The sequence below is a fragment of the Acuticoccus kandeliae genome, assembly GCF_003073115.1.
Genome location: NZ_QBBV01000002.1, coordinates 112,805 through 170,475, shown reverse-complemented (window position 1 = coordinate 170,475; position 57,671 = coordinate 112,805). Strand labels below are relative to the sequence as shown.

Annotated in this window: 42 protein-coding genes and 1 tRNA gene (2 of these 43 running past the window's edge); 22 read left to right on the top strand and 21 right to left on the bottom strand. The window is 68.6% G+C overall.

Going from position 1 to position 57,671, the window contains the following annotated elements; all coding sequences use genetic code 11:
* Positions 1-215 carry the 5' portion of a M3 family oligoendopeptidase gene (locus DBV35_RS13425; RefSeq protein ID WP_108660837.1) on the bottom strand. Its footprint begins 1,642 nt before the window's first position, so only the first 215 of its 1,857 coding nucleotides appear in the window; it begins with the start codon at positions 213-215; its stop codon lies off the left edge, out of view.
* Positions 216-355: 140 nt separating this feature from the next.
* Between DBV35_RS13425 and DBV35_RS13420 the strand changes: the two genes are divergently transcribed.
* Entirely contained in the window at positions 356-1,960 is a 1,605-nt protein-coding gene (locus DBV35_RS13420; protein ID WP_157961726.1) for a L,D-transpeptidase family protein, read from the top strand.
* Between the two features lie 300 nt (positions 1,961-2,260).
* The gene (locus tag DBV35_RS30650; protein WP_245943955.1) at positions 2,261-3,958 is read left to right on the top strand and encodes a peptidoglycan L,D-endopeptidase MepK; all 1,698 of its coding nucleotides are present in this window, start codon (positions 2,261-2,263) and stop codon (positions 3,956-3,958) included.
* A 371-nt stretch (positions 3,959-4,329) separates the two neighbouring features.
* Here the strand turns inward: DBV35_RS30650 and DBV35_RS13410 are convergent, their stop codons facing one another.
* Entirely contained in the window at positions 4,330-4,611 is a 282-nt protein-coding gene (locus DBV35_RS13410; protein WP_108660835.1) for a DUF2312 domain-containing protein, read from the bottom strand.
* Between the two features lie 662 nt (positions 4,612-5,273).
* Here DBV35_RS13410 and DBV35_RS13405 point away from each other — a divergent pair.
* From DBV35_RS13405 to DBV35_RS13395, 3 genes are all read left to right on the top strand, one after another.
* Positions 5,274-5,786, top strand: coding sequence for a DUF1036 domain-containing protein (locus DBV35_RS13405; protein WP_245943954.1), 513 nt, complete (start codon positions 5,274-5,276; stop codon positions 5,784-5,786).
* Positions 5,783-7,213 (top strand): pyruvate kinase, encoded by a 1,431-nt coding sequence (gene pyk, locus DBV35_RS13400; protein ID WP_108660833.1) that lies wholly within the window; start codon positions 5,783-5,785, stop codon positions 7,211-7,213. Before DBV35_RS13405 ends, pyk begins: the two co-directional genes overlap by 4 nt.
* Positions 7,214-7,322: 109 nt before the next feature.
* Complete coding sequence (locus DBV35_RS13395) at positions 7,323-9,488, top strand: glycosyltransferase (protein WP_108660832.1); 2,166 nt, start codon at positions 7,323-7,325, stop codon at positions 9,486-9,488.
* Between the two features lie 2,001 nt (positions 9,489-11,489).
* Here DBV35_RS13395 and DBV35_RS13390 read toward each other — a convergent pair.
* The 5 genes from DBV35_RS13390 to DBV35_RS13370 form a co-directional block, all read right to left on the bottom strand.
* Positions 11,490-12,491 (bottom strand): 5-oxoprolinase subunit C family protein, encoded by a 1,002-nt coding sequence (locus DBV35_RS13390; RefSeq protein WP_108660831.1) that lies wholly within the window; start codon positions 12,489-12,491, stop codon positions 11,490-11,492.
* Positions 12,488-13,201 (bottom strand): 5-oxoprolinase subunit B family protein, encoded by a 714-nt coding sequence (locus DBV35_RS13385; protein WP_108660830.1) that lies wholly within the window; start codon positions 13,199-13,201, stop codon positions 12,488-12,490. Before DBV35_RS13385 ends, DBV35_RS13390 begins: the two co-directional genes overlap by 4 nt.
* Complete coding sequence (locus tag DBV35_RS13380; RefSeq protein WP_108660829.1) at positions 13,201-13,965, bottom strand: LamB/YcsF family protein; 765 nt, start codon at positions 13,963-13,965, stop codon at positions 13,201-13,203. Before DBV35_RS13380 ends, DBV35_RS13385 begins: the two co-directional genes overlap by 1 nt.
* Before the next feature lie 92 nt (positions 13,966-14,057).
* Positions 14,058-15,398: an aspartate aminotransferase family protein gene (locus DBV35_RS13375; RefSeq protein WP_108660828.1), complete on the bottom strand. Its 1,341-nt coding sequence runs from the start codon at positions 15,396-15,398 to the stop codon at positions 14,058-14,060.
* Positions 15,398-18,067, bottom strand: a complete 2,670-nt coding sequence (locus tag DBV35_RS13370) for a TRAP transporter permease (RefSeq protein WP_108660827.1) — start codon at positions 18,065-18,067, stop codon at positions 15,398-15,400. The genes DBV35_RS13375 and DBV35_RS13370 overlap by 1 nt, the downstream gene beginning before the upstream one ends.
* Before the next feature lie 85 nt (positions 18,068-18,152).
* Here DBV35_RS13370 and DBV35_RS13365 point away from each other — a divergent pair, with 85 nt between their 5' ends.
* Positions 18,153-18,707, top strand: coding sequence for a DUF924 family protein (locus tag DBV35_RS13365; RefSeq protein WP_108660826.1), 555 nt, complete (start codon positions 18,153-18,155; stop codon positions 18,705-18,707).
* Between the two features lie 13 nt (positions 18,708-18,720).
* On the opposite strand, the gene DBV35_RS13360 is transcribed toward DBV35_RS13365, so the two are convergent.
* A complete protein-coding gene (locus DBV35_RS13360; protein ID WP_108661935.1) occupies positions 18,721-19,386 on the bottom strand; it encodes a TenA family protein in 666 nt (221 codons plus the stop codon).
* A gap of 131 nt (positions 19,387-19,517) precedes the next feature.
* Positions 19,518-20,483 carry a TAXI family TRAP transporter solute-binding subunit gene (locus DBV35_RS13355; protein WP_108660825.1) on the bottom strand — a complete coding sequence of 322 codons (966 nt, stop codon included), beginning with the start codon at positions 20,481-20,483 and terminating at the stop codon, positions 19,518-19,520.
* A 249-nt stretch (positions 20,484-20,732) separates the two neighbouring features.
* Here DBV35_RS13355 and DBV35_RS13350 point away from each other — a divergent pair, with 249 nt between their 5' ends.
* From DBV35_RS13350 to DBV35_RS13340, 3 genes are all read left to right on the top strand, one after another.
* Complete coding sequence (locus DBV35_RS13350) at positions 20,733-22,016, top strand: PRC-barrel domain-containing protein (RefSeq protein ID WP_205648670.1); 1,284 nt, start codon at positions 20,733-20,735, stop codon at positions 22,014-22,016.
* A gap of 109 nt (positions 22,017-22,125) precedes the next feature.
* Positions 22,126-23,262 (top strand): PRC-barrel domain-containing protein, encoded by a 1,137-nt coding sequence (locus DBV35_RS13345; protein ID WP_157961725.1) that lies wholly within the window; start codon positions 22,126-22,128, stop codon positions 23,260-23,262.
* 155 nt (positions 23,263-23,417) lie between these two features.
* Entirely contained in the window at positions 23,418-24,554 is a 1,137-nt protein-coding gene (locus DBV35_RS13340) for a PRC-barrel domain-containing protein (RefSeq protein ID WP_108660822.1), read from the top strand.
* Between the two features lie 62 nt (positions 24,555-24,616).
* Here DBV35_RS13340 and DBV35_RS13335 read toward each other — a convergent pair whose 3' ends face one another.
* From DBV35_RS13335 to DBV35_RS13325, 3 genes are all read right to left on the bottom strand, one after another.
* Entirely contained in the window at positions 24,617-26,218 is a 1,602-nt protein-coding gene (locus DBV35_RS13335) for a TRAP transporter large permease (protein ID WP_108660821.1), read from the bottom strand.
* Positions 26,218-26,907, bottom strand: a complete 690-nt coding sequence (locus DBV35_RS13330) for a TRAP transporter small permease (RefSeq protein ID WP_211099982.1) — start codon at positions 26,905-26,907, stop codon at positions 26,218-26,220. The genes DBV35_RS13335 and DBV35_RS13330 overlap by 1 nt, the downstream gene beginning before the upstream one ends.
* A 257-nt stretch (positions 26,908-27,164) precedes the next feature.
* Positions 27,165-28,163: a DctP family TRAP transporter solute-binding subunit gene (locus tag DBV35_RS13325; protein ID WP_108660820.1), complete on the bottom strand. Its 999-nt coding sequence runs from the start codon at positions 28,161-28,163 to the stop codon at positions 27,165-27,167.
* A 407-nt stretch (positions 28,164-28,570) separates the two neighbouring features.
* On the opposite strand from DBV35_RS13325, the gene DBV35_RS13320 reads away from it, so the two are divergent.
* Positions 28,571-28,646 (top strand) — tRNA-Thr (locus tag DBV35_RS13320).
* 84 nt (positions 28,647-28,730) lie between these two features.
* Here the strand turns inward: DBV35_RS13320 and DBV35_RS13315 are convergent.
* The 4 genes from DBV35_RS13315 to DBV35_RS13300 form a co-directional block, all read right to left on the bottom strand.
* Positions 28,731-29,882 (bottom strand): EAL domain-containing response regulator, encoded by a 1,152-nt coding sequence (locus DBV35_RS13315; protein WP_108660819.1) that lies wholly within the window; start codon positions 29,880-29,882, stop codon positions 28,731-28,733.
* Between the two features lie 203 nt (positions 29,883-30,085).
* Positions 30,086-30,805 carry a response regulator transcription factor gene (locus DBV35_RS13310; protein WP_170134931.1) on the bottom strand — a complete coding sequence of 240 codons (720 nt, stop codon included), beginning with the start codon at positions 30,803-30,805 and terminating at the stop codon, positions 30,086-30,088.
* Positions 30,806-30,990: 185 nt separating this feature from the next.
* The gene (locus DBV35_RS13305; RefSeq protein WP_157961724.1) at positions 30,991-32,286 is read right to left on the bottom strand and encodes a family 8 glycosyl hydrolase; all 1,296 of its coding nucleotides are present in this window, start codon (positions 32,284-32,286) and stop codon (positions 30,991-30,993) included.
* Positions 32,287-32,634: 348 nt separating this feature from the next.
* Positions 32,635-36,102, bottom strand: coding sequence for a PAS domain S-box protein (locus DBV35_RS13300; RefSeq protein ID WP_170134930.1), 3,468 nt, complete (start codon positions 36,100-36,102; stop codon positions 32,635-32,637).
* Between the two features lie 379 nt (positions 36,103-36,481).
* Here DBV35_RS13300 and DBV35_RS13295 point away from each other — a divergent pair, with 379 nt between their 5' ends.
* Both DBV35_RS13295 and DBV35_RS13290 read left to right on the top strand, forming a co-directional pair.
* Complete coding sequence (locus DBV35_RS13295; RefSeq protein WP_157961723.1) at positions 36,482-37,420, top strand: 1-phosphofructokinase family hexose kinase; 939 nt, start codon at positions 36,482-36,484, stop codon at positions 37,418-37,420.
* Positions 37,421-37,452: 32 nt separating this feature from the next.
* On the top strand, positions 37,453-38,439 hold the full coding sequence (locus DBV35_RS13290; RefSeq protein ID WP_108660814.1) for a 2-hydroxyacid dehydrogenase: 987 nt from the start codon (positions 37,453-37,455) through the stop codon (positions 38,437-38,439).
* Positions 38,440-38,454: 15 nt separating this feature from the next.
* Here DBV35_RS13290 and DBV35_RS13285 read toward each other — a convergent pair whose 3' ends face one another.
* On the bottom strand, positions 38,455-41,181 hold the full coding sequence (locus tag DBV35_RS13285; protein ID WP_108660813.1) for a cation-translocating P-type ATPase: 2,727 nt from the start codon (positions 41,179-41,181) through the stop codon (positions 38,455-38,457).
* Between the two features lie 235 nt (positions 41,182-41,416).
* Here DBV35_RS13285 and DBV35_RS13280 point away from each other — a divergent pair, with 235 nt between their 5' ends.
* Positions 41,417-42,295, top strand: a complete 879-nt coding sequence (locus DBV35_RS13280; RefSeq protein ID WP_108660812.1) for a universal stress protein — start codon at positions 41,417-41,419, stop codon at positions 42,293-42,295.
* A gap of 3 nt (positions 42,296-42,298) precedes the next feature.
* Here DBV35_RS13280 and DBV35_RS13275 read toward each other — a convergent pair whose 3' ends face one another.
* The 3 genes from DBV35_RS13275 to DBV35_RS13265 form a co-directional block, all read right to left on the bottom strand.
* Entirely contained in the window at positions 42,299-43,804 is a 1,506-nt protein-coding gene (locus DBV35_RS13275) for a bifunctional aminoglycoside phosphotransferase/ATP-binding protein (protein WP_108660811.1), read from the bottom strand.
* A 100-nt stretch (positions 43,805-43,904) separates the two neighbouring features.
* The gene (locus DBV35_RS13270) at positions 43,905-44,882 is read right to left on the bottom strand and encodes a GlxA family transcriptional regulator (protein WP_108661933.1); all 978 of its coding nucleotides are present in this window, start codon (positions 44,880-44,882) and stop codon (positions 43,905-43,907) included.
* Between the two features lie 13 nt (positions 44,883-44,895).
* Positions 44,896-46,239: an NAD(P)/FAD-dependent oxidoreductase gene (locus DBV35_RS13265; RefSeq protein ID WP_108660810.1), complete on the bottom strand. Its 1,344-nt coding sequence runs from the start codon at positions 46,237-46,239 to the stop codon at positions 44,896-44,898.
* A gap of 290 nt (positions 46,240-46,529) precedes the next feature.
* On the opposite strand from DBV35_RS13265, the gene DBV35_RS13260 reads away from it, so the two are divergent.
* From DBV35_RS13260 to DBV35_RS13220, 9 genes are all read left to right on the top strand, one after another.
* Positions 46,530-48,083: an ABC transporter ATP-binding protein gene (locus DBV35_RS13260; protein ID WP_108660809.1), complete on the top strand. Its 1,554-nt coding sequence runs from the start codon at positions 46,530-46,532 to the stop codon at positions 48,081-48,083.
* Positions 48,073-49,179 (top strand): ABC transporter permease, encoded by a 1,107-nt coding sequence (locus DBV35_RS13255; protein WP_108660808.1) that lies wholly within the window; start codon positions 48,073-48,075, stop codon positions 49,177-49,179. Before DBV35_RS13260 ends, DBV35_RS13255 begins: the two co-directional genes overlap by 11 nt.
* Positions 49,176-50,090 (top strand): ABC transporter permease, encoded by a 915-nt coding sequence (locus DBV35_RS13250; RefSeq protein WP_108660807.1) that lies wholly within the window; start codon positions 49,176-49,178, stop codon positions 50,088-50,090. The genes DBV35_RS13255 and DBV35_RS13250 overlap by 4 nt, the downstream gene beginning before the upstream one ends.
* 100 nt (positions 50,091-50,190) lie before the next feature.
* Positions 50,191-51,255, top strand: coding sequence for a BMP family ABC transporter substrate-binding protein (locus DBV35_RS13245; RefSeq protein ID WP_108660806.1), 1,065 nt, complete (start codon positions 50,191-50,193; stop codon positions 51,253-51,255).
* A 185-nt stretch (positions 51,256-51,440) separates the two neighbouring features.
* Positions 51,441-52,625: an ectoine hydrolase DoeA gene (doeA, locus tag DBV35_RS13240; protein WP_108660805.1), complete on the top strand. Its 1,185-nt coding sequence runs from the start codon at positions 51,441-51,443 to the stop codon at positions 52,623-52,625.
* A 2-nt stretch (positions 52,626-52,627) separates the two neighbouring features.
* Complete coding sequence (gene argE, locus DBV35_RS13235) at positions 52,628-53,806, top strand: acetylornithine deacetylase (RefSeq protein WP_108660804.1); 1,179 nt, start codon at positions 52,628-52,630, stop codon at positions 53,804-53,806.
* Positions 53,807-53,939: 133 nt separating this feature from the next.
* Entirely contained in the window at positions 53,940-54,764 is an 825-nt protein-coding gene (locus DBV35_RS13230; RefSeq protein WP_157961722.1) for a DUF2927 domain-containing protein, read from the top strand.
* A gap of 143 nt (positions 54,765-54,907) precedes the next feature.
* Entirely contained in the window at positions 54,908-55,690 is a 783-nt protein-coding gene (locus DBV35_RS13225) for a L,D-transpeptidase (protein WP_245943953.1), read from the top strand.
* Positions 55,691-55,864: 174 nt separating this feature from the next.
* Complete coding sequence (locus DBV35_RS13220) at positions 55,865-56,545, top strand: Crp/Fnr family transcriptional regulator (RefSeq protein WP_108660802.1); 681 nt, start codon at positions 55,865-55,867, stop codon at positions 56,543-56,545.
* Positions 56,546-56,555: 10 nt separating this feature from the next.
* On the opposite strand, the gene DBV35_RS13215 is transcribed toward DBV35_RS13220, so the two are convergent.
* Positions 56,556-57,671, bottom strand: the 3' portion of a protein-coding gene (locus DBV35_RS13215) for a cisplatin damage response ATP-dependent DNA ligase (RefSeq protein WP_108660801.1). It continues 546 nt past the right edge of the window; only the last 1,116 of its 1,662 coding nucleotides appear in the window; its start codon lies off the right edge, out of view; its stop codon occupies positions 56,556-56,558.

The window sequence follows — 57,671 nt, the reverse complement described above, 5'->3', positions numbered from 1 at the left end:
GCGGCGAGCGTCGCCGCGAGGCGTCCCTTGTGCTCGGTCTCGAATTCCTTCGCGTCCTCGGCGAGCGATGCGAGGTCCGCCGCGAGCTCGGGCGAGTCGGGTGCGGTGTAGAAATCGGAAAGGTCCCACTCCGGCAGGCTTCCGAGTTTGGCTGCGGCGCCGGCGCGCTCGACCGACTCATGTGGCAAATTTGCGTGTGTCTGGTGGAAACTCATCGGGAAGCCTTCAACGGAATGTGAGGCAGCACGGTCGTGCCGCGCAACCAATGCTATCTGTCACCTCCATAGATGGCCATGGGTGCGCGATTGTAAGGCCGGAGCTTCGGAAAATGAGAGATTGGTGCGGAGACGGGGCGGTGGCTCGGGGTCTCCTGTTGTCTTGTGGCGTGATTTTCGCGGCGATCCTCAGTGCGGGCCCCGGTGCGGCCGAGGTGCCGATCCCGCGCCTGTCGCCGAAATCGGGCCTTGCCCATGCAAGCCTCACGACACCGGCCGCGCCGCTGTCGATGGGGCCGACCCTTCCGGTCTCCTACGCCATCCGGCGCGAGGTCGGGGTCGACGTGTCCGTGGCGGTCGCCGAGTTCTATGCCGAGCGCGACTACGCGCCGGTCTGGGGCGAGGGGCGGGGCGACGCGCTGCGGGCGCGGCTCGCGGACGCCGCCGGCGACGGTCTCGACCCGGCCGACTATGTCGTCCCGCGCGCAACGTCCGGCGTCTTCAGCGAGGCGCTCGAGGATGTGGCCCTCACCGAGGCGGCGCTGCGCTACGCCAATCACGCCTATTCCGGACACCTCAAGCCGCGCAGCGTGTCGCCGATCATGACGATCGAGCCGCCGCGTCTCAACGAGGCGCGCTTCCTGCGGCGCATCGCGCGGGCGAAGAATATCGACCACGTGCTCGAAAGCGTGCATCCGCAGCACGCTCAGTATCAGGGCTTGCGCGACAAGCTGCGCGAGATCCTCGCCACGAAGGTCGAAAGGCCGCCGGTGGTGGGCGCAGGCGGCAACCTGAAGCGCGGTGTGAAGGAGCCGCGGGTCGCGGTCCTGCGAGCCCGCCTCGGCGCGACGGTCATGCGCGGCACCGACCCGACCGAATTCGACGAGATCCTCGAGGACGCGGTGAAGGCCTACCAGGTCGGGCGCGGCCTGCGGCCCGACGGGATCGTCGGCCCGCGCACGATCGCGCTGATCGACGAGGGGGCGGGCGAGGAATCCACCGCGGCGCTCATCTCGAACATGGAGCGGTGGCGCTGGATGCCGCGCGATCTCGGCGACCACCACGTCTTCGTCAACGTCCCGAAATATGAGGTGACGGTGATGAACGGGGGCGAGACCGTCTATACCGGTCGCGTCATCGTCGGCGCTCCCGGCCACCCGACGCCGATCTTCTCCGACGAGATCGAGCACATCGTCGTCAATCCCTACTGGAACGTGCCGTACTCCATCGCGTCGAAGGAGATGCTGTCCGGCATCCGCGCGAACCCGTCGGGCTATTTCGCGCGGCGTGGTTACGAGGTGGTTTCGAACGGCAAGGTGGTGAGCCCGTCCTCGCTGAACTGGAACAACGACACGCTGCGCCGGGTGCGGATCCGCCAGCGGCCGGGCAACGCGAACGCGCTCGGATCGGTGAAATTCCTCTTCCCCAACGAGCACGCGGTCTACCTGCACGACACGCCGACGAAGCACCTTTTCTCCCGCGATTCCCGGGCGTTCAGCCACGGCTGCGTGCGCGTCGACCAGCCGTTCGCCTTCGCCGACGCGCTCCTCTCCGAAGAAACGGACCTCTCCGGCAAATCACTCTCGCGCATGGTCGGCGGTTCGCAGCGCTGGCTGAATTTGAAGGTCCACATTCCCGTCCACCTCGCCTACTTCACCCGCGAGGTCACCCCGGACGGGAGGCTGAAACGGTACGGCGACATCTACGGGTATGACGCCAGAACCCAGCGTGCGCTGGGGCTTTGACGAGGGGATCCGGACATGCAATGGCCCCGCCACCTATTGTTGCTGAGCCGCAACATCCGGTGGTGGGGGCGCGTTCAGGCTTTTCCGCAGCAAGCTGATCGGTTAAGCCTCCATCAAGCGTTGGCAGGTAGAACGAGTACGGCGCCGGATGATCGGCGTGCCCTGGCCATGGGCTCGACAGGGGGCGGTTTGTCTGCATCTCGAGTAAATCCCGGTCTTCGTGATGACCAACGAGGATCGCAAGTCGCCGGAAATCCCGGCAGGCGCTGGTCTTTTGCCTGCTTCACGGGATGGCGATTTGTGGCGGCCGCGTTTCTTGTCGCGACCTTTGTGGGGGGCGCGACGGCCCCTGCCTTCGCTCAGAATCGAACGATCGAGCTTTACTTCACGCACACGCGCGAGACGCTGAAGGTCGTCTACAAGCGCAACGGCCAGTACGTCCCGTCGGGCCTGCGCGATATCAACCGCTTCCTGCGTGACTGGCGTCGCAACGAAGCGACGAAGATGGACCCCGAGCTGCTCGACCTGATCTGGGACGTGCAGCAGCATTTCGGCGGCCGCACCATCAACGTCGTCTCCGCCTATCGCTCCCCGGCCACGAACTCCATGCTGCGCAGCCGCTCGCGCGGTGTCGCGAAGAACTCGCAGCACATGGCCGGCAAGGCGATGGACTTCTACATCAAGGGCGTGAACCTCGCCCAGCTGCGCGCCTATGGCGTGTCCCGCCAGGTCGGCGGCGTCGGATATTATCCGACGAGCGGCAGCCCCTTCGTCCATTTCGACACCGGCAGCGTCCGCGCCTGGCCGCGCATGAGCCGCAGCGAGCTCGCCCGTGTCTTCCCCGACGGCAAGACCCTCCACATCCCGTCCGACGGCAAGCCCCTCTCCGGCTATGCCGAGGCCCAGCAGCTCGAGAAGTCCGGCAAGCTCGCCAAGCTGAACCGCGGTGGCGGTGGTGGCGGTGGCGGCGGCTCGCTCTTCGGCTTCGGCGGCGGCGGCGGTGGTCGCTCCGGCGGCACCGCGGTGGCGAGCCTCAACAACGACGTCATCCGTCCGGGCGCCGTCGCTGCGAACGCGCCGACCACGCCGACCCGTTCGCGGGCGCGGGATGACGAGCCGGTCAAGGTCCGCACCGCCTCCCTCGGCCGCGCGCCGAGCCAGCCGGCGAAAGAAGAGAACAAGTCCGAGGACAATGGCGGCCTCTTCCGCCAGCTCCCGAGCGTGTCGCTGGGTGGCCTGATCGGCCGCTTCCGCGACGACGAGGAGGCCGAAGACGAAGCCTCGGCGACCGAGGTGACGCCGGTCGCGCTGCCGTCCGCACCGCTGACCGCCGTCGCGCCGCCCGCCGCGGCCGAGCCAGCCGCCGCACCCGAGGCGCCGTCCGGTCCCGCGCCGGTCCCGCGGATCGCGCCGCGCGAGGCGGGGACGGACGCGCCGGCCGGTACCCCGGCACCGGCGACCGCCGGTGACGCGCCCGCCACCGGGGAGACACCCGCCGGCGAGCCGCAATCGATCGTCGTCGCGGCCCTCCCGCCGCAGCGCCCCTCAATCCTGCGCACGTCGACCGACGCCGGCTCACCGACGCTGGGCTATGCGAGCGACTCCGAGCCTGAGCTCTCGATCGCCTCGCCGCTCAGCCAGACGGCCGCGATCATCCCACGGAGCGCGCTGTCCGAGCCCGTGCCCCCGTCGGGGACGCTGACGCCGCCCGCGAAGGCGACCGCATCGCTCCTGTCGCCGCGCCCGATGGCGACCGCGGCCCTCTCCCCCGTGCGCGGCGCGAGCCCGGCCCTCATCGCCGACAGCTCCGGCATCGAGGCCGGCGGCTTCGCGACCCTCGTCGCCCCGGACCGCGAGACGGCCGCGCGTGGCGGCGTCCTGATGGCGCAGGGCTTCCTCGGCACGCCGACCGGCTTCCAGCCCGGCACGACCGATTGGCCGAGCACGGACCGCTTCACGGGCGTGCGCATCACGGTCTTCGCCAAGCCGCGCACCTGACGCGCGGCCTTCGGCCTCCATCCACCGGATCGACCGGCCCGCGGCGCAAACCACGCCGCGGGCTTTTCGTTTGTGCGCACACAATGGCAGTCGCCCGAGGGGCGCGAAATCGCATGGCTGCCATGCAACGATCCTGCGGCCGCGAACGCGGGTCGGTGGACCGGTTGTTGCGGCTGCGAATACTTCGGAATTGGAGATCAGAACGGCCGGGCCAGCGTTGTGGCGGGGGACGCGCTACGGGGGCGTCGGGGCCGGAAGGAAGGGCGCGAGCCGCTGCGGATAGGCCGCTTCAGATGCGGGTCGCGCGCTTCAGATGTGCCGCGCGGCAATCGGCGCGCGGTGTCCGTGCGAAGCCGGACGGGTCGGTCAGATCAGGCCGCCTCGGCGCGCCGCGCGGCGTCTTCCTCGTTGAAGGTCATCCCGAGCGCCTGCATGTAGAGGTCGAGGATCGCCTCGTACTCCTGCCGCTCGTTCGGCTCCTGCTTGCGCAGACGCACGATCTGGCGGAGCACCTTGGCATCGAAGCCGTTGGCCTTCGCCTCGGCATAGACGTCCTTGATGTCGTCCGCGATGCCCTGTTTTTCCTCTTCGAGCCGTTCGATCCGCTCCACGATTGCGCGGAGCTGATCACCGGCCACGCCAGCATTCACCATCGTCACACTCCATTGTTTCTCACCGACCGAGCTTGCCGAAGAGGGCTGCGGGATCAAACTGATGGACCGTCCCCATCCCCATTGTCCTCGCTTTCCGGGTCCTAGAGTGAAGGAGCGGTTAAGCGGCGAGGGGGCGCGGAGAGGATCATTCGTCGCGCGTCGGCCGGGTCGGCCTCTCTGCGCGGGACGCCCGCCATCGGCAATGGGTGGGGCCGCCGATCGGTTCAGAATTGTGTTGATAAGTCGGCGCGCTGCAATTGGCGTTGCAAAAATAGAACATACTTCGACGGATGCGATCCAGGGGGCGAATCAGGCTGATTCCGCACCCTCGGCGCATCAGGTTCCAGGTGCGGCGAGCGCGAAAACTGCAAAGAACTAGGGGAAGATTTATTTGGTCGTGTCGCCGCGCGTTACCGGATTATTAAATTTTCCTTCACGTCTGTCGGGAATAATCTTCCACCAGACGCTGTATAGTTTTCTGCGGTATGAGTAGGTGGGGTTGTGGAGATTACAGCTTCACGTCAGCGGGCAGTGATAGCGTCCCAGAACATTGTGTTGCGGAATCGATTCGCAGAGGTTAACCAGCGGTCGAATGCACTTGGCACATTGCGTGTGTCTGGTATGACATCATTGACAAGGAGCGAGCAACCTCGCATGAACGCGTGGGTTATCGCCGCGAACACGTGTATGATGAACGAAAAAAGGACGGCTCGCAGCACATGTTCCGCTTCCTAGGCCGAGTAGCCCTCACCCTCGCTTCCCTTCTTCTCGTTGGTGCAGCGGTGGTGTCGGCTCCCACAGAAGCCCGGGCAGAGCTCCGCCTCTGCAACAAGACCCCGGTCCAAATCGGTATCGCCATCGGTTACAAGAACCATGACGATTGGGTCAGCGAAGGCTGGTGGAACCTGGAAGCCGACTCATGTCAGGTGGTCGTCGACGGACCCCTCCCTTCCCGATATTATTACCTCTACGCCCTCGACTATGAAGACGGCGGCGCCTGGGGTGGAACGGCCTACATGTGCACGCGTGACAAAGAGTTCACCATCGAAGGCACCAGCGACTGCGTGGCCCGCGGCTACGAGCGGCGCGGCTTCGTCGAGGTGGACACGGGCGACAAGCTTTCCTGGACCGTCCAGCTGACCGAACGCCCGAAAGTCGGCATCGGCGGCCAATGAGACGGACGCGACGGGTTCGGATCGTCGCGACCCTCGGGCCAGCTTCCTCCAAACCAGAACAGATCGACGCGCTGCATCGCGCGGGTGCGGACGTCTTCCGCATCAACATGAGCCACACCGACCATGCGCTCCTGCGCACCCTGGTCTCGCACATCCGTGCGGTCGAGGAGAGCGTCGGCTCGCCGATCACGATCCTTGCCGACCTCCAGGGCCCGAAGCTCCGGATCGGCACGTTCGAGAACGGCAAGGTGGAGCTCGAAGGCGGTGCCCGCTTCACGCTCGACCAGGTCGACCAGCCGGGCAACCGGGAGCGCGTGTTCCTGCCCCATCCGGAGATCCTGCGCGCGCTGCGTCCGGGTCACCGGCTGCTCCTCGATGACGGCAAGCTCTCCCTCCTCGTGCTCGAGGCGGGGCCGACCAAGGCGGTCACCGAGGTGATCCAGGGCGGGCCGCTGTCGAACCGCAAGGGCGTCTCCTGCCCCGACACGCTCCTCCCCGTCGGCGCGCTGACGGAGAAGGACCGCAGCGACCTCGAAGCCGCGATGGCCGCCGAAGTCGACTGGGTGGCCCTCTCCTTCGTCCAGCGTCCGGACGATCTCGCCGAGGTGCGCAAGGTCGCGCGCGGCCGCGCCGGTCTCCTGTCGAAGATCGAGAAGCCGCAGGCGATCGACCGGCTCGACGAGATCATCGAGCTCTCCGACGCGCTGATGGTCGCGCGCGGCGATCTCGGCGTGGAGATGCCGCTCGAACTCGTGCCGACACTCCAGAAGCGCATCACGCGCGAGGCGCGGCGGGCCGGCAAGCCGGTCGTCGTCGCGACGCAGATGCTGGAGAGCATGATCACCTCCCCGGTGCCGACGCGCGCCGAGGTGTCGGACGTCGCGACCGCCGTCTACGAAGGCGCGGACGCGGTGATGCTCTCGGCCGAGTCGGCGGCGGGTCAGTTCCCGGTCGAGGCGGTCGCGACGATGGACAAGGTCGTCCACGCCGTGGAGCGCGACCCGAATTATCGCTCGATCATCCGCGCCCAGCGCCTGGAGCCGGAAGCGACGGGCGCCGACGCGCTCGCCGCCGCCGCGACGCAGATCGCCGAGACGCTGAACGTCAAGATGATCGCCTGCTACACGACCTCCGGCTCGACGGCGCAGCGCATGTCGCGCGAGCGCCCGCTTGCCGAGATCGTCGCCCTGTGCCCCGAGCTCGCCACCGCGCGCCGCCTCGGCCTTGCCTGGGGCGTCACGTCGGTGGTCAGCGACCGGGCGGGCGACCTCGAGGATTTCATCGCGATGGCCGGCGCGCGTGCGGTGGATATCGGCGCGGCGAAGACGGGCGACCGCCTCGTCGCCGTCGCTGGCGTACCGCTTCACACGCCGGGCGTCACCAACGTCCTCCAGCTCGCCTTCGTCCGCTCCTCCGACGAACGCTGACCCCCGTCGGCGCCGACCGGGCGCCGGCCTTCACCAATTCGCGAGCCCCCTTCCCGACGGCAACCTTCGGGTGTAGTCTCTATCCTAGATAGAGTAATCGAGGGTGGTGATGCGCGACTGGCCGTTCTCCGGACGCTCACGCAAGCGAACCCACCGCCCCACCGTGCCGCCGGTGGACGACGCGGCGCTCGGCGGCACGCGCCGCCCGCGCGGCGGCGGGGCGGCGCGCAAAGGGCCATCGCCCGCGCGGCCGGCCGATGTGGCGAGCCTCCTGCGCCGCCGCTCGCGCGCGACGCTGAAGCCGCGCCAGGCGTGCGTGGTGTTCGGCTTGCGCAACATGCGCCCCGGCCGGGCGGCCCAGGCCCCGCCGGACCGCACGCTGTCCACCGCGATCGAGCGCGCCGACCCGCAGGATTGCCTCGACGCTGCTTTCGCCCTCATCGCGGCCCGCCCCTCGGCCGTCATCGCGACGGCGCACGGCGACGCGTCGGTGACGCCGCCCTTCCGCGACGCGGACTATTATGGTGCGCTCGCGCGCTGGCTCGGCTGCCGGTTCGATCACGGGCACATCCTCTCCGAGCTCGTCCGCCGCGCGCCGTTCGAGGCCGTCCATCGCGACGGTGGGGTGATCCTGCGATTCCGGGTCGACGGGCGGCAGCTTCTGGTCATCGCCCCGGCGGCGGCGTGGCTGCCCTCGCTCGGCGGGCTGGTCGCCCGCTGTCCGGGCGTCGCGTCGCGGATCATCATGGTCCCCCCGCACGCGATCGACGCGGCGGTGGACGCCGGCGGCCCGCGCGTCCAGCACGGGCGGCTCGACCCGCTGCACGGCGTCCCGCCCGCCGCGCTCGCCGACCGGGTCATCACGCGCCCCCAGGCGCTCGGCTTCGCGGCGGCGCTCGTCGCGGCGTCGGTCTTCGTCGGCCTCGCGCCCTGGGTGATGCTCGGCCTTGCGACGCTCGCCATCACCGCGATCCTGCTCGGCTACGCGGGAAGCCGCGTCCTCGCCCTCCTGATGCCGGAGCGCGCCCGCGCCCGCCGCCGCCGCCTGAAGACGGCGGAGCTCCCGGACTACTCGCTCCTCATCCCCCTCTTCCGCGAGGAGGAGGGGATCGTCCACCTCGTGCGGGCGCTCCGCCGGCTCGACTATCCGCCCGACAAGCTCGACATCCAGTTCCTGGTCGAGGCGGACGATGCGATCACGCAGCGCGCCGTCGCCCGCTTCGCCGAGGGCCTCCCCTCGCGCATGACGATCGTGCCGCCCGGCACCCCGCGCACCAAGCCGCGCGCGCTCAATGTGGGGCTGCGCCAGGCGCGCGGCGCGCTCGTCACGATCTACGACGCGGAGGACCGGCCGGACCCCGGCCAGCTCCGCATGGCGGCAGAGATCTTCGCGGCCGCCCCGCCCGACCTCGCCGCGCTCCAGGCGCGCCTGTCGATCGACCATGTGGGCGACAACTGGCTGACGCGCATGTTCGCGATCGAATATGCGAGCCTCTTCGACCACATCATGCCGACGGTGGCGGCGCAGGGCCGCATCCTCCTCCTCGGCGGCACGTCGAACCATTTCCGCACCGACGCGCTGATCGCCGCCGGCGGGTGGGACCCCTACAACGTCACTGAGGACGCCGACCTCGCGATACGCCTGCGCCGCTGCGGCCACCGCCTCGCGATGATGGAATCGGAGACCTACGAGGAGGCGCCCGTCAGCATGGACGCGTGGCTGAAGCAGCGCGCGCGCTGGTTCAAGGGCTACATGCAGACCTGGCTCGTCCACAATCGCGACCCCGTCGCGCTGGTGCGCGAGATCGGCTGGGCCGACGCGGGGCTCGTCCATCTCTTCATCCTCGGCGCGCTGACGGCCGCGCTCGCCCACCTCGTCTTCGTCGTCCAGCTCGTCCTGGTGCTGACGGGCCTCGCCCCGGTCCTCATCGGCGAGGCGGGGGTGGTGACGGTGGTGCAGATGCTGACCGTCCTCATCGGCTATGGGTCGAGCTTCGCGCTCGGCGCGGTCAGCATCCAGCGGCGGCGTGGCGAACGCATCAGCGTCTGGTGCGTCCTGTGGTTCCCGCTCTACTGGATCCTGATGGGCCTCGCCGTCCTCCTCGCGATCCACGACCTCGTGCGCAAGCCCCACCACTGGCGCAAGACCGCCCACGGCGTCGCCGCCCGCCCGAACCGCCTGAAGGCAAGCCCGGCACCCCTCGCCGGCCCAGTGTCGACGAAGGGCGGGCAGGGTGCCACCGACGAGGCGGGGATCTGGCGAGGCAGTGGGTGAGGGGGCGTGGAGCGGGCTTGGGGGCGCGAATGGGCTGGCGGCATCGCCGGGGCGGGTCGGCGGTAAGGATGGCGGGGCGCTTCGTGTCGTCGGGGCCCGATCTCGGACCGGTATGGGTCGGCGAGGCCATCGTGCCCGCCGCCGGGTCGGCGCGTTCCGGGGCTCGATCTGCCGCGCGTTGCGATCCAGCCGCGTGCAATACTCACCGCATCGGTCGAACCTCGTGCGACAGGGGGAGGGGCACGGACGCCGCCAGCAAGGATCCGTATCAGGGGAGTTAGGCGGTGAGATCCGCACTCCGCCCGGAACGGACCGAGCGCGGCGCTCGGCCAGGCCCGTCCACGGGTGCGCGCCTGAATCCGACGATCGATGAACCTCGTGCGCATGCCCGGCCATTTGGCGCAATGCCACCCACGGCGTCGCCGCCCACACGAACCTCCAAAAGGCGGCCCTCGTGCTCCTCGCCGGCCCGGTAGTGACGACGGGCAGGCGGTGCTGCGCCCCGGACGGCGCGGGCATCTGGCGTGGTCGCGGGTGAGAGGCGCGAGGGCAGCGGCTCGGCGGCGCAAATGGCCCGCCAGAATCGGTGGGGCAGGCCAGCGGTACAGATGGCGGGGGCTTCGAGCCATCCGGCCCCGATCTTCAATCGATGTTGGGCGGCGAGGTGATTGTGCCCGACGCCCGACCGGTGCGCGCGGATCTCGGTCGGCTTCGCGTCGCGATCCGGTCGCGACCAATCCTCACGGCGCCCGTAAAACCCCGTGCTAGGGTGAGGACCGGACGTTGCTGACAAGGTTGCTTGTGGCGCGGAATTCGGCGGTGAAGACCCATCTGAGCCCGCAACGGACCGACAGCGGCGCTTCGGCCGGCGACCGCCATGGGTGCGGGGTTGCTCATCATGGTCCACGACGTGGATAGCCTGCCGTGCAATTGGCGCGATCCGTGTCGGGTCATCGCGGGGAGCTGGCCCTTCTGCGGATGTGGGCAGGGGCACTCCCGATTGGGCGATCAGAATAAGTGGCGGGGGCGAGGCGCCTCGGGCCAGATATTCCCTGTCTGCCGCCAGTGTCAGGCGGCGGGTTGGCCGTGCCAGTGGGTCCCGGCGCCCGGCCCGGCGTGCCAAGGCTTCGTCCGCTTCCACCTTGCGGGAGGGCGCTGATCGACAAAAATCCCGTCGCATCAATCTTCATGCGCAGAGGACGCAGACGCGACGGTGGCGGCGTCAAATCCGGAGGGGAAGGCCGCATGTTTGCGAGCGCCCGGCCGGGGTAGCGTTTGGCGAGCGCGCGGCGGTGAACACACGCCCTGACCTCGTGCGCATGCCCCACCGTCGGCGTAAGAGTACGGGGCTCCTCGCATACACGAACCGCCTGAAGGCAGGCCCCGCGCCCTCGCAGACCCGGTGTCGCCGAAGCATGGGCAGGCGCCACCGCGGAAAACGCGGGCATCTGGCCCGGCAGTGGCTGAGGCGCGCGCGCGGAGCGGGTTGGGCGGCGCCGATGGCAATCCCGAATCGCCAGGGCGGGCCGGTGGTACGGATTGCGGGGCGCTTCGGGCCATCGGACCCCGATCGGGGATCGGGGATCGGGGATCGGGGATCGGGGATCGGGGATCGGTGGGGCGCGTCGTGGTCATCGTGCCCGACTGCTGCCTGAACGGCTGGGGCAGCCTGGCGCTTCAGATGGCGGAAACGGAGCGTTGCATGTCCCCACCTCGACCCGAGAAAGCGTGGGGCGGCGGGTGATCGTGCGTGGTGGCACGCGGGCTTGGGGGCGTCAGGGCCTCCGTCGCCGCCGCCCTGCCGCACGCCCGTTCAACCCGAACTGCCCGGTCACGCCGCATTCGTCGGGCGTGGGGAGCGATCCCGGATGCTGCCGGTGGGAGTGCGGACGGCCGGGTTCCGGGAGGAAAAGGCCGCCCATAGGCGCGGGCCGGCCGGCGGCGCCCTGGCCGGCACCTCACGGCGGTCCTTGGCGAACGGCCGTACCCCGCCGGCCCGCGTCAGTCCTCGTGGGCGGGGGAGGGGCCCCAGACGCCGCCGATGAGGTTGCGGGCGGCGAGGAATTCGGAGGTGAAGGCGGCGCGGATGCGGGGGATGGGGTGGCGGCAGCGCTCGGCCAGGGTGCGGCGACGGGCACGGGCCTCGTCCTCGTCGATCCAGGCGAAGCGGACCGTGTCGCCCGGGCGGTGCTGGGTGAGGCGCGGACGGTCCGCGTTCGCGACGATTGCGATCTTCGGGTAGCCGCCCGTCGGGGCGCGGTCGGCGCACAGGACGATCGGCTGGCCGTTGCCGGGCACCTGGATCGCGCCCTCGACGATGCCGTCGGAGATGATGTCGTGCCGCACCGCCTTCAGCGGCGGGCCCTCCAGGCGATAGCCCATCCGGTCGAGCGCGTCGGTGAGGCGGTAGGGCTCGCTCGCGAAGGTGCGGCGCACCTCCTCGGGGAACATGTGCTGCTGCGGGCCGGGCAGGAGGCCGATCGGGCCGCCATCGTCGAGCGGATCCTCGTAGAGGACGGGGTCGGCGTGCGCGGCGGCGGTGCAGGGGAAGGGACGGCCGAAATCGCGCGCGCCGAGCCCGGTCCGCGCGTTCGTCGCGAGAGAGCCGAGCACGGGCGGGCCGAAATCGATGCCGCCCACGGCGACATAGGCCCACATGCCGGTGGCGCCGGGGGAGAGGCTCAGCGTCTCCCCGTCCTCCAGCGTGAGGAGCACGGGCGCCTCGAAGCTCGCCGTGCGCCCGCCGCTGATGCGCACGCCGAAGCCCGGCCCGGTGACGGCGATCCGCACCGGCCCCTCGGCGAAGAAGGACGCGCCGGCGATGCCCACCTCGAACGCCGCGCTGGTGTCGCCCGCGAGCACGGTCGCGAGGGTGAAGCGCACCCAGTCCATCGGCCCGGACTGCGAGACGCCGTAGCGCATCGCGCCCTGGCGGCCGCGATCCTGGACGGTGAGGAGGTGGTTCGGCTGGACCACCCTCAGGCGCGAGGTCTTGCCGCTCATGGGTGAAGCCGTGACAGGCCGCCGTCGCGATCGGCGCCGAGCGCGGTGAGCTCGTCGAGCGAGACGGGGCGGAAGGAGAGACGGTCGCCGACCGCGAAAGGAACCATCGCCGAATCGTCCGGCCGGAAGAGGGTGATCGCGGTGCGGCCGATCACGTACCAGCCGGTCGGCATGGAGATGGAGGTGAGGGCGGCCATGCCGCCGGCGATGATGAGGCTGCCGGCCGGCATCGGCGGGCGCGGGGCGGGCCGGCGCGGGATCGCGAGCGCGGTGTCGACGCCGGAGAGGTAGGCGAAGCCCGGCGCGAAGCCGTACATGCCGACCTGGTAGGTGCCGGCGAGGAAGATGTCGCAGAGGCGCGCCACGTCGATGCCGAGCCCGGCGGCCGCCTCCTCGATGTCCTCCGCCGCCTCGCCCTCGAGGCAGACGGGGACGCTCCAGTGCGAGCCGGTCTCGTGGGTCGGGTCGTCGTCGGGGGCGGGGAGCGCCGCGAGGAGCGCCTCGCGCGAGGTGCGCTCCGGGTCGTAGAGGACGAGGAGCGAGCGGAAGGTCGGCACGACCTCGATGAGGCCGTCGGGCGCGGCGGTGTCGAACGCGTCGGCGAGGGCGGCGACGCGGCGGCCGATCTCCGGCGCGATCTCCTCGCCATATTCGACCACGAACGCGTCCTCGCCGCTCCCGCGCAGGACGGCGCCGTCGAGCCAGTCCATCAGCGGCCGACGAAGGGTGCGAGCGTCACGCCGGCCGCCTCCAGCGCCGCACGCACGGCGCGCGCGGTGTCGACGGCGTGCGGGTTGTCCCCGTGGACGCAGATGGAGTGGATCGCCGTCGGCACGCGCGTGCCGTCGTGCGCGATGATCACGCCGCCCTTCACCATCTCGACGATGCGCGAGGCGGCGAAGGCCGGATCCTCGATCATCGCGCCGGGCTTGGAGCGGGAGCGCAGGTTGCCGTCCGCCTCGTAGGCGCGGTCGGCGAAGATCTCGGACGCGATCTCGAGCCCGGCGTCGCGGCCGGCGCGCTCGAGCTCTGTGGTCGCGATGGCGAGGAGGACGAGCGAGGGGTCCACGGCCTTCGTCGCCCGCGCGATGGCGTCGGCCACCGGGCCGTCGGCGCCCGCGAGGTTGGAGAGCGCGCCGTGCGCCTTCACGTACTTCACCGGGACGCCTTCGAGTGCGGCCATGCCGATCATCGCGCCGATCTGGTAGGCGACCATCCGCTCGATCGCGGCGGGGCTCATCGGGATCACGCGGCGGCCGAAGCCGGGCTTGTCCTCGAAGCCCGGATGCGCACCGACGGTGACGCCGTTGGCCTTCGCGAGGCGGATCGTCTCGACCATCGTGTCGGGGTCGCCCGCGTGAAAGCCGCAGGCGATGTTGGCCGAGGTGACGATGGACAGGATCGCGGGGTCGTTCCCCATCGACCAGGGGCCAAAGCTTTCGCCGCAGTCGGCGTTGAGATCGACAGTCGTCATCGCTCTTTCAGGGGTCGGGTGGCTGGAAGGTCGCGCGATCGTGTCGGACTGCAGACGGCGGGTCAACCGGCGGGACGCCGCGCCATGGCGGATCAGCCGTGCGCGGGGAGGACGTCGGTCACCGCGGAGGAGAGGCGGGCGACGATGGTGTCGACCTCCTCGGGCGTGACGATGAAGGGCGGGGCGACAAGGATGTGGTCGCCGGTGGCCCCGTCGATGGTACCGCCCATCGGGTAGACCATCAGGTCGCGCGCCATCGCCGCCTTCTTGATGGCCGCGTTGGTCTTCGCGGCGGGCGGGAGCGGGGCCTTGGTCTCCCGGTCGGCGACGAGCTCGATGCCGAGGAAGAGGCCGCGCCCGCGGATGTCGCCGACATTCGGATGCTGGCCGAGGCGGGCCTCTAGTCCGGTCTTCAGCCGCTCGCCCATCGCGCGCACGTTGGCGAGGAGGTCGCGGCTCTCCACCGCGTCGAGCACGGCGAGGCCGGCCGCGCAGGCGGTCGGGTGGCCCATATAGGTGTGGCCGTGCTGGAAGAAGCCGGAGCCGTTGGCGATCGTGTCGTGGATCTCGTTGGTGACGAGGGTCGCGCCGATCGGCTGGTAGCCGGCGCCGAGCCCTTTCGCGACGAGGACCATGTCGGGCCGCACCCCATCCGCCTCGGAGGCGAAGAGGTGGCCGGTCCGCCCCATCCCGCACATCACCTCGTCGAGGATGAGGAGGATGCCGTATTTGTCGCAGATCTCGCGGATGCGGGCGAAATAGCCGGGGACGGCGGGCACCGCGCCCATCGTCGCGCCGACCACGGGCTCGGCCATGAAGGCGGCGACCGTCTCGGGGCCGAGGCGCAGGATCTCGGTCTCCAGCTCGTCGGCGACGCGGCGGCCGTAGGCCTCCGGCGTCTCGCCGGGTTCGGCGAAGCGCCAGTAGTGGCAGGGCGCGATGTGGCTCATCGCGTCGCTGAGGAGGGGGGCGAACTGGCGGCGGCGCCACTCATTGCCGCCGGCCGACAGCGCGCCGAGCGTGTTGCCGTGATAGCTCTGGCGACGCGCGATGATGCGGGCGCGCGCGCTTTCGCCCTTCTCCAGGAAATATTGGCGGGAGAGCTTGATCGCGGCCTCCGCCGCCTCGGACCCGCCGGAGACGAAATAGACCCGGCCGATCCCCTCCGGCGCGCGCGCGACGAGGCGCGCGGCGAGCTGCTCGGCCGCCTCGGTCGTGAAGAAGGCGGTGTGGGCGTAGGGCAGGCGGTCGAGCTGGGCCTTGATCGCGTCGATCACCGTGCGGTCGGAATGGCCGAGGCAAGAGACCGCCGCCCCGCCGCACGCGTCGAGCACGCGCCGTCCGTCTTCCGTTTCCAGGTAGATCCCGTCGCCGCGGACGGCGATCGGGAGGTCGGCCGCGCTCGCGCGCTGGAAGACGTGGGGGGAGGACATCAGAAGGCGGGCTCCGTTTGCCGCCGCCGCTGGAAGACGACCACCAGGGCGAGGAGGACGAGGGCCGGAATATAGAAGAGTTCCTTCGGCAACCGCTCCGCGTGCGTCTGGACCGTTTGAAGCACCACCGGCTCGTCGGCGTAGAAGTCGAAATCCTGCGACAGGTACGCGAAGGGCGTGCCGGGGAAGGGCTCTTCCACGGTCATCCGGTCACCGTCCTCCAGGAATGCGAGGTCGGTGCCGAGCTTCTCCTCGCCCGTCGTCCCCTCCTTGAGGGTGGTGACGAGGAAGACGGAGCCGCGCGAGTCCGGATTGTTGAAGTCCGTCCCGACGAGCTCCAGGCGCAGATTGGTGCCGACGGGCTCGGCCTCGGCGATCTGGAAGATCTCGGTGCCCGGCCGCTCGATATAAGGCGGCTGGACGAGGTCGAGCCACATGCCCGGCCGGAAGAGGGTGAGCGCGACGACCACGAGCGCGGCCGTCTCGACCCAGTTGCAGCGGGTGAGGAAGTAGCGCTGCGTCGCGGCCGCGAAGGCGAGCATCGCGATGACGGCGATCACGAACGCCTTGAGGCCGATATACCAGGGCACGAAGACCGCCTTCGCCACCCCGTCCACGATCTCGACATGCATCAACAGGAGCTCGGTGTTGAAGATGAAGAGGAAGGGGAGGAGGCCGGTCCGGATGTCGTAGGCGAAGCCCTGGAAGCCGGTCTTGATCGGGTCGCCGCCCGAGATGCCGGCCGCCGCGTAGGCGGCGAGGCCGACGGGTGGCGTGTCGTCTGCGAGGATGCCGAAATAGAAGACGAAGAGGTGCGCCGCGACGAGCGGGATGATGAGCCCCTCACTCGCGCCGAGCGAGACGATCACCGGGGCCATCAGCGAGGACACGACGATATAGTTCGCCGTCGTCGGCAGGCCCATGCCGAGGATGAGGCTCATCACGGCGACGAGGATCAGCATCAGCATCAGCGAGCCGCTGGCGAGCGCCTCGATGAACTCGGCGACGACCTGGTGCGCGCCCGTCAGCGAGATGGTGCCGACGATGATGCCGGCCGCGCCCGTGGCGACGGCGATCGGGATCATGTTGCGCGCGCCGGAGATCATGCCGCGCGCGAACTCGTCGACGCCGAGCCCGAAGCTCCCCGCGAGGCCCTTGCCGCCGCGCAGGATCGCCTTCAGCGGGTGCTGGGTGAGGGCGATGAAGATCATCGCGAGCGTCGCCCAGAAGGCGGAGAGGGCGGGCGACATGCGCACGATCATCACGCAATAGAGGAGGACGATGATGGGCAGGATGAAGTGCAGGCCCGTCAGCACCACGTCGCCGGCGCGCGGCAGCTCGGTGATCGGCGCGTCGGGATCGTCGACCTCGAGGTCGGGCCGGCGGGCGGCGATCACCAGCGAGGCGAAGTAGAAGATGAGGAAGATCGCGACGGCGATCTCGAGCGAGGCGTCCGGCATCAGCGCGGTGAGGTAGCCGAGCACATAGTGGACGAAGAAGGCGAGCGCGCCGATCGCCAGCATGCCGAACAGGAAGCCGCCGAGCTTGCGCGTGAGCGACTGCGCCTTGGAGGGCGGATGCGGCAGGCCCTTGAGGCCGAGCTTCAGCGCTTCGAGGTGCACGATATAGACGAGCGCGATGTAGGAGACGATCGCCGGCAGGAAGGCGTAGACGATGAGGTCGGTGTAGGGCGTGCCTGTGAACTCGGCGATGAGGAAGGCTGCGGCGCCCATGACCGGCGGGGTGAGCTGGCCGTTGGTGGAGGAGGCGACCTCGACCGCGCCCGCCTTCTCGGCCGGGAAGCCGGTGCGCTTCATCAGCGGGATCGTGAAGGTGCCGGTCGTCACCACGTTCGCGATCGACGAGCCGGAATAGATGCCGGAGAGACCCGACGCCACGACCGCCGCCTTCGCCGGGCCGCCGCGCAGGTGCCCGAGGAGGGCGAAGGCGATCTTGATGAAGAAGTTGCCCGCGCCCGCCTTTTCGAGGATCGCGCCGAACAGCACGAACAGGAAGATCAGCGAGGCGGAGACGCCAAGCGCGACGCCGAAGACGCCCTCGGTCTGCATCCAGAAGTGCCACATCGCCTTGCCGTAGGACGCGCCCTTCCAGCGGATCGCGTCCATCAGCCAGTCGGACGAGCCGAAAAAGACGTAGGCGAGGAAGACGCTGACGACGATGAGGAGGGGCAGGCCGAGCGCGCGATAGACGGCGATGCCGAGCGTGACGAGGCCGATGGTGGAGACGACGAGATCGGTCGTCGTCGGCAGGCCCGGCCGCGCAGCGATCTGGTCCTTGAAGACCACGAGATAGAGACAGCACGCGGCGCCGATGATCGCGAGCGCCCAGTCATAGAGCGGGATCCGGTCGCGCGGGGCGCGCGAGGTGAGCGGGAAGGCCATCGCGACGAGGATCATCGCGAAGGCGAGGTGGATGACGCGCACCTCGGTGTTGTTGAAGACGACGTGGAGCCCGGTCGCCTGCTGGATGATGAAGGGGAGCGGAGAGGCGATGTAGAGCTGGAAGAGGGACCAGATGAAGGCGATCCCGGGGATCAGATATTTCTGGTTGCCGATCGGCATCCGGGCGCCACTGTCGACCGAGGCGACGATGTCGTCCGCTGCGGTGGCTGCTCCCGGAGCATGAACATCGGTGGCTTGCGTCGTCATCGTCCCATCCTGTGCTCGCCTTACGCTAGCGTTCCATGGTTTTGGTTGCAGGCAAAGGCTTTTTTGGCACCGGACGGAGGAACCCATGACGCAAAACCTGGAAGATCGGGAGGCTCTGGACCTCCTTCGCTTCTGGCTCCACGCCGGTCCGTCGCGCTGGTTCGCGCGCGATGACGGCTTCGACGAGACGTGCCGCGGGTGGCTGCACACCTGGGAGCGCGCGTGCGCGGGCGATTGCGACGGCTGGGCCGGAACGGCGGCCGGCAGCCTCGCCCTCATCATCCTCTTCGACCAGATTCCGCGCAATTCCTTCCGCGGGATGAAGGAGCAGTTCGCGTCGGACGCGAAGGCGCTCGCGACGGCGGACGCCGCGGTCGCGGCCGGCCACGACGTCTCGCAGGTGATGCCGATCCGGAACTTCTACTACCTGCCCTACCAGCATTCGGAGGACATGGCGGCGCAGACGCGCGGGCTCGATCTCTACCGCGTCGCGGGCGACCAGGATTCCTACTACTGGATGCTCGTCCACGCCGACGCGATCCGCCGCTTCGGCCGCTTCCCCCACCGCAACAAGATCCTCGGCCGCGAGAGCACGGCCGAGGAACTCGCCTATCTCGCCTCGGGCGGGTTCGGCCACTGACGGGCCGGCGCCCTCAGAGCGGCCAGGCCGCTTCCGTGTGGGCGCCGTTCCAGAACATCCATTCGAGCTGCGTCGCCTTCGTGTAGGCGGCGTGCATCGCCTCGATGGTGCGGGGCGAGGCGGTGGCCGCCGCCTCGTCCGTCGCCTCGCGCATCCGGCGGACCGCCTCGTGGAACTCCTCGCCCGCGTAGGTGTCGATCCAGGCGTGGTACGGGTTGTCCTTGCTGGCGCGCCCGTAAATGTCCCGCCCGATCTCGGCGTAGATCCAGAAGCACGGCAGGATCGCGCCGAGGACGACCTCGTACGGCTCCGCGTAGGCGGTCGCGATGAGGTAGGAGACATAGTGGTGGCACGGCGGGGAGACGGGGGTCGCGGCGAAATCGTCCGGTGAGATGCCCCAGTCGGCGAAGAACGAGCCGTGCAGCGCCCGTTCCACCACGACGGCCTCCTTCGCGGCCTCGCAGAACTGGACCATGCGGTCGGGATCGGGCGCCTTCGCGGCCGCGATCGCGAGCGCGCGACCGAAGCCGATCAGATAGTGCGCGTCCTGCACGATGTAGTGCTCGAACGGCCCGCGCCCGAGCGTGCCCGCGGCGAGCGCCTCGTTGAAGGGCATCGTGCGGATGGTCTCGTAACGGGCGGCGTTGCGGGCCCAGGCGTCGGTGGAGAAGGTCATCATGCGCTCCGGGATCAGGATGGGATGCGGCGCGTGCGCATCCTCGATCGACCGGTTCACACGTCACGCCGCCGGCATCAAGCCTTCGGCGCGCGGAAGGGTCCGCCGGATCGCTCCGGCGGACCGATGGCGGATTACATCCAGCCGCGTTCCTTGTAGTACTTCTCGGCGCCCGGATGGAGCGGGGCGGAGAGGCCGTCCTTGATCATCTCCTCTTCCTTCAGGTTGGCGAAGGCAGGGTGGAGCTGCTTGAACTGGTCGAAATTGTCGAACACGGCCTTCACGAGGGCGTAGACGACATCGTCCGACACGTCGGCCGAGGTGATCAGCGTGGCGCCGACGCCGAACGTGTTGATGTCCTCGTCATTGCCCTTGTACATGCCGCCCGGAATGACCGCCGCGCGATAGTACGGGTTGTCGGCGATCAGCTTCTCGATCGGCGGGCCGTCGACGTCGATGAGGTCGACGTCACACGAGTTCACCGCTTCCTGGATGGCGGCGGCGGGGTGGCCGACCGTGTAGATCATCGCGTCGATCTTGCCGTCGCAGAGCGCCTGGGCCATTTCGGACCCCTTCAGCTCGGTCGCGAGGGCGAAATCGTCCATCGAGATGCCGAACGCATCCATCACGACTTCCATGGTCAGGCGCTGACCGGAGCCGGGGTTGCCGACATTGACGCGCTTGCCCTTGAGGTCCTCGAAGCTCGTGATGCCGGAATCGGACTTCGCGAGCAGGGTGAACGGCTCCGGGTGGATCGAGAAGACGGCGCGCTCCTTCTCGAACGGACCGGCGTCGGAGAAGCTCGAGGTGCCGTTATAGGCGTGGTACTGCCAGTCGGACTGGGCAACGCCGAAATCGAGTTCGCCGGAGCGCACGGTGTTGATGTTGTAGACCGAACCGCCGGTGGACTCGGCCGAGCAGCGGATGCCGTGGTCGCGGCGGCCGCGATTGACGAGACGGCAGATCGCGCCGCCGGTGGGATAATAGACGCCGGTCACGCCGCCGGTGCCGATCGTCACGAACGTTTCCTGTGCGGAAGCGCCGGTGGCGGTCGCGGCCATGGCCGCTGCCGCGACGAGCGCCAGTAGATTTGCCTTCATAGATGCTCTCCCTGTGGGTGGCGCGGCTTACGCCGCCGCCGCGTCCCGGGTCTTTGAGGCTTTGCCCCGTTCAGTCCGCGTCACCGGAAAGGTGAACGACGGTGAGCACGCAAGCCGGTGGAGCAAAATTTGTCAACGCTGGACGGGTTTGGGAGGCGGCGCGTCGGAACGCTTCGGCGGGACGTGCCGTTACTAGATCAGGACGAGAAACCTAATTCCCATTCCATAATCTAACGGAAGGAACGTATGATGGCCCGCACCTGGTTGAGCGGTACTGCCCTCGCCGTTGTCCTCGCCGCAACGCCCGCTCTTGCCCAGCAGGCCCCTGTCTGCGCCCTCACGGATCCGGCCGAGGCCGGTCCCGTCAGCGAACGTTTCAGCGCGATCGACACCAATGGTGACGGTGAGCTGACGCTCGAAGAATTCGAAGCCTGCCTCGCGTCGAACAATGTCGCCGAGGATGCCCGCGCGACTTATCTCGCCGAGTTCGAGAGCCTCGACGCCAATGGCGACGGCACGCTCGTGCTGGCCGAGCTCGAGGTTTCCGGCGACACCGCCGCGGCCGAGCCGACCAAGGTCGAGGTCGAGCAGGCCGCCGCCGCGGTTTCGGTGGAGCAGCCCGCCGCGGAGGTGCGCGTCACCGAAGCCGATCCCAAGGTGGCGGTCGCGCAGCCGCAGCCGCAGGTCGCCGTGACGCAGCACGAGCCCGAAGTGACGGTGAACCAGCCGCAGCCGGAGGTCCGCGTCGAGCAGCCCGAGCCGGAAGTGACCGTCGAGCAGGGCGAGGCGACGGTGTCGATCGACCAGCCCGAGCCGCAGGTCGCGATCGACGCGCCGCCGCCGAAGGTCGAGGTCCGCCAGGCGAAGCCCGACGTGCGCGTCGAGCAGGTGGAGCCGCGCGTGACGGTCGAGCAGCCCGATCCCGTCGTCGAGGTCGAGCAGGCCGAGGCGAAGGTCGAGATCGAGACCGAGGAGCCGAAGGTCGTGATCGAGCAGGGCGAGCCTGAGATCGTGATCGAGAAGGTGAGCGATGTCAGCGCGAGCGAGGCGGCCGAGACGGACGACACCGTCGCTGAGGCGCCGGAGGCTCCGGTGAGCGAGGCCGTCGCCGCGAACAACGCGCCGGCCGCCGAGGCCGCGCCGGCCGACGCCGAAGCCGAGGCCGAGATCGAGGTTGCGAGCGCTGAGCCCGCGATGGCCGGGACGGAGACCCCGGCCGAGTCGAGCATGATGAGCGTCGGCATCCCCTTCGATCAGCTCGAGGGCGAGGAGGCCTACAACACGTCGGGCGAGAAGCTCGGCAAGATCCGTGACGTTGTCGTCCGCCAGGACTCGAACGAGCTCTTCGTGGTGGTCTCCGCCGGCGGCTTCTTCGGGATCGGCGACAAGGAGGTGGTGTTCCCCTACGCCGACGTCGCCGTGATCAACGACGACATCGTCATCGACACCGCGATGACGGCCGACACGATCAAGGAAAGCGACCAGTATGACGAGTCGCTCTATGCCGAGGCCCCGGAGCAGGCCGCGCAGTGATCGCAACGACGACGCGCACCGCGTCGAGGCCGGGGCCGCGCGCCCCGGCCTTCGTCATGTCCGCGCGCCGGCGCGGCAAGAACAAGACCGAATGTCCGAGAGGTTTCCGATGACCATCCTTCTGCGAACCGCTTTCGTCGCGCTGATCGCCGCGACGCCCGCCCTTGCGCAGGACGCGAGCCAGGCGCCGGCCGACCCCGCCGCCGCCACGCCCGCACCCGAGGGCGCGGCGGACCGCACCCATGTGATCGTGCGCCAGCCTCCCGCGACCGTGCGCGTGTTCGAGCCGGCCGCGACCGTGACGGTGACGCAGCCGCCGCCCCGCATCACCGTGCGCCAGTTCGACCCAATCGTGACCGTGACCCAGCACAAGCCCGAGGTGTCGGTGAAGCCGCGCCAGCCGGACGTGCGCGTGGAGCTGCGCGACCCGGAGGTGATCGTCGAGCAGGCGAAGCCGACGGTGACGATCGAGCAGCCGGACCCGCGCGTGACCGTCGAGCTGCCGGATCCGGCCGTCGACGTGACGGCCGCGCCGCCGCGCGTGACGGTGGAGCCCGTCGCCCCGCGCGTCGCCGTGACGACGCCGGAGCCCTCGGTCGAGGTGACGCAGCCGGAGTTCAAGGTCGAGGTCCAGCAGGAAGAGCCGAAGATCGAGGTCCGCGAGACGACGCCGGACGTCGCGGTGAACGCCGTGGGGACGCCTGAGGTCACGGTCGAGGCGGAGGGCGAGGCCGCCGCCGCCGAGAGCGAAGCGCCGGTGGACGCCGCGCCGACCGACGCAGCCGTGGTGCCGACCGACACGCCCGCCGAGTCGGAGGCCGACACGGCGCAGACGCCGGCCAAGCCCGATGTCGCCGCGGTCGCGAGCGCCGAGACCGCCGCCGACGCCGCCGAGGCGCAGGCGAGCGACACGCCGCCGGTGGAGGTGCCCGCCCCGCCGCGCGTCCCGCGTGAGGCGATGGTGGGGATGAAGGTCGTCAACACCAACGGCGAGCGGGTCGGCGAGATCGACGACGTGCTCCTCGACCCGACGATCAACCAGCCGGTCGTCGTGGTGGCGGTCGGCGGCATTCTCGGCCTCAACCGCAAGCATCTCGTGTTCGACTATGACGAGATCCGGATGGAGGAGGACAACGCCGTTCTTCTTGCGCCGCCGACGGAGGATTCGCTGGAAGATCGTCCCGAATATTTGGAAGAAAATTATGTCGAACTTCCCGAAGAGATGATCGCGCCAGCCGCAGAGTAATTCGCGACGCAGCGCCGGGCCATTTTGCGCCCGGCGCTGATTTCATTTCAAAAGATTATCTTGAATTAATTCCGGAACATCAGGCGCGATGGGCGTGTTGTTGGGGCATGGGGGGCTCGCCATGCCGGGCCCATACGATTTTCAAAGGAGCCACTATGCCCCGCAAATGGATGCTCGGGACCGCTCTCGCCGCCTCGCTCGCGACCCTGCCGGCGATGGCGCAGACCGCCGACTCACCGTTCGGCCTGTGCGCGCTCGACGGGATGACCGAGGCGACCTTCAACCAGCTCGATCGTGACGCGGACGGCGCGCTTGGGGTCGAGGAATATCGCGCGTGCCTCGACGAGGCTTCGCTGGCGCTCGACGACAGCCAGAGCGCGGCGTTCGAGGCCGCCTTCCGCGATGCCGACGGGAACGCCGACGGCAGCCTCGTTTTCGCCGAGATCGAGAGCGTCGAGGCCGACACCGCCGCCGCCGACGCCGCGAGCGAGGCACCGCAGGGAACGATCACTGTCGTCCAGCCCGCGGCGGAGGTTACGGTCTCCCAGCCCGCCCCGCAGGTGAGCGTGTCCCAGCCGGAGCCGAAGGTCGCGGTGGTGACGAAGGATCCGACCGTCTCGGTGTCGACGCCGGAGCCGGACGTGCGCGTCACGCAGGCCGAGCCGACGGTGTCGGTCTCCCAGCCTGAGCCGCAGGTGGCCGTCACGCAGCCGGCGCCGACCGTACGCGTCGCACAGCCGGAGCCCCAGGTCTCGGTCGACGCGGGGCGCCCGGCCGTGTCGGTCGACGCCGCGCCGCCCGAGGTCGCGGTGAGCGAGGCCGAGCCCGAGGTCGAGGTCACCCAGCCGGAGCTTGCCGTCAATGTCGAGCAGGCCGACCCCGCCGTGAAGGTCGAGCAGGCCGCGCCGGAGGTTGCCGTCACAGAGACGCAGACGCAGACGCAGACGGCGGACGCCTCGGCGGCGGCTCCCGCGGCGGGTGAGCCCCAGGGCTACACGATCCGCGTGGAGGACTGGGAAGGCTCGAATGTCGTGAACGCCGAGGGGCAGGAGATCGGCCGCATCGAGGAGGTCGTCCTCGACAGCGCGACAGAGGAGCCCGCGGTGGTCGTCGCGGTCGGCGGCTTCCTCGGTATGGGCGAGAAGAAGATCGCCTTCCCCTATCGCGACTTCGCCGTCGCGGAGAAGACCATCGTCCTCGACACCGCGATGAGCGAGGACGACATCAAGGCGATGCCCGACTATGACGCGGCCGGCTACGAGGCGCTGCCGGAGACGATGATCATCCAGTAGGTCGGGTGGATCGCGACGGACATGGAAAAGCCGGGGCAGGAGCCCCGGCTTTTTTCGTTGGATCAGCGGGTGACGATTTCCGGCCCCATCAGCGCCGTCGGCAGCAGCGTGGAGAGGGGCGGGAAGTAGGTCACGATGATGAGGAACACGAAGAGCACCGCCACGAACGGCGCCGCCGCCTTCACCACCTGAACGAGACTCATCCCGGTTATCCCGGATGTCACGAACAGGTTGAGGCCGATCGGCGGGGTGATCATGCCGATCTCCATGTTCACCACCATGATGATGCCGAGATGGATCGGGTCGACGCCGAGCTCGATCGCGATCGGGAACACCACCGGCGCGACGATCAGGAGGAGGCCCGAGGGCTCCATGAACTGGCCGCCGAGGAGGAGGAGCACGTTCACCGCGATGAGGAAGGTGAACCAGTTGAACCCGGCCGACAGCATCCACTCGGTGATCGCCTGCGGGATGCGCTCCGACGTGAGCACGTGGGCGAAGATCAGCGCGTTCACGATGATGAACATCAGCATGATCGTGGTGCGCGCGGCGTCGATCATCACCTTGCGCGTGTCGCGATGGACGACGGTCGCAGGCGCGTAGGCGAGGGAGTGGACGACGTTGCGCACGAGGTGGCCGAAGCCGACCCCGAGCGCGACCGGGATGTTGTGGCTCCCCTGCCGCTTCCAGACATAGAGGAGCGCGGCGATGATCGCGGCGATGCCGCCGGCGACCGCGCGCTTGTCGAAGTCGCCCTCGCCGAGCACGAAATAGCCGATGATCATCACGACGACGAAGAGGGCGATGCCGTAGACCCAGGCGAAGAAGCCGGCGCGGGTGAGCGGGCTCGCGCTCTCGGGGAGGAAGCGCTTGCCCTTGAGGGGCCCCATGTCGCGATAGATGAAGAGGGCGACGAGGAAGGCGTAGACGGCCGCGACCGCCGCGGCCTCGGTCGGCGTGAAGACGCCGCCATAGATGCCGCCGAGGATGATGATGATGAGGAAGAGGCCCCAGGCCGCGTCCTTGCCGGCGCGCATGAACTCGCCCCAGCCGCCCCATTCGCCCTTCGGCAGGCCGCGGATGCGCGCCATCACGAAGATCGTGCCCATCAGCATCAGGCCGGCGACGAGGCCGGGGATCACGCCCGCGAGGAACATGCGGCCGACCGAGACGTCGGTGGCGGCCGCGTAGACGACCATCACGATCGAGGGCGGGATCAGGATGCCGAGCGTGCCGGCGTTGGCGATGATGCCGGAGGCGAATTCCTTCGAGTAGCCGACCTGGCGCATGCCCGCGATGGCGATGGTGCCGATGGCGACCACGGTGGCGGGCGAGGAGCCGGACAGCGCCGCGAAGAGCATGCAGGCGAGGACCGAGGCCATCGCGAGGCCGCCCTGGAAGGAGCCGACGGTCGCGATCGCGAAGCGGATGATGCGCTGCGCGACGCCGCCCGTCGACATGAAGGCCGACGCCAGGATGAAGTAGGGGATGGCGAGCAGCGTGTAGTTCTGGCTCGCCGTGTAGAGCTGCAACGCCACGGACGAGATCGTGTCCGTGGAGAAGAACGCGATGATGATCAGCGATGAGAGGCCGAGCGAAACCGCGACGGGGACGCCAAGCAGAAGAAACGTAAAGACGAGCGCGAAGAGGATTGCCGGTTCCATCAGTCCCTCAGGGCGTCCTTGTTTTCCATGACGAGGTCTTCCGCCTCGTGGCTGGCGATGATGAGCTCACGCTTGCCTTGGGCGATCTCGATGAGCGCCTGGAGGCAGCGCATCGTGAAGAGGCCGAGGCCGATCGGCAGGATGAGGTAGGCGACCCAGCGGTGGACGCGGACCTGCCCGGCCCATTCCTGCATGAAGCTCGGATAGATGAGATCGTCGAGACCGGTGCCGACGCGGAAGAAGCGCCACCAATAGTCGACGGCGCCGCCGCCGCGCGTGGTCGCGCCGAGATATTCGAGCCAGTTGCCGGAGACGAGGATCACCCCGTACATCATCGCCGCGAAGGCGCCGAACATCGCGAAGAAGCGGAAGGCGGGGCGCGGCAGGGCGCGGATCAGCGTGTCGATGCCGAGATGGGCGCCGACGCGCACGCCATAGCTCATCCCGAACAGGATCAGCCAGGCGAACAGGATGCGGTTCAGTTCGAGCGCGCCGGTGATGCCGGAATTGAAGCCGTAGCGCAGCACGACCTGGACGAAGGCGACCAGCGTCATCAGCGCGAGAATGATGGCGATGAAGATCTCCTCGAACTCGGCCATCGCGGCGGGCGCGACGCGGTCGAGGAGGAAATAGATCGTGACGAAGGCGATCAGGATCGGGAGCGGATAGGCGACGAGGAGGTCGTACATGGCCAACCTTGCGGAGTGGGCGTCACACCGTTCGGCCGGAACCGTCCGATCTGCGCGTTCGTTCACGATGCCGGCGCGGGCTCCGGCGCCTCATGCGCGCGTCCCCGCGTGTGCCGAACGCGCCGCCGCCCCCTCGGGGAAGCGGCGGCGCGCCGATTCGTCCATCCTAGCGCGGCCGGAGCGCCGAGGCGATCAACTCGCCGTGGACACCCCGCTCGCGCGGCGCCGCCGGGCGCGGACGGTCCGGCGGCAGCGGATCAGGAGCTGCCCTTGTTGGCGGAGACGGCGGCGTCGATGAGATTCTTGCCGATCTCGTCCTCGAACTGCGCCCACACCGGCTTCATGGCGTCGACCCACTGGGCGCGCTGCTCGTCGGTCAGCGTGCGCACGGTGCCGCCGGCGGCGATGATCGATTCCTTGGCGTTGTTGTCGAGCTCGGCCGCCTTCGCGTTGTACTCTTTCAGCACCTCGTTGAAGATCGTGGTGAACTGCTCACGCGTGGCGTCGTCGAGGCTGTCCATGAACTCGTCGGTCGTCACGACGAGGTAGGACAGGATCTGGTGGTTGGTCTCGGTGATGCCGTCCTGCACCTCGAAGAACTTCTGGGTGTAGATGTTCGTGTAGGTGTTTTCCTGACCGTCCACGACACCCTGCTGCAGCGCGCCATAGACTTCGTTGAAGGCGAGCTTCTGCGCGTTGGCGCCGAGCGCGGCGATCATCGCGTCGGCAACGTCGGACGTCTGGATGCGGAACTTCAGGCCCTTCGCGTCGCTCGGCACGAGGAGCGGCTTGTCGGCCGAGAACTGCTTCAGGCCGGCCATGATATAGCCGAGGCCGAGATACCCGATGTCCTGCATCGAGGTGAGCAGCTCCTTGCCCTCCGGGCTGTCGGTGAAGCGCTCGACCGCGTCGAGGTCGGAGAACAGGAAGGGCAGGTCGAACAGGCCGAACTGGCGCGTATAGGCGCCGAACTTCGACAGGGACGGCGCGGCGATCTGCACGTCGCCGAGCAGGAGCGCCTCCATCACCTTGTCGTCGTCATAGAGCTGCGAGTTCGGGAAGACCTGCATGCAGGCCTTGCCGTTCATCTCTTCATTGATCCGCGCGGCGAGTGCGGCGGCCATCTCACCCTTCGGATGGCCCTTTTCGGCGACGACGTGGCTGAACTTGATGACGATTTCGCCGTCGTCACAGTCGGCGAGGGCCGGCGTGGCGGCGATGAGCGCAACAGCGGCCGCGCAAAGCAATGCCTTCATTGGACTGACTCCCCAAGTGGTTCTTGGCCATCCTGTCGCACAGAATATTTGGCCAAGGAAGTACCTTTGTCGTTAATTGGATACCGCAGCAAGGAACGGCGATGCGATGCATGCAATCGGAAAGTCTGACTTGCAATGATTGTAGGCAACGCCACCGAATGAACCGATGATGCCGCGAAATGAGGCGGCGTAAAAGCGCAAATACGGGGCAACACCTCGCAGCGGGTTCATTGTGCGGTGCATCATAATTTGGGTTGTACGCAATCGTTGCACCGGGTTTGGGGATGCGTGCCGCAACGTCCGGCATGCGCGGGCGACATACCAAATCTGCAGGCGAATTTCGTTTCGGTGCGAGATGGCGGTTGCGGGATGGCGCCAACATCGATATCTGAGGGGCGGCGCAGCGGGCCGCTGTAGCTCAGATGGTAGAGCAACGCATTCGTAATGCGTGGGTCGGCGGTTCGAGTCCGTCCAGCGGCACCACCCCCATTTTCCGCAAAATTCAGCGACGCGATCGGGACCGAAGCTTTGCCGGCTGCGGCAATCGGGCGCGGCTTGCGGCGGCGTTCAGCCGGCGCTCGAGTTGAATTGCAGCTCGATCATGGGCGCTTCGCGCGGCGGGCAGAGCCCGAACCCCTGCAGCGACTCGCAGCCGCAATCGATCATGGTGCGCATGATCGAGGCCGTCTCGATCCCCTCGGCGCACACGTCGATGCCGAGGCGCTGGGCGAGCTGAACGCTGGACTCCACGATGGACCGGGCTTCGAGGTCCCGGTCGGACCGCGTCACGAACGAGGCGTCGATCTTGATCTGGTCGAACGGGATCGCGTGGAGGCGCTGGAGCGAGGAGAAGCCGGAGCCATAATCGTCGATCGCGAGGCCGTAGCCGCGGATGCGCAGGCGCGTGAGGGCGGCGAGAGCGTCATCGATGCCGAAGGACATGCTGCCCTCGGTGAGCTCCAGCTTCAGCCGGCTCGCCTTCTGCCCGTGACGCGCGACGATCTCGTCGAGCTGGTCGGGCAGGTCGTGGAAGTGCAGCACTTCCGGCGGGAGGTTCACGGCCGCGGCCGTATAGAAGCCGACCTTGTCCCATTCGGTGAGCTGCCGGGCGACGATGTCGAGCGCGGCGAGCGTGAGGTCGCGCCAGTCCTCCGGCGTCTTCACCTTGGGCAGGAATTCGGACGGGTTGAGGAGGCCGAGCTCGGGGTGGGACCAGCGCATCAGCGCCTCCACCGACATGAGCCCGCGCTTGCCCGAGCCGACTCTGAAGATCGGCTGGTAGTGCATCGCGATCTGCTTCAACGCGATGGCGCGCGTCACATTGAACGTGGTCGACGGGGCGATCGCGAACGCTCTCGCCAGCACCGCCGCGATCGTCGTGACGTCGAACGGCTTCTGGAAGCTCGCGACCACGTCGAGCCCGTTGCTCATCGCGAGCTCGACGGCGGCCTTGCGCGCGCGGGGCTCGCACCCGCTCATCAGCGCGATGCGCTGGCCGGGGGAGCGACGCGCGAGGAGCGCCATCAGCTCCACACCGTCGAGATTCGGCATGTTGAGATCGGACAGGACGAGATCGAACGGCTTCTCGTTCATGGACACAAGGAAGCTCTCGGCGCCGGAGAAGCGCTGCACCTCGAAGCCCTCTTCCGCGAGCGCCATCAAGAGCAGCTCGCCGATATGGACCTCATCATCAATGACCGCGATCCGCGCGTTCGCCATTGTCTGTGCCCCGACCGTTGTCGCCTATGCGACATGTAAGAGCGCTCTCAAGTCTTAGTAGGCCATTTCACGATAGGGCCCGAAATGCGCTCGGTCGTCAATTAGCCGCAACTTGACCGCAATCTCTACCGGACCTTGGTCAAAAGTGTATGATTTTTGTAATTTCTGGCGATCTCTGCGCGAAATTTTGACGCGCCTAAAATTCAGTCGATGATGTAGCCGACCCGGTGAACGGTGCGGATCTCGTTGTTCAGACTGAGTTTTTTGCGAATGCTTGAGACGTACACGTCGATCCGCCGGTCGAGCGGATCCCGCTCGCCGGGGCCGATCACTTCACGATAGAGATCGTCGCGGGTCAACACCTTGCCGCGATGACGCAGGAGGCACATCAGCGTGCGGAACTCCGCCTCCGACACCGGCGCGGTCTCATTGTCCGACGTGACCGAGCGGCGCGAGGGGTCGACCGTCCACTCGCCGAGATTCATCGGCTGCACTTCGAGCCGATTCGTCAGCCCCTGCCGGATCGAGCGCATCCGCGCCATGTGGCGTTTCACGCGGGCGACGAGCTCGCGATGCTCGAACGGCTTCGTCACATAATCGTCCGCCCCGACCTCGATCCCGATGATGCGGTCGAACGAATCGGACTTGCCCGAGACGATGATGATGCCGGTGCCCTGGATCGCCGCGAGCCGCCGCACGAGGGACATGCCGTCCCCGTCGCGCAGGCGCAGATCGATGAGGGCGAGCGAGACTTCGGACTTGTCGAGGATCGAATCGGCCTGCGCGATCGTCGCCGCCTCCAGCACCTCGAACCCTTCGTCCATCAGCATCATCGCGACGAGCTTGCGGATGTCGTCCTCATCGTCGACGACCAGGATCCGGTCCCGCTGGGCGATTCCATTGGCCTGCTGATGGATGGTCATGAATGAGCGCAGCGCCGCCTGGTCCGGACAAAAAGGGTCTGCGTCCACTATCGATGCAAACACAGCGATTTCAACCCCTTCGCGAAACAACCCGGCAACATGGTAAGCGGCCCAAGCCGCGCGCCGAGCGTCGCGAACATGGGCCGCCTGTGCCGATGCCCCGCTTATCGCGGGGCGATAGGCCATCAACGCATCGCCTGACGGACGTAGCTCTTCCGCATCATCCGGTCGCTGAAGGAGTTCGCGCCCTGCGTGACGAGATCCCGCGCCATGGCCCTGTGGCGCGACCGGGTCTCGGCCGGGCGGGCGGGGGCGAGCACCTGGGCGTTGCGCATCGCGACGGGCTGGGGCGCGGCCGGAGCCGCGGTGTGGACGCGCGGCTGGATCGGGGCCGGCACCGACCGCGCCGAGGCGATCACGACCGTGCTCATATCCGGAGCAAGGCAGTGGGCGTAGTTCTGGCGCGCCGCGACGAGGCCGAGAAGGTGGAGGCTCGAGGCGAAATAGGTCGTCGGGCGGAAGGTCTGGAGGCTCGCCGGGATCGGCACGCCGCGGGTCGCGCAGGCGGCCAGCGCCGCGATCATGCGGTAGCCCGGATCCTTCATCGGGGCGAGCACCGTGTCCATCTTGATATGATAGTCGATCGGGTGGCCGGCGCCGTTGAGGTTCCAGGCGCGATCGAACGGGGCGAAGGAGTCCGGCCCGACATTGGCGAGCGCCATGTAGAGCGGGATACGCACCGCGTCATAGGACGAGCGCGGGTTGAAGCCGTCCGCGATCATCACGTCGCGCGCTGACACCGCGATCCAGTCCGGCACGAGACCGATCCGGCCGCGCTGCGCCGAATAGGTGAGGTCGAGCCCGCCGCGGGCGATGTCGAGCCAGCCGGCCTTCGGCTCCAGCGCATCGAAGAGCTGGAAGGCGGAGTAGATATAGTAAGAGAGGTTCACCACCGGGCCGGGATTGTTCGCGGTGTCCTTGAACCCGTGATAGGCGGGCAGCAAAACCTGTCGGCCGCCGACGGTGTCGATGAGCTTCTTGCGGATGTCGCCGATGATCATCTGCGCCTCGTGGGCGTAGAGCCGGTCGTTCCACTGGAGCGCGCCGCGCAGCAGCGCGTAGGCGATGAGGATGTCGCCGTCCGTCGCGTTGTTGGTGTCGGTGACGCGGGGGCTCGTGTCCGCGCGCCAGCGCCAGGCGAACAGCGCGTCGCTGCGGATCTGCAGGTTGGCCTTGGTGAAGCGCCAGATCTGGTCGAACGTCCCGCGGTCGTTCGCCTCTAGCGCGAAGATCAGCCCGTAACCCTGGCCCTCGGAGTGGGTCTGCCCGGCATTGTCGACGTCGATGATCCGGCCACCCTCCATGAAGCGGCGCTGGAAGAGGCTCCATTCGCCCGCGGTGATGCGGGGAGCGCCAGCGGTCAGATCCGGGGTCGGGAAGGGGTTGGCGGTCGCTTGTCCGGCGACAAAAGCCGGCGACAAAGAGGCAATCGAAGCGGCCATAAGGAGCGACCGGGTCACCGACCGAATGCGGCAAAAATGAAGCCGGACAGGGCGGAAGATCGACACCATGTTTGTCCCTCAAGATTAAGCTTGAGGGAAATTACGGCGCAGTTTGCCTAAAGGTTATCAGTTAACTGTTTCGGTATGTGCGGGCGTGGCTGGACTTGTCTGGCGGTTCGGGAGATTGCCGCGATGTGTGCCGGTGGCCTCACATTGAAAACACATTTTCGACTAAATTTACAAAATGTGTACAAAAATATGGCCCGCACGGCCTCCTATGCCAGACCGTGCAGGCCCTGTCGATGCCGCTCATACTGAGCCGGTGAATTATTGTGCCGGACGCCCGTCCGGATGGGGGCCGTCGATCACCTCGCGGATCGTCACCGCGAGGTCCACCACCCTGTAGGGCTTCGACAGGAGGTTGATGTCCGCCGCGTCGGGAGACTGGCGCAGCAGCGCCGCGCGCGAGTAGCCGGAGGTGAAGAGGACGCGGATGCCGGGCCAGCGTTCGGCCAGATGCTGGCCGAGGCGGAGCCCGCTCAGCGGTCCCGGCATGATCACGTCGGTGAAGACGAGGTCGATGTCGCTGCGCTCGTCGAGCACCTTCAGCGCCTGGTCGCCGCGCGTCGCCTCCACGACCTTGTAGCCGAGGCTCTGCAGCATCGAGGACGTGCTCTGGCGCACGCTCGCATCGTCCTCCACGAGGAGGATCGTCTCGGTGCCCATCGGCGCGTCTTCGACGATGTCGCTGGTGTCGTCGGTCGCCACCACGCTCGTGGAGCGCGGCAGCCAGAGGCTCACCGTCGTCCCGGCCCCGACCTCCGAATAGATCCGGATGTGGCCGCCCGACTGTTTGATGAAGCCGTACACCATGCTGAGGCCGAGGCCCGAGCCCTTGCCTTCCTTGGTGGTGAAGAAGGGCTCGAAGACGCGCCGCTGCACCTCCTCGTCCATGCCCTCGCCGGTGTCGGACACGCGGATGAGGACATATTCGCCTGGATTCACATCGACCTGCCGCTCGGTATAGGCCTCGTCGAGCACGACATTGCGCGTCTCGATGATGATGGTGCCGCCGTCCGGCTGCATGGCGGCGCCCGCGTTGAGGGCGAGGTTGATGAGCGCGTCTTCCAGGTGGCCGGGATCGATCTCGGCGAGCCAGATGTCGGACTGAAGCTCAAGCTCCAGCTCCACGTTGGCCTGCACCGCCTTCACGAGCATCGGCCGCAGATGATCGAGCGCCCCGTTGATGTCGGTCGGCACGGGTTCGAGCTGCTGGCGCTTGGCGAAGGTGAGGAGGCGGCGCACGAGATCGCGCCCCCGCTCCGCCGCCGAGCGCGACATGCCGGCGAGCGACTTGAGGTCCGGCGAGTCGCCGGCGCGCAGCGCGATCATGTCGGCGCTGCCGAGGATGATCGTCAGCAGATTGTTGAAGTCGTGCGCGATGCCGCCGGTCATCTTGCCGACCGCCTCGAGGCGCTGCATCCGCGTCAGCTCCTCGTCGAGGAGGATGCGCTGCGTCACGTCCACGTTGATCGTCAGGATCGAGTGCTCGTGCTGGTCCGTCGGCGGGATGAGCGACCAGTTGCTGCCGACCTGGATGACCTGCCCGTCGCGCGACTTCTGCTTCAGGCGGCCGGCCCAATAGCCGGAATTCTGGATAGTGGCGAGGGCGTCGTCGAACTCGGTCGCGCTCGCGCCGATCAGTGCGGCCATCGGCTTGCCGATCGCTTCACCCGCCTTCCAGCCATAGAGCTTCTCGGCGCGCTTGTTCCAATAGGTGATGGAGCCGTCGAGATTGCACACGACGATCGCATCGTGCGCGCGGTCGAGCATCGAGGCCTGCCACTCGACGAGCGCGTTGTGCGACTTGCGCTCGGTCTGGTCGCGCAGGACCGCGACCCACACGGTGCGCGAGTCGTCGCTGAGGTCGATCGGGGTGAGAAAGACGTCGACCCACACCGTCCGCCCGTCGCGCGTGACCTGGTAGAGCTCGGTGCGCAGCGACTTGCCGTTCGCCATCGCCGCGCGGAGCGAGCTGACGGTCTCGGGCGCGACGGTCCCGGATTCCTTGTCGAGGAAGCTCGGCACGCGGCCGAGCACTTCGGCGGGGCTGAAGCCGGTCAGCTCCTCATAGGCATCGTTGACGTAGATGACGCCGACGGTCTCGGAGTCCGGCGAGACTTCGGCGATCATCACCGCGTCGCCGACCTGCGAGACGGCCGTCTCCAGGATCTGCAGCCGCTCGTCCCGGCGCTGGCCGACCGTCACGTCCCGGAACATCAGCGTGATGCCGTCGCCGAACGGATAGATCGTCACGTCGAACCAGCGGCCGGCCGCGATCTCGTAGGCCTCCAGCCGGCGGCGCTCACCGTCGGCCATCGCCTGTTGCATCTCGTCGTGCATCCGCGAGCCGATGGTGTGGGGGAACTCGTCCCACACCACGCGGCCGATGAAGGTGCTCGCGTCGCGCCCGATGAGCTTCGCGCCATGGTCGTTGATGAAGGTGCAGCGCCAGTTCCGGTCGTAGGTGGCGAGGCCGTCATCGATGCTGCCGAGGGTGACCGTGAGGCGCTCGGAAAGCTCGCGCGTGCGCGCCTCGACGATCTTCAGCTCGTTGACGTCGACGCCCGCCCCATACCAGCCCGCGATCGCGCCCTCGGCGTCGAAGACGGGGATGATGCGCAGCTTGTGCCAGCGATAGGCGCCGTCGCGGCGGCGCAGGCGCGCCTCGATCTCCATCTCGCAGCGCCCGCGCTTGCCCTCGGCCCACATCGCCTCGTAGCCGGCGACATCGGCCGGGTGGATGTGGCTCGACCAGTGGCGGTGCGCCGACGGCTCGGTGAGGCCGAGAAAATCGACGAGACGCTGGTTGATGCGCTTCGTGCGGCCCGCGACGTCCGCGACCCAGACCTTCACGGGCACCGCGTCGGCGAGCGTCTGCGTCTCGCGCCGGCTCTCGGCGAGCTCGTCGAGCGCGGCGAGGGAGCGCGACACGTCCCGGCAGACGCCGCTGATCCCGACCGGGGTGCCCGCGCCGTCGCGCACCAGCATCCCGGACAGCATCAGCGTGCGGGTCCGCCCGCCGTCGAGCGCGACACCCTCCTCGCGATGGAGCGGGTCGCCGCTCGCGAGGGTGGCGCGGACCATGTCGAGGAAATCGGTCTCAGCCCCCGCGCCGAAGCGCGCTGCGAACGCCTCCAGCGGCTCCGCGCCCGCGGTGCATTCGAGGATTGCGGCGAATTCCTTGGAAATTTGCACCGTCCCGTCGGCGCCGACCCACCAGGTGCCGACCTCGGGGCGGGCGTCGTTCGCGATCCGGTTCTCGGGCTCGGTCTCGTCGAGATGGCGCACGATATAGCGCACGCGCCCATCCACCTTGATCGGCACATGGGTGACGCGCCACCAGGAGGTGCCGTGACCGGAGGGGAGGGCGACCGCGAGGTCGGCGACGGCGTCGCGCCCGCCGCTGTCTCGGGCGGTCCCGAGAGAGCGGGCGAGGCGCGCGGCGTCCGTGTCGGAGACGCCGCCCGGCAGCGCAGCCTGTGCGTTTCCGCAGCGCTGGGCATAGGCCGCGCTGGCGGTGATGACGGCCTCGGTCTCGGCGTCGAGGAGGACGCAAAGGCCCGGCATCCCCGCGGTGAGCGCGACGAGCGCGCCCTCGATCCCCGACTCCTCACCGGTGGCGGCGGGATCCTGCGGCGCGGCATCGTTCGAAAGACGGTCGACCTCTGTCTGCACGCGGCGCAGCGAACGGAGCGCGGAATCCAGCTCATCCTGGAGCGTGGAGCGGCTCACGGAACTTTCACTATCGACCGTCGCAACCGACATCCCGAAACTCGTGCGGCAAACCAGTGGAAGCAATGACGTTTACCGACGATTGAAGAAAAATCCAATGAGTAATTTATTCCCGGTGGTCGTTTTTGCAGAATACGACATGCTGAGATTTTGAACGATCCAGTTAGATCGGAGTAAATTGAAAGAGACAACATGATCGATGCGCCGGCGTGATCATGCCGGAAAAATCGAGCCCTAGAAATGACTCAAATCGGTCGCGGAGATTCCGCGATGAGGTTGCTTGGGCGCACCTTCGCCGGTGAGACGGGACGCGCGCGACGCACTATGTGAACGGATGCCGGCAATCGCCCCGGCCTCGAAAGTCCAGGGAAGCGTACACGTGGCATCTGTCGCAACGATCACGATGAACCCAGCGGTCGACATCTCCACCAGCACCAAGACCGTCGTCCCAACCCGAAAGCTGCGGTGCGAGGAGCCGACGGTCCAGGCCGGCGGCGGCGGCATCAACGTCGCCCGCGTGGTGAAGCGCTTCGGCCTCGACCCCGTCGCGATCGTGGCGACGGGCGGCTCGAACGGGATCCGCCTGGTCGCGGCGGTGGAGGCGGAGGCGATCGTGGTGAAGGCGGTGCCCGTCTCCGGCATGACGCGGGAAAGCTTCACCGTCACCGACCGCACGACCCACGACCAGTTCCGCTTCGTCCTGCCGGGGCCGGTGATGCACGCCGAGGAGGCGGCGGCGATTTTCGCCGCGCTCGACGAGCTTGCGCCGCGGCCCGACTATGTCGTCCTCAGCGGCAGCCTGCCGCCGGGGATCTCGCCGGGCTCCTGCCTCAAGGTCGGCGCGCAGGTGACGGCGATGGGCGCGCGCCTCATCGCCGACGGTCCGGGCGAGATGCTGACGGCCTGCCAGCACGCCTATCTGGTGAAGCCGAACGAGGTGGAACTCGAGGCCTATGTCGGGCGTCCGCTCCCCGATCTCGCCGCGCAGGCGATGGCCGCCCGCGCCATGATCGCGGCCGGCGTCGCCGAGAATGTCCTCGTCTCGCTCGGCGAGAAGGGGGCGCTTCTCGTCGCCACCGAGGGTGTGTTTCACTATCGCGCACCAGCGGTGGAGCTTGTGAGCGCCGTGGGGGCGGGGGACTCGATGGTCGGCGGCATCGTCGCGGGCCTCGCGACGGGGCAGAGCCTCGTCGACGCGGTCGCGCAGGGCACGGCGGCGGGGGCGGCGGCGATCCTCACCCCGCACACCGAGCTCAGCCGGATCGAGGACATCGAACGGCTGCGACCCGCGGTCACCGTGGAGCGTCTCGACCTCTAACGCGCGGCGCGGGGAAACCAGGCGAGGGCATCATGAAGATCACCGTCTTCAGCACGAAAGCCTACGACCGGGATTTTCTGGAGGCGGAGGCCTCGCGCCACGCCCTCACCTTCGTCGAAACGGGACTCGACCGGACGACGACGGCCCTTGCGGCCGGGGCGGAGGCGGTCTGCGTCTTCGTGAACGACGCGCTCGACGCGCCGGTGATCGAGGCGCTCGCCGCGATGGGCGTGAAGCTGATCCTCCTGCGCTGCGCGGGGTACAACAATGTCGACCTGCGCGCGGCACAGAAGAACGGTATCGCCGTCGCCCGCGTGCCGGCCTACTCACCCTACGCCGTCGCCGAGCACACGGTCGCGATGATCCTCGCCCTCAACCGCAAGCTCTATCGCGCCTACAACCGCGTGCGCGAAGGCAATTTCGCGCTCGACGGCCTTCTCGGCTTCGACCTTCACGGCAAGACGGTCGGCATCGTCGGCACCGGGCAGATCGGCACGGTGCTCGCCCACATCATGCTCGGCTTCGGCTGCCGCGTCCTCGCGAACGATCTGTTCGAGAACAAGGCGCTCGTCGCGGCGGGCGTGCGCTACGAGCCGCTCGACACGCTGCTCGCCGAGAGCCACATCGTCTCGCTCCACTGTCCGCTGACGCCGGACACCCATCACATGATCGACGACGACGCGGTGAAGCTGCTGCGCCGCGGCGCGATGCTCATCAACACGAGCCGCGGCGCCCTCGTCGACACGCGCGCGGTGATCGCGGCGCTGAAGTCTGAGAAGATCGGTGCGCTCGGTCTCGATGTGTATGAAGAAGAGGCGCATCTCTTCTTCGAAAACCTTTCCAACAAGGTGATCCGCGACGATGTCTTCGCGCGACTGCTCACCTTCCCCAACGTCCTCATCACCGGCCACCAGGCCTTCTTCACGCACGAGGCGCTAACGGCGATCGCGCAGACGACGCTCGCGAACGCCGACGATTTCGAGGCGACCGGCGCGCCGCGCTTCCCGGTCCACGCCTGAGGGAGACGGCCGGGTTCAGGCCCGCGCCGGCGCCCTGATGCGCCCACCCGCGAGGCGGCGGATCCACTTCTCCGCCTCCAGGATGAGGAGCAGCGCGACGCCGAGCGAAATGACGAGGAGCCCGTCCTCCAGCGACACCGGGCGCGTGTCGAACACCAGCTGGAGCGGCCTGAAGTAGGTGAAGGCGAACTGCGCGACGACGGTGATCGCGACTCCGATCAGCACCGCCCGCGTTCCGAGGACGCCGACCCAGCTCAGCGAGGTGAGGTGCAGGTAGCGCACCGAGAAGAGATAGAAGATCTCCATCACCACGATGAGGTTCACCGACAGCGTGCGCGAGTAGGCGATCTCGTCCCCGCGCCCCATCGAGTGGAAGAAGATCCCGAACGTCCCGGCTGCCATCAGCACCGAGACGAGCACGACGCGCCAGATCATCTCCATGTCGAGGAGGGAGGCGTTCCGCGCCCGCGGCGGGCGGTCCATGATGGAGGCCTCGGGCGGCTCGAAGGCGAGCGTCAGGCCGAGCGCGATGGCGGTGACGAGGTTGATCCAGAGGATCTGCAGCGCCGTGATCGGCAGCACCAGCCCGGCGAGGATCGCGCCGACGATGATGAGCGACTCGCCGCCATTCGTCGGCAGCGTCCAGCTGATCACCTTCTTGATGTTGTCGTAGATCGCGCGGCCCTCGCGGATCGCGGCGACGATGGTCGCGAAATTGTCGTCGGCGAGGACCATGCGCGAGGCGTCCTTGGCCGCGTCCGTCCCCTTCCGGCCCATCGCGACGCCGACATCGGCGCGCTTGAGGGCGGGGGCGTCGTTCACCCCGTCGCCGGTCATGACGACGACGTTCCCCTCCGCCTGGAAGGCCTCCACGAGGCGCAGCTTGTGCTCCGGTGCGGCGCGGGCGAACACGTCGACCGCGTTCGCGGCGTTGCGCAGCTCCGCGTCGCTCAACGTGTCGATCTCGTTGCCCGTCAGCGCCCCGCGCGCCGTGTCGATGCCGAGCTGGTCGGCTATGGCGACGGCGGTCGCGGCGTGGTCGCCGGTGATCATCTTCACGTCGATCCCGGCCTTGATCGCCTCGCCGACGGCGACGATCGCCTCCGGTCGCGGCGGGTCGGTGAAGCCGACGAGGCCGAGGAGGGTGAAGCCGCCTTCCATGTCCTCCGGCGCGACGCGTCCGTCGGTGCCGAGCGTCTTCTCGGCGAAGGCGAGGACGCGCTCGCCCTCGGCGGCGAGGCGCTCCATCTGCCGGTTCCAGCCCGCCGCGTCGACCGGGCCGACGCCGTCCGCCGTCGCCTGGTCGGCGCACATGGTGAGGAGGCGGTCGAGCGCGCCCTTGAGGACGAGGCGGTTGCAGTCGGCGTCCGCGTTCAGCGTCGCCATGTAGCGGTTCACCGCGTCGAACGGCACCTCGTCGATGCGCGGGGCCGCGTGGCGCATCATCTCCGCGTCGTCCCCCGCCTTGTGGGCGAGCGAGATCAGCGCGCCTTCGAGCGGGTCGCCCGCGATCTCCCAACGCCCGTCCGGCCCCTCGTGAAGGTGGGCGTCGTTGCACAGGATGCCGGCGCGGATCAGCCGCCGCGCGCCGTCGGTGAGCGTGCCGCGCACCTCGCCGACGGGCTCGTAGCCGGTGCCGGTGACCTCGATCGGCGGGGCGACGGGGTCGGCGACCAGCGAGCGGGCGACCATCTCGTTCATGGTGAGCGTGCCCGTCTTGTCGGTGCAGATCACCGAGACGGCGCCGAGCGTCTCGACGGCGGTGAGGCGGCGCACCGTGGCGTTCCGGCTCGCCATGCGCTGGACGCCGAGCGCCATGGTGATGGTGATGACGGCGGGCAGGCCCTCGGGGATCGCCGCCACCGCCATGCCGACCATGGCGAGAAAGGCGTCGTCGATCTGATAGTCGCGGAAGGCGACGGCGATCGCGAACACCACCACCGTGACCGACAGGATCACGAGGGTCAGCCATTTCGCGAAGCGGTTGATCTGTTCGAGGAGCGGCGTCGTCAGCTCGTCGATCTCGCCGAGCATCGCGCCGATGCGGCCGATCTCGGCCCGCTGCCCCGTCTCTACGACGACGCCGACACCGCGCCCCGAGGTAACGAGCGTGCCGGAGAAGGCGAGGGAGGCGCGGTCGCCGAGCGCGCAATCCTCGGCGACGGGGGCGACCTCCTTCACCACCGTCATCGCCTCGCCGGTGAGTGCGGCCTCCTGCGTGCTCAGCCCCCGCGCCTCGAGGAGGCGGATGTCGGCCGGAATGCGCGCGCCCGGCTCCAGGATGACGATGTCGCCCGGCACGAGATCGGCGGCCGAGATCGATTTGCGCGCCCGGCCGCGGATCACGTCCGCATGGTCGGAGAGCATGTTCTTGACCGAGGCGAGCGCGTCCTCCGCCTTCCCCTCCTGCCAGTAGCCGACGATCGCGTTGAGGATGACGACGACGAGGATGACGATCGAATCCGTCAGGTGGCCGAGGAGGATCGTGACCGCCGCGGCAATGAGAAGCACGTAGATGAGGAGGTTGTTGAACTGCGCGGCGAGGCGGGCGAGGCGGCTCCGGCGCGGGGCCGAGGGCAGGCTGTTCGGCCCGTACCGGCCCCGCCGCTCCGCGATCTCCTCGTCCGTGAGCCCGTGCCGCGTGGTGTCGAGCCGGTCGAGCACGTCGTCCCCCGGCATGGCGTGCCAGGCGATGCGGGCGCTGTCGGCGGCGGCTGCGGCGGTCGGGTCACGTCCATTCATTCCGGAAGGCTCGCTGCGAGGTGGGCGTCGGATTGGAAAACGGCAACGGTCGTGCGCCCGGAGGCGAACCGAGAGGTTCGGACACCGGGGGCCGCACGGTCATCGCCGGCCAATGCAAAACTGACATGAAAGTTCTATAAAGGGCGGAAGATCAGCGCGCTTGACCAAGGTCAACACACCGAGGCGCAAGTTGGCGCACCTAGGCACGATAGGGACGGAAAGCGGAGCGACGGCGATGGCGATGAAGTCAATCGTATGTCTCGTGATCGGGTTCGATCACGAACAGACGGCGGTCGAGACCGCCATTCACCTGGCGAAGGTCAACGCGGCTGAGCTGCGGATCATCCACGTGTCCTTCCCGGTCTATTCGTATTCGGGCTTCTTCGGCGAAGCGATCATGGTCGGCGGCGGCTGGGACGGGATCGTCGAGAAGCAGGCCGAGTCGCGGCTGCGGCACGCGCGCGAGATGTCGAAGCGCCTGTGCGCCAAGCACGGCCTTCCCCACAACGAGGCCGAGCCCCGCATCGGCGAGGCGCACGCGGCCTTCTCGGTCCTCGAGAACCGCTCGAACGGTGACCTCGTGCGCGAGATGAGCCTTTGCGATCTCCTGGTGATCGGCGCCGAGAAGGGCGCGTCGGACGTGTCCGACAACTCGATCTCCGGCCTCGCCCTCTTCTCCACCGGCCGCCCGCTCCTCATCGTCCGCCCGAAGGCGGACGGGGTGGAGCCGGCCTGGGCCGGCCGCAAGTGCGCGCTCGCCTGGACGCACAGCCCCGAGGCGATCCGCGCCGTCCTCTCCGCGCGTGACCTCATGGAGAACGCCGAGGAGGTCCACGTCCTCGTCACCGCCGACCGGAACCGTCCGCTCGATGCGCACGAGAACACGGTGGTCATGGACTATCTCGCCCAGCACGGCGTGAAGGCGACCATCCACGCGGTGGACCGCGAGGGGATGAGCCCGGCCGAAGCCGTGCTCGGCCAGGTCCGCGCCCTCGGTTGCGACTTCCTCATCATGGGCGCGTACGGCCACAGCGTCTTCCGCGAGATGCTGTTCGGCGGCTTCACCTCCTACATGATGGAAGAAGCCGAGATGCCGATCGTCCTCGCCCACTGAGGCTTATCGGTCGAGCGCCGCCTTCGCGGCGGCGACGACCGCCTCAGGTGACCCGCCAGCCGGGACCACCGTCCAGCGCATCGCCCCCGTCTCCACCGTCGCCTGCGCGGCGACGACGCGCGCGTCCGCGTCCGACACGTCGTTCGCCCGCGCCGTGACGCGGCTCGCGAGGAGGTCGGTCGCTGCCTCCAGCCACAGACCCTCGAACGGCACGCCCCATGCGGCGGCGGCCGCGCCGACGGCGTCCCGCGCCGCCTCGCCGAGGAAGGTCGCGTCGAGGATGACGGGCCAGCCCGCCCGCACCGCCCGGCGCGCGTCCACCAGCATCCGCCGATAGATCGCCGCGCGGGCCTCAGCCGTATAGGCGCTCTCGGGCAGCTTCTCGTGCGGGGCCGTGCCGGCGAGGTGCTTGCGGATCGCGTCGGAGCGGATGACCACGGCGCCGATGAGGGGGGCGAGGCCGCGCGCGACGGTGGACTTGCCGGTCCCCGAGCGGCCGCCGATCGCGATGAGGCGCGGCCGGTGGCCGGCCGCGAGCACCGCCCCCGCCGCGGCGAGATAGGGGGCCGGGTCGCGCCCCTTCATCACCCCCACGAGCGCGCGCACCATGTGCCGGTTCGACAGGAAGAGGGGCAGCACGGCAAGGCCCGCGTAGTCCCGCGTCGCCTCCAGATAGCGCGACAGGAGGCGCGAGGAGAGGTCGGCCCGGCCGCGGAAGGAGAGGTCGATCAGCGCGAAGGCGACGTCGTAGAGGACGTCGATCGTCGCGAGATCCTCGTCGAACTCGATCGCGTCGAACAGGGTGGGCGCGCCCTCCCACAGGCAGATGTTCGAAAGGTGCAGGTCCGCGTGGCACCGGCGCACGAAGCCGTGCCGGGCGCGCCGGTCGAGCCGCGCCGCCTCGCGGGCGAGGGTGTCGCGCGCCTTTGCGTCCCACGCGTCGAGCGCGGCGCGGTCGGCGGGATCGGAAAGGTGCGGGGCGATGTCGTCGCGAAGCTGGGTGCAGAGCGCTGTCACGCGGTCGACCTGGTCGCGCACGCGCACGATCTCCGCTTCGCGGTGCATGGCGGCGATCCTGAGGGCGAGCGCGTCGATGAGGTCGCCGTCGAGTGTGCCCGCCTCCACCATCATGTCGAACTGGGATCGGGTGTCGAACCGCTTCATGTCGACCACCCAGTCGACGATCTCGCCCGCCCCCTCGATCGCGTAGGACGCGCCGTCGAAATGGACGGGCCGCGCGGCGGTGTAGAGGGCCGGGGCGAAGCGGCGGTTCACGTCGATCTCCTGCCGGCAATAGGCCTCGCGCGCGGCGAGGGGGGCGTAGTCGACGAAGGGCAGCGTGCGGGCGCGCTTCAGCTTGAGGACGCGGCCCGGCAGCAGGAACACGCGCGACAGGTGGGTCGTGATCGGCGGCTCCGTCGCGAGCGAGGCGAGATAGGCGACGATCGGGGCCTGTGCCTCCTCGCTCGCGTCGGCGCGCGCGGCGTCCTCGGTCGGATGGTCCGGCATGGCCCTCCCTCTTGGTCGGCGGCGGCCTGGTCCGGCCCCGCCCCGGACATACAGGAAAAGCAGCGGACGGATCGCCCCGTGCGACAGGCTGACGCCCGCCTCAGACCTGCCGCCGCTCGTCGGACGGGTTGTTGCCGAAGGACGCGCGATAGGCCTGGGCGAAATGGGACTGGGACAGGAAGCCCGTCGCAAGCGCCACGTCGAGGACCGAGGCGTCGGTCATGCGCAGAAGCTCGCGGGCGCGGAAGAGGCGGAGGCGGATATAGTAGGCGGTTGGCGTCGTCTCGACATGGCGGCGGAAGAGGCGCTCCATCTGGCGCACCGAGAGCCCCGCCTCGTCGGCGAGGGTCTTGGCGCTGAGCGGCGCTTCGAGATTGCCGGCCATCCGGCGGATGATTCGCGCGACAGGCTCCGGCTTGCCGACGAGGTCCGGCTCGCCGGCCGGCCGCTGGCGATCCGCGCTCGACCGGATCCGCTCGTGCTGGACCATGTTCGCCATGCGCCGCGCGACCTCGACGCCATGATCGATCCGCACCATCGCCGCGACGAGGTCGATGGAGGCGGTGCCGCCGGCGGAGGTGAAGCGGTTGCGGTCGATCTCGAAGGGGGCCTCCGTCACGTCGATCTCGGGATAGGCGGCGACGAAGGCGGCGCGGCTCTCCCAGTGGATCGTGGCGCGATACCCGTCGAGGAGCTTCGCCGCGCCGAGGAGCCAGGCCCCGGTCGCGATCGCGCCGATGCTCTCGCCCTGGCGCGCGCGGCGGCGCAGATGCGCGATGATCTCCGCCTGCTCCGGCGGCTCCACGATGAGGCCGGAACACATCATCGCAAGGTCCGCCGGCCCCATGTCCGCGATCGCGATGTGCGGGTTGATTGTGAGGCCGCCCGAGGAGGTGACGGGCGCGCCGGTGAGCGTCGCGAGGCGGACATTGTAGGCCGTCCGGTCGAGGACGCGGTTCACCGAGCGCAGCGGCTCCGTGAACGAGGCGAGGCTGAGGAGCGAGAAGCCGTCGACGAGGATGACGAGGATGTCGCGCGTCACCGCGCGTCCCTTCGCCTCTTCGATCGTCGCCGTCATCGCCATCGCCGTCTCAGCTCCAGGGAAAGGGGCTGTGGGAGACGGGGTGGAGGTCGCCCGTCGCGAAGCGGGCGAAGCGGAAGGGGGAGAGGAGCGCGCTCGCCTCCCCGAGGATCTCCCGCGCGACGAGCTGGCCGACGCCGATCATCTTGTAGCCGTGATTGGAGTCGGCGATGACCGTGACGTTCTGGCGGAAGCGGTCGAACACGGGGAAGGAATCCGGCGTGAAGCAGCCGAGCCCGCCCGAAGGCTCGCGGCAGTAGAGATGCGCCTTCCCGGCGAAGCGCTTGTGGCAATGGGCGAGCGCGGAGGCCCACATGTGCGCGAACTCGGGCGAGGACACGAAGACCGGCGAGGCGGGGCCGTAGGGATCGAGCACCACGGCGTCGACGTCGCCCTCCACCGCATAGGGCGAGGCGCCGCCCTGGACGCCGCCGAAGTGCGGGTCGGGCTTGTAGTAGATGCCCCACATCTCCTCGGTGATGAGGGAGCCGTCGACATCGCTGGTGAGCGGCGCGTCGCTGTCGACGTGGAGGACGGGTGGGCGGCCGCCATCGTTCGTGGCAAGGAGGTCGACCGGAACCCGCAGGACGCCCTCCTCGAGCTGCCAGAAGCGCCACATCGGCACGTCCTCGTGCCGGACGCCGTCGCGGTCGACGACGGTGATCGCTTTCGGCAGGTCGAGCATCGACCACAGGTCCCGCACCCACGGGCCGACGGCGACGACGACCTCGCCGCACTCGATCCGGCCGCGGTCGGTTTCGACGGCGGTGATCGCCTCCGAATTGTGCCCGGACTCGAAGCCGGTGACGGTCGGGCCGGTCAGGATGCGTACGCCCTCCGCCTCGGCCATCCCGGCGAGCCCATAAATGGCGGCGGCGTTGTGGGCGAAGCCGCCCCGCTTCTCGTGGAGGACGGAGGTGATGCCCTTCGCCTGCCAATCGTCGAAGAGGCCGCGCATGTAGCGCATCGAGTCCGCCTCGCCCTCGACGAAGACGCTCTCGTACCCGATCGCCTTCTGTTCGGCGTAGATCGAGGCGACGTCCGCGTGCATCGCCTCGGGGCTGATCTGCATGTAGCCGACGGGGTTGTAGTGGAGCGCCTCCCGGTCGGCCTCCCAGAGATCGACCGAATGGGCCATCAGCTCGCGCATCGCGGGCTGGAAATAGTTGTTGCGCACGACGCCGCACGCGATGCCGGAAGCGCCCGCCGCGATGCCGCCCTTGTCGATGACGAGAATGTCCGACCCGCTGCCCTTCCCGGCGGCCTTCAGGCCGCGGGCGAGGTGGAGCGCGGTGGAGAGGCCATGGATGCCGGCCCCGATGATGACGAAGCGTGCCGCGGTCGGGAATGCCATCGATCACTCCTTAGCCGTTGAACCACAACCTCTGTGGCTTCTGGGCTGGCCGTGGTATCGAAAAAGCGACTCGTCTCAACGTTAATGCGACATCGCCTGTCACAATCTCCATGCGAGCGGCACAGGATCCGTCTCCCCGGCGGAAGGATCCGGCGCGGGGCGGTCACCATGCGCAAATGGCGGGCCGAACGGGGCGGGGAAAAAATAACTCAAAACGAAAATGAAGAAGTGACGGGTGGCATGAAACTCGCTTAGTTTTTGGGCATGGATCGCCGCAAAAGAGCAGATGTGTGAACAGCGACCCTCTTCTGGAAACGCGAGGGCTCACGAAGATATTCGGCGCGCTCAGAGCGTGCGACGGCATCTCCATCACCTTGCACAAAGGTGAGATCGTCGCCCTTCTCGGCGAGAACGGGGCGGGCAAGTCGACGCTCGTGAAGCAGCTCTTCGGCGCCCTGCAACCCGACGAAGGTGAGATCCTCTGGGAGGGGAAGCCGGTCGTGATGACCGAGCCCGCGGTCGCGCGGCATCTCGGCATCGGGATGGTCCATCAGCATTTTTCTCTCTTCGAGGCGTTCACCGCGGCCGAGAATATCGCCCTCGGCCTGCCGGACGAGCCGATCAAGGGCCTCGCCGAGCGGGCGCGGGAGACGAGCCGGGCCTACGGCCTGCCGCTCGACCCGCACGCCCTCGTCGCCGACCTCTCCGTCGGCGAGCGGCAGCGCATCGAGATCGTGCGCTGCCTCCTGCAGAACCCGACCCTCGTCATCATGGACGAGCCGACCTCGGTGCTGACCCCGCAGGAGGTCGACCGCCTCTTCGTCACGCTGCGCAAATTGAAGGCGGAGGGCCGCACGGTCCTCTACATCTCGCACAAGCTGGAGGAGGTGCGGGCGCTCTGCGACCGCGCCATCGTGATGCGCGCCGGCAAGCTCGTCGCCGAGGCCGATCCGAAGGTCGAGACCGCGGCCTCGCTCGCGGCGGCGATGGTGGGCGGCGAGGTGCCGATCGTGCGTCCGCGCGAGTCCTCCGGCAGCGAGTCGACGCCCGCCCTCGTGGTGAGCGGCCTCAGCCACCCGTCCGACCATCAGTTCGGCGTCTCGCTCGCCGACATCGCCCTCACCGTGCGCGCGGGCGAGGTCGTCGGCGTCGCCGGGATGGCGGGGAATGGACAGGCCGAATTCTTCGACTGCATCTCCGGCGAGACGAGGGCGCGCTCGGGCAGCGTCTCGATCTTCGGCGTTCCCGCCGAGCGGCTCGACATCGACGCGCGCCGTCGCCTCGGCGCCGCCTTCGTGCCGGAGGAGCGGCTCGGCCACGGCGCGGTGCCGGGCTTCGACCTCGCCGAGAACGTGATCCTGTCGCGCCACCAGCGCACCGACGGCATTCTCGGTCCGGCCGGCTTCCTGCGCCGCGGCGTGGCGCGCAAGACGATGCGCCGCGTGATCGAGCGCATGGACGTGCGCTCCTCGGGCGGCAACCCGCCCGCGCGCGCCCTCTCGGGCGGCAACCTCCAGAAATTCGTCGTCGGGCGCGAGCTCGACAGCGCGCCGCGCCTCCTCCTCATCAACCAGCCGACATGGGGCGTCGATGCGGGCGCGGCGGCCAATATCCGCCAGTCGCTCATCGACCTCGCCGCATCGGGGGCCGGCGTCCTCGTCATCAGCCAGGACCTCGACGAGCTGTTCGAGATCGCGGACCGGATCGCGGTGATCGCGGGCGGACGCCTCAGCCCGGCGCGGCCCGCCGGGCAGATGACGCGCGAATCGATCGGCATCCTGATGGGCGGCGTCCACGAGCCGGCCGGCGAGACCGCCACGGGAGGCGCTGCCCTTGCGCATTGAGCTCGAACGCCGCCCGCGCGTCGTCTGGTGGGCGGACCTCCTCGCCCCGCTGATCGCGCTCGCGATCACCGTCCTCATCGGGGCGGTCCTGTTCGCGGCGCTCGGCCATCCGCCGCTCGCCGCCCTCTACGCCTATTTCATCGAGCCGCTGTCGGAATTCTGGTCTCTGCACGAGCTCGCGATCAAGGCCGCGCCCCTCATCATCGTCGCCGTCGGCCTCTCGGTCTGCTTCCGCTCCAACAACTGGAATATCGGGGCGGAGGGGCAGTTCATCGCGGGGGCGATCCTTGCCTCGGCCCTCCCGATCGCGTGGCCGACCGCCGCCGGGCCGTGGGTGCTGCCCGCGATGCTGATCCTCGGCATGATCGGCGGCGCGCTCTGGGCCGCGATCCCGGCCTTCCTCAAGAACCGCTTCGGCACCAACGAGATCCTCGTCTCGCTAATGCTCGTCTATGTCGCGAGCCTCCTTCTCGACTGGCTGGTGCGCGGTCCCTTCCGCAACCCGGAAGGCTACAACTTCCCCGAATCGCGCAACTTCCAGCCCGACGCGGTCATCCCCGAGCTGATCACGATGGGCCCCTATGGCGGCCGGGCGAATTACGGCATCGTCATCGCCATCATCGTCGCGATCGTCACATGGGCGATCCTGGCGCGCACGCTGAAGGGGTTCGAGATCACCGTCACCGGCGCGAGCCCGCGCGCCGCGCGCTTCGCGGGCTTCGACGCGAAGACGACCACGATGTTCGCCTTCCTCTTCTGCGGCGCGCTCGCCGGGCTCGCGGGCACCATCGAGGTGTCCGGCGCGATCGGCCAGCTCCGCCCGGTGATCAGCCCCGGCTACGGCTTCACCGCGATCATCGTCGCCTTCCTCGGGCGCCTCAATCCGCTCGCGATCATCGTCGCCGGCTTCGTCCTCGCCCTCTCCTATCTCGGCGGGGAGGCGGCGCAGATCTCGCTCGGCCTCACCGACAAGATCACGAGTATCTTCCAGGGCGTCCTCCTCTTCGCCGTGCTCGCGAGCGACACGCTCGTGCGCTATCGCGTCCATTTCGGCCGAACGGCGCGTTCGCCGAGCCCTCACAGAGCCGCGCCATGATCGAGGCGATCCTTCTCAGCGTCATCACCGCGGCGACGCCGCTCCTCATCGCCGCGCTCGGCGAGCTGGTCGCGGAGCGTTCCGGCGTCCTCAATCTCGGCGTCGAGGGCATGATGGTCGTCGGCGCGGTGGCGGCCTTCGCCGTCGCCAAGGAGACGGGGTCGCCCTATGCGGGGATCGTCGCGGCCGGGGTGGTCGGCGCGATGATGGCGGGGCTCTTCGCGATCCTCGCCATCTGGTTCGTCACCAACCAGGTCGCGACCGGGCTCGCCCTCACCCTCTTCGGCCTCGGCGTCGCGGGCATGATCGGCGAGGCCTATGTCGGCATCCCCGGCATCTCGCTCGGCCACTGGACCATTCCGGGCCTCTCCGAGATCCCGGTCGTCGGCCGCGTCCTCTTCGACCAGGACCCGCTCTTCTACCTCTCGATCGTGCTGACGGTCGGGGTGTGGTGGTTCCTCTTCCAGAGCCGTGCGGGGCTGCGCCTGCGCGCCGTCGGCGACCGGCCGGAGGCGGCGCACGCGCTCGGCCTCCACGTCAACCGCGTGCGCACCATGGCCGTGCTCTTCGGCGGGGTCTGTGCCGGGATCGCGGGCGCGCAGCTCACCCTCGCCTACACCCCGCAATGGGTGGAGGACATCACGGCCGGGCGCGGCTGGATCGCCCTCGCCCTCGTCGTCTTCGCGAGCTGGCGGCCGGCCCGCATCCTCGCCGGCGCCTATCTCTTCGGGGCGGTGACGATCGCGCAATTCCACGTCCAGGCCATCGGCGTGAACGTGCCCTCGCAGCTCCTCTCCTCGCTCCCCTATCTGGCGACGATCCTCGTTCTCGTCCTCATCGCGAGCAACCGCCGCTTCACCCGAGTGAACACGCCGGCCGCGCTCGGCCAGCCCTTCGTCCCCGACCGTTGACGACGCATCCGGGCCGCCCCATCCCCTCGCGCAAATCCGCGCGATGGTTTACGCAAAACTCTTTCTTCACGCGCCGCACGCACCTTGAAGGATCTGGTGAATGAAACGATTGGCAACCTCCCTGGCTATCCTCCTGCTCGCCGCCGGCACCGCCGCCGCGCAGGACAAGACCAAGGCTTGCTTCATCTATGTCGGGCCGATCGGCGATTTCGGCTGGTCCTACCAGCACGAGCAGGGCCGCCTTCAGGTCGAGAAGGAGCTCGGCGATCAGGTCGAGACCGCGTACCTCGAATCCGTGCCCGAGGGCGGTGACGCCGAGCGCGCGATCGAGCGCTTCGCCCGCTCCGGCTGCGACATCATCTTCACCACCTCGTTCGGCTACATGGACGCGACGAACAAGGTCGCCGGGCGCTTCCCCGACGTGAAGTTCGAGCACGCGACGGGCTACAAGCGCGAGCACCCGAACGTGTCGACCTACAACTCCAAATTCTACCAGGGCCGCTACGTGTCCGGGCAGATCGCGGCCGAGGTCAGCAAGAGCGGGCAGGCCGGCTACATCGCCTCCTTCCCGATCCCGGAAGTCGTGCGCGGCATCAACGCGTTTCTTCTCGGCGCGCGCTCGGTCAATCCGGAATTCGGCCTGAAGATCGTCTGGGTGAACTCCTGGTTCGATCCGGGCCGCGAGGCGGACGCCGCGAAGGCGCTCCTTGACCAGGGCGTCGACATCCTGACCCAGCACACCGATTCCACCGCCCCGATGCAGGTCGCGGCCGAACGCGGCGCGTTCGCCTTCGGCCAGGCGTCCGACCAGATCGCCTTCGGCCCGAAGACGCAGCTCTCCGCGATCGTCGACGACTGGGGCCCGTACTACGTGGAGCGCGTGAAGGCGGTGATCGACGGCACCTGGGCTCAGTCCGACACCTGGCACGGCTTCGCCGAGGGCAACGTCGCGATGGCGCCCTTCACCAACATGCCGGACGCGGTCGCGACGCACGCGCAGGAGACGGTCGACGCGATCAAGTCGGGCGCGCTCGAGCCCTTCACCGGCCCGATCAACAAGCAGGACGGCTCGGTCTGGCTGGAAGAGGGCCAGAAGGCGAGCGAGGGCGAACTTCTCGGCCTCAACTTCTACATCGAAGGCATCGACGGCTCGCTGCCGAAGTGACCGCGCGGCGGGGCGAGCCCGCCGCCATCGCATCATGATGAAGGCCCGCCATGTGCGGGCCTTTTTTCGTGGGGCGACCAGCCGCGCGCCTCGCCGTCCGCCGTCCGCCGCTTGAAGCCGCCGGACAGGAAGGCGATGCTGGCGGCGTGGCGCCCGCGCGCCGCCCTGCAGATGGAGGTCCGTTCGTGCCGGCACTCGAGACGCCCTTTACCGCCGCCGAGTATCAGCGCCGCCTCGCCAAGGTGCGCGTGGCCATGGAGGCGGAGGGGATCGACCTCCTCTTCGTCGAGGATCCGTCCAACATGGCCTGGCTCACCGGCTATGACGGCTGGTCCTTCTACGTGCACCAAGGCGTGCTCGTCTTCCTCGACGAGGATCCGATCTGGTGGGGGCGGGGGCAGGATTCCAACGGCGCGGTCCGCACCTGCTGGATGAGCGACGACCGGGTCGCCTGGTATCCGGACCATTTCGTCCAGTCGCGCACCTGCCATCCGATGGAGATGCTCGCCGCGATGATCCGCGATCGCGGCTATGGCGCGAAGCGGATCGGGCTCGAGCTCGAAAACTACTATTTCTCCGCGAAGGCCTACCTCGTCCTGGAGCGGGAGCTGCCGGACGCCGTGCTTGTCGACGCGACGGCGCTCGTGAACTGGCAGCGCGCGGTGAAGAGCGACGAGGAGATCGTCTTCATGCGCAAGGCCGCGCGCATCTCAGAGGCGATCGTCGACCACATCGTCGAGCGCGTGGAGCCGGGCGTGCGCAAGTCCGAGCTCGTCGCCGAGATCTACGGGAAGGCCCTCACCGGAAACGACGAGGATTGGGGCGACTATCCCGCCATCGTGCCGCTCCTGCCGAGCGGGTCGGACGCGGCGGCCCCGCACCTCACCTGGGACGGGCGCACCTTCGCGACGGGGGCGGCGACCTTCTTCGAGATCGCCGGCTGCTATCGCCGCTATCACGCCCCCTTCTGCCGCACGGTCTTCCTCGGCACGCCGCCGCAGTCGATGCGCGACGCGGAGGCGGCCCTCGTCGAGGGGCTGGAGGCCGGGCTCGACGCTGCCCGCGCGGGCAACACGGCGGCCGACATCGCGCGCGCCCTCGCCCTTCCGCTGGAGCGGGCGGGCATCGACCGCGCGGCGCGCGCAGGCTACCCGATCGGCCTCTCCTATCCGCCGGACTGGGGCGAGCGGACCATCTCGATCCGCATGGAGGACACGACGGTCCTCGAACCCGGCATGACCTTCCACTTCATGCCCGGCCTCTGGATGAAGGATTGGGGGCTGGAAATCACCGAGAGCATCCTCATCCGCGAGGAGGGGCCGGCCGAGTGCCTGTGCAACCGGCCGCGCAAATTGTTCGTGAAGGACTGAGCGTGAGCGACCTCGACGAGACCATCGCCATCCTCGCTGATCTCGTCGCCTTCCCGACGGTCTCTGCCGAATCGAACCTTGCCCTCATCGACTATGCGGCCGAGCGGCTCGGGAGCCTCGGCGCGCGGCTCGCGGTCACCCGCAGCGCGGACGGCGCGAAGGCCAACCTTTTCGCGACGCTGGGGCCGGAACGCAGCGGCGGGATCGTTCTGTCGGGCCACACCGACGTCGTGCCCGTCGAAGCGGCGGCCTGGACCTCGCCCCCTTTCCTTCTGCGCGAGGCGGACGGCCGCCTCTATGGCCGCGGCACGTGCGACATGAAGGGCTTCATCGCCGCCGCGCTCGCCCTCGCACCCTTCTTCGCCGCCCTCCCGCTCGCCCGGCCCGTCCACTTCGCCTTCACCTATGACGAGGAGGTCGGCTGCATGGGCGCGCGCCAGCTCTGCGAGGTGCTGGCCGCGCAGGAGGTCCGCCCGGCCGCCGCGATCATCGGCGAGCCGACGATGATGCGCGTCATCGAGGGGCACAAAGGCTGTTGCGACTACACGACCCGCTTCCACGGGCTGAGCGGACACGGCTCGAACCCCGCGGGCGGCGTCAACGCGGTGGAGATGGCGGTGCACTACGTCGCCCGCCTCCTCGAGGTGGGCGAGGCGCTGAAGACGCGCGCGCCGAAGAACAGCCGCTTCGTCCCGCCTTACACGACCGTCCAGGCCGGGCGGTTCGATGGCGGGACCGCGCGCAACGTGATCGCGGCCCATTGCGCCGTCGACTGGGAGATGCGCCCCGTCCAGTTTTCCGACCAGGTCTATGTGAAGGCCGCGATGGACCGCTATTGCGAGGAGACGCTGCTGCCCGCCATGCGCGCCGTCCACCCGGATTCCGGGATCGCGACGGAGATCGTCGGCGAGGTCGCGGGGCTGGAGCCAGCCGAGGACAATCTCGCGCGTGATCTGGCGCTCGCCCTCACCGGCGCAAACACGACCGACGTCGTCGCCTTCGGCACCGAGGCCGGCCTCTTCCAGGCGATCGGCGTCTCGGCGGTGGTCTGCGGGCCGGGATCGATCGAGCAGGCGCACACGGTGGACGAGTTCATCGCCCGCGATCAGGTCGCCCAGGCCCTCGACATGCTGCGCGGCCTCGCGCCATTTCTGACGGCGACGGGAACCGAGCCGGGTTGAGAGCGCATTTTTCTGTCATAAGTTCTGCACCAGCAGAACACTTTATGTTCCGCGAAGCCGCACCTTGTGCGACGATTTTCCTTCGGGCGCGCTGTGGCGGATGGGCGATGATTGCGGACCGGGACGGGCATTCATGAGGGCGGGCTGGCGTCTTCGGCGCACGCTCGGGCGCGCCTTGCGCGCCACCTTCGTGACGGCCGCGCTCGCGTTCGGCACACTCGGCGCGGGGCCGGCATTGGCGCAGACCGTGCCCTTCACCGACCAGGAGCTGACGGACGGCTTCGTCCTCACCGTGTTCGGCTCTGAAACCGACGTTGCCGGCGCGCGGCCTGGGTCGCGGATCGTCAAGAAGTTCACCGGCCCGGTCACCTTCCACATCGTCTCCACCTCCCTCGTCGACCGCGTGGAGACGACGCGCGCCTTCGTGGAACAGCTCGGCGCGACGATCCAGAATCTCGACCTCGCCGAGGTGGCGAGCGTCGAGGACGCGGACATGGTGATCTTCCTCGTCGACCGCGCCAACTATCGCGAGACCATCCGCGAGACGGTGTGGCCGGGTGTCGACGGCGCCTTCCTGGAAGAGAACGCGTGCTCGGCGGTGATCGCCTCGCGGCCGACCGGGATCGAGCGGGCGCACGTCTATCTCGTCGCGGACGAAGGCTTCCTCGGCCTCTCCCACTGCATGGTCGAGGAGATCGCGCAAAGTCTTGGGCCCGCGAACGACAGCCCGTTGCTGAAGGACAGCATCTTCAACGACGAGTCGGACCTCAACGTCTTCGGTCTGTTCGACTGGTTCCTGCTCAACATGCTTTACGATTCGCGCATTGTGGCCGGAATGAGCGAGGCGGAGGCGCGCGACGTGCTGCCCGCCGTGATCGCCGATGTGCGGGCGCTCGTCACCGAACTTTTCCAGGGTGGCGGCGCGTTTCTGGCCCAGCGAAGGCAGGTGATGCGTTAAGCGCGTGCTAACCATGCGCGCAGGAACGTGATCAATTCTTTTTCCGCGAGCACTTGCAGCGCTTCGGTCAAGCCTCAAATTGCACCATAATCCAGGGAGCAGTCACACCTGATGTGACCAGTTTTTGTGGGAATTGGGGCCGGATGTCCAAAGTCGTAAAACTTTCGTTGCGGGCCTCGATCGGGGTCGCACTTCTCGTGACTTCCGTCAGCGCCGCGTCCGCGTTCAACACGGATCGCGCCGCCTGGCTGAACTACCTTCAGGAACAGCGGAAGGCACAGATGGCCGAGCGCGGCAACGTGCCGACCGGCTCGCGCCAGAATGCCGGCGTGCAGACGGGCCGCGTGCAGACGAGCCGCGCCCTGCCGCGCGGCGTGCTGCCCGCGACGCAGATCCCGGGCGCGATCGTGCAGCCGGCCCCGCAGGGCGCCGCCGCGGCGCCGCGCACGGCCTCCACCAGCCCCGCCTCGCGCCAGATCGACCCGCGCTATCTGCCGGCGGACGTGCCGTACCAGAGCAAGTACAAGCCCGGCACGATCGTGATCGACACCGAGGAGAAGTATCTCTACCTCGTCAACGGGAACGGCATGGCCCGCCGCTACGGTGTCGGCGTCGGCCGTCCGGGCTTCCAGTGGGCGGGCACCCACCGCGTCTCGCTGAAGCGTGAGTGGCCGGGCTGGACGCCGCCGCCGCAGATGCGCAAGCGCCAGCCGGAGCTGCCGGCCTTCATGGAAGGCGGCCCGAACAACCCGCTCGGCGCCCGCGCCATGTATCTCGGCAACACGCTCTACCGCATCCACGGATCCAACGCGCCCTGGACGATCGGCCACGAGGTCTCCTCCGGCTGCATTCGTATGCGCAACGAGGACGTCACCGAGCTCTACGACATGGTGAAGATCGGCACCCAGGTCGTCGTCGTCCGCTGACAAATTCCGACGGCGCCGCGGAACGCGCGCGACGTCTCATCTTTGGCACCGCCCGTTTTTCTTGAAACGGGCGGTGCTCTCGTGTTCAGTAGGCCGTTACGAAAGCAAAGGTGGCCCTGGCGTCCGGCAATAGCCCGGCCGGCGCAGCAATAAAAAATGGGGGGAGGCGCGCGCATGAACCCTCAACTTCTCTCTCAGAGCATCGCACTCGACGGTCTGCCGACCGAACTCGCCGAAGAACTGATCAAGGTGGCGCGCACGCGGCCGGTGAAGGCCGGCGTCGCCGTGTTCGAGGCGGGCGACCCGGCGGACGGGTTCTACGCGCTCCTCGAAGGCTCGCTCCGCGTGATCCTGCGCGGGGAGGACGGCGAGCAGGTGCTGGCGCTCCTGTCGCCCGGCGCGATCTTCGGCGAGATGGCCCTCTTCGACGGGGAGCCGCGCTCGGCCTCCATCGTCGCCTCGAAGCCCTCCCGCGTCGCCTTCTTCGACAAGGGCGCGGTGTTCCGCTTCGCCGACGACAACCCCGCCGTCTACCGCCACATGCTGTGCATCGTCGGCCGTCGCCTCAGGGCCTCGAACGCCTCGCTCGCCGCGCGCTCGCTTCTGCCGCTCACCGGCCGCGTCGCGCAAACGATGCTCCACCTCTCCGACCTCTTCGGCAAGACGGTCGGCAACGAGCGCATCCTCGTCCATCACAAGATCAGCCAGGCCGACCTCGCCGCGATGGTGGGGGCGGCGCGCGAGAATGTGAGCCGCGTCCTCAACGACTGGAAGCGCGAGGGGCATATTAGCCGGATCTCCGGCTATTATTGCATCGAGGACCCGGCGGCGCTGCGCGCGCTCGCCTCGATCTGACCGCCGCCGGTCAGGCCGGAAGCAGGCGGTTCAGCGCGTCGAGATGGTCCGCCTCGCGGGGCGGCTTGTCCCAGCGCAGGCGCGCGATCCGGGGAAAGCGCATCGCGACGCCGGACTTGTGCCGGGTCGAGCGCTGGAGCCCCTCGAACGCCACCTCCAGGACGAGTCCCTCCTCGGCCTTGTGCACCACCTCGCGGACCGGGCCGAAGCGATTGATCGTGTTGTTGCGCACGAACTTGTCGATCGCCTTCAGCTCCTCGTCGGTGAAGCCGAAATAGGCCTTGCCGACGGGGACGAGACCGTCCGCCCCGTCGACCCCGCTCCAGACCCCGAACGTGTAGTCCGAATAGAAGGACGAGCGCTTGCCCGAGCCGCGCTGGGCGTACATCAGCACCGCGTCGATGGTGAACGGGTCGCGCTTCCACTTGAACCACGGCCCCTTCGGCCGACCCGGCACATAGGCGCTGTCGAGCCGCTTCAGCATCACGCCCTCGACAGCGGCCGCGTCGTCGCCCGCGCCGGCGGAGGCCGGATCCTCGCGCGCCGCCGCGACATCGGCCCAGTTCGCGAACGGGACAGTCGGCGAAAGGTCGAACATCGGCCCGGTCGCGGCGACGAAGGCCTCGAGCCGGGCGCGCCGCTCGGCGAAGGGGAGGGGGCGCAGATCCTCGCTGCCGTCGTGGAGGAGATCGTAGACGCGCACGCGCGGCGGGAATTCGCGCAGGAGCTTCGGCCCGACCGACTTCCGGTTCAGCCGCTGCTGCAGGACGTTGAACGACTCCACCATGTCGTCCCGCACGATCAGGAGCTCGCCGTCGAGCGCGCCCTCGAAATCGACCCCGGCGACGACATCGGGGAAGGCGCCGGAGATGTCCTCGCCGGTGCGCGAATAGAGGCGGACGACGCGGCGGTCCTTCTCGTCGCGCCCGGCCGAGACCTGGATGCGGATCCCGTCCCACTTCCATTCCGCCGCGAAGAGGCTCGGATCCTGGGTCCGCTCCAGCTCGTCGAGATCGGTCGCGGTCGCGAGCATCGGCGGGCGGAAGGGGGCGGGGTCGATGGTGGCGGGCTTCGGCCCCCGCCCTTCGAGCCAGGCGAACAGCGCCTCATAGGGCGGGCGCAGGCC

Excerpts from the sequence above, each read along its gene's own strand:
- DBV35_RS13225 (WP_245943953.1), top strand. The coding sequence starts at position 54,908 with ATGTCCAAAGTCGTAAAACTTTCGTTGCGGGCCTCGATCGGGGTCGCA.
- DBV35_RS13410 (WP_108660835.1), bottom strand. The coding sequence starts at position 4,611 with ATGGTGAATGCTGGCGTGGCCGGTGATCAGCTCCGCGCAATCGTGGAG.
- DBV35_RS13265 (WP_108660810.1), bottom strand. The coding sequence starts at position 46,239 with ATGGCATTCCCGACCGCGGCACGCTTCGTCATCATCGGGGCCGGCATC.
- DBV35_RS13315 (WP_108660819.1), bottom strand. The coding sequence starts at position 29,882 with ATGGCGAACGCGCGGATCGCGGTCATTGATGATGAGGTCCATATCGGC.
- DBV35_RS13365 (WP_108660826.1), top strand. The coding sequence starts at position 18,153 with ATGACGCAAAACCTGGAAGATCGGGAGGCTCTGGACCTCCTTCGCTTC.
- DBV35_RS13310 (WP_170134931.1), bottom strand. The coding sequence starts at position 30,805 with ATGACCATCCATCAGCAGGCCAATGGAATCGCCCAGCGGGACCGGATC.
- DBV35_RS13395 (WP_108660832.1), top strand. The coding sequence starts at position 7,323 with ATGCGCGACTGGCCGTTCTCCGGACGCTCACGCAAGCGAACCCACCGC.
- DBV35_RS13355 (WP_108660825.1), bottom strand. The coding sequence starts at position 20,483 with ATGAAGGCAAATCTACTGGCGCTCGTCGCGGCAGCGGCCATGGCCGCG.
- DBV35_RS13360 (WP_108661935.1), bottom strand. The coding sequence starts at position 19,386 with ATGATGACCTTCTCCACCGACGCCTGGGCCCGCAACGCCGCCCGTTAC.
- DBV35_RS13370 (WP_108660827.1), bottom strand. The coding sequence starts at position 18,067 with ATGACGACGCAAGCCACCGATGTTCATGCTCCGGGAGCAGCCACCGCA.
- pyk (WP_108660833.1), top strand. The coding sequence starts at position 5,783 with ATGAGACGGACGCGACGGGTTCGGATCGTCGCGACCCTCGGGCCAGCT.
- DBV35_RS13275 (WP_108660811.1), bottom strand. The coding sequence starts at position 43,804 with ATGCCGGACCATCCGACCGAGGACGCCGCGCGCGCCGACGCGAGCGAG.
- DBV35_RS13350 (WP_205648670.1), top strand. The coding sequence starts at position 20,733 with ATGGCCCGCACCTGGTTGAGCGGTACTGCCCTCGCCGTTGTCCTCGCC.
- DBV35_RS13230 (WP_157961722.1), top strand. The coding sequence starts at position 53,940 with ATGAGGGCGGGCTGGCGTCTTCGGCGCACGCTCGGGCGCGCCTTGCGC.
- DBV35_RS13340 (WP_108660822.1), top strand. The coding sequence starts at position 23,418 with ATGCCCCGCAAATGGATGCTCGGGACCGCTCTCGCCGCCTCGCTCGCG.
- DBV35_RS13335 (WP_108660821.1), bottom strand. The coding sequence starts at position 26,218 with ATGGAACCGGCAATCCTCTTCGCGCTCGTCTTTACGTTTCTTCTGCTT.
- DBV35_RS13330 (WP_211099982.1), bottom strand. The coding sequence starts at position 26,907 with ATGTACGACCTCCTCGTCGCCTATCCGCTCCCGATCCTGATCGCCTTC.
- DBV35_RS13345 (WP_157961725.1), top strand. The coding sequence starts at position 22,126 with ATGACCATCCTTCTGCGAACCGCTTTCGTCGCGCTGATCGCCGCGACG.
- DBV35_RS13290 (WP_108660814.1), top strand. The coding sequence starts at position 37,453 with ATGAAGATCACCGTCTTCAGCACGAAAGCCTACGACCGGGATTTTCTG.
- DBV35_RS13375 (WP_108660828.1), bottom strand. The coding sequence starts at position 15,398 with ATGTCCTCCCCCCACGTCTTCCAGCGCGCGAGCGCGGCCGACCTCCCG.
- DBV35_RS13270 (WP_108661933.1), bottom strand. The coding sequence starts at position 44,882 with ATGACGGCGACGATCGAAGAGGCGAAGGGACGCGCGGTGACGCGCGAC.
- DBV35_RS13280 (WP_108660812.1), top strand. The coding sequence starts at position 41,417 with ATGGCGATGAAGTCAATCGTATGTCTCGTGATCGGGTTCGATCACGAA.
- DBV35_RS13385 (WP_108660830.1), bottom strand. The coding sequence starts at position 13,201 with ATGGACTGGCTCGACGGCGCCGTCCTGCGCGGGAGCGGCGAGGACGCG.
- DBV35_RS13245 (WP_108660806.1), top strand. The coding sequence starts at position 50,191 with ATGAAACGATTGGCAACCTCCCTGGCTATCCTCCTGCTCGCCGCCGGC.
- DBV35_RS13220 (WP_108660802.1), top strand. The coding sequence starts at position 55,865 with ATGAACCCTCAACTTCTCTCTCAGAGCATCGCACTCGACGGTCTGCCG.
- DBV35_RS13380 (WP_108660829.1), bottom strand. The coding sequence starts at position 13,965 with ATGACGACTGTCGATCTCAACGCCGACTGCGGCGAAAGCTTTGGCCCC.
- DBV35_RS13250 (WP_108660807.1), top strand. The coding sequence starts at position 49,176 with ATGATCGAGGCGATCCTTCTCAGCGTCATCACCGCGGCGACGCCGCTC.
- DBV35_RS13325 (WP_108660820.1), bottom strand. The coding sequence starts at position 28,163 with ATGAAGGCATTGCTTTGCGCGGCCGCTGTTGCGCTCATCGCCGCCACG.
- DBV35_RS13285 (WP_108660813.1), bottom strand. The coding sequence starts at position 41,181 with ATGAATGGACGTGACCCGACCGCCGCAGCCGCCGCCGACAGCGCCCGC.
- DBV35_RS13390 (WP_108660831.1), bottom strand. The coding sequence starts at position 12,491 with ATGAGCGGCAAGACCTCGCGCCTGAGGGTGGTCCAGCCGAACCACCTC.